Source organism: Photobacterium panuliri (genome assembly GCF_059920555.1).
Genome location: NZ_CP197192.1, coordinates 1551352 through 1609022 on the forward strand (window position 1 = coordinate 1551352; position 57671 = coordinate 1609022).

The window sequence follows — 57671 nt, forward strand, 5'->3', positions numbered from 1 at the left end:
AGTTGGTCAAATATCGCAATTAGCTGCTCATCAATATGGTATACCGCATTTTTATAGCTGTTTTTCAGCAAGGTATCTGTGCTGACCCCTTGGGTTTTTGGGGAACCCAATGACGGGGTGAAGCGGGGCTTGTAGTCACCGCTTTCTTCGAAGTTTTCAACGGAAGTCAGCTCGATAAAACTGAACCAAGGTTCGTTTTGTGCGGCTTGTTCTTCCATCCATGTTGACCAGCTATCAATGATAGCGCCGTCGCCACCCTTGGTACTGATATTAAGCGGCAGGCCGGTAAACATTGCATCGGCATAGAGCGGATCTTCCGCCATACGTTCATTACCGAATAAGCCGAAATGGTAGCCGCGTTTTTCAAGCGTAGTGATCAGTAGCGGTGATGCAGCTGAAGAGCGAACACTATTGAGGTAGTTAGCCGGTAGGCCGTAGAGTAGGCCAAATACGCTATTGCTGTTGTCGTTGCTGTTGCTGTAATGGTTGCTGTAATTCAGGTTTTGAGCCGCGAAGGCATCCAGATACGGCATGTTTTCCGGGGTGATCATGTCACTGCGGAGGCCATCAATCATGATGATAAGAACATTTTGGCCGGTACCTGGGTTGCTAAAGGTGACTTTTTCCAACGGATAGCGGATTGCCTTGCTGGTCTCGACACCTTGGGCATTGAGTTTTTCTTTGTATTCCTCACGGTCAAGCAAGCCATGCTTTTCCATGAAGGTCTTCGCCGTCATCGGGTATGACAGCGGGAAATTCGAACGCTGGGCGGTGATAGGCTGATATAGCTTGGCATCGGCCCAGATGTACATCAGGTGGCTGCTAACAAAGCAGATCCCGAAGACAACCGCAATCGGCACACCTACATGTTTGCGGGTGAGCTTGCGTAATTTGCGCCACAGCCATTCTGATAGTACCAGTTGCAGCAGGAAGATAATCGGTACTGTAACAAACAGGTACTGCCACCGGGCATTGAGCTCGGTGCGTTCGCCGCTCAACAGCAGGTCAAAGACCAGCGGGCTGAGGTGGAGATCCAATGACTCGTAGGCATAGGTATCCAGCAGGAGTGCCGTGAGTCCGACGGTGCCAACCAGTACGGCAAATAGCCGCATCAGTCGTTGCGAGGGGATCAGGAAACTGGCCGGAAACAGGATCAGAATATAGAAGCCAAAGACCAGGAAACCGAAGTGACCAACCCAGCTGAAAACAAGGTAAAGTTGCCCCCACAGGGTGGTAGGCCATTCAGAATACACAATATAGCGGGTGCCAAGTAGCATGGCCGCGATAATATTGAAGAAACTGAACCAGTGCCCCCAGCTGATAAGCTGGGAGACTTTTTCTTTGTAATTGTTACTGCTGGAGACCATAGGTGTCAGTGTTTCCCAGTCTTAAACCGCTGTGGCGCTAATCAGATTAATCTTCTTTGACTGAAGATTGCAGAGCTTGTGAGAATTTTTCAGCGATTGCCTTCCTTTGCGATGCTGGAACATCGGCATTGATGATGTTGGTGGCGATATTGCCTACAATCATCAGCGCGAGTTCTGCTGAAGCATCGTGCTTCTCTAATACATCGAACATATCTTCAATGATTTGTTCAATTTTTTTATTGCTGTATTTTGAAGTAATTGGCATAGGAAGTCTTGTTTAATCTTGATTAATGTTAAAGAAAGCGACTTATAATACCCTACACTCAAGATTTACTGAAATATTTCCGTTATGAGCCTGACGCTATCGAATGTAATCCTTCACCAATTGGTGAAAAATGGTAATGATGAACTTGAGGTTCATCTTAGAAAACAAACGCTTAAAAACGATGCATCGACCGAGGAGTTGGTCGCAGAACTTCACCGAGTCTACAGCAGCAAGGGGGCCAAGGGCTTTGGTCATTTCGCTGAAGATAGCGAGTTTGGCCACTGGTTGAAACAAGCACGACGTGGGGAACTGGATTTTCTGACGTTTTCTAACCAATCTGCACAACGGCTGCAGGTTGAGTTGGCAAAATATCCATTTGCCGAAGTGGGAACGTTGGTACTGGCGGAATACCAGTCGCTGGCAACGGATTATCTGCTGATCGGCTTGTTGCCTACTTGCCACAGCATGAAGGTTACCGAGCAGCTTGATATCAGCGCAACAGATTACCTTGATGTTGCCAAAATGGATATCGTAGCCCGTATTGACCTTTCTTCATGGGAGACGGACAGCGAATCGAACCGTTATCTGACTTACATCAAAGGCCGTGTCGGACGTAAGATCGCTGATTTCTTCCTTGATTTCCTCCAAGCCGAAGTCGGTTTGGATGTGAAAGAGCAAAATCAGGTGCTGATGCAGGCTGTCGAGGACTTCTGCGCTGATTCTCGTCTTGATAAAGAAGAAAAGCAGCAATACCGCAAGCAGGTTTATGATTACTGTAATGGTCAATTACAAGCCGGTGAAGAAGTGACGGTCAAGGAGCTGGCGGCTGAACTGCCTGCGGCCGATGACGGCACAGATTTTTACCAGTTTACCTCTCAGCAAGGCTATGAATTGGAAGATAGCTTCCCGGCGGACCGTACCGCAATGCGCAAGCTAACCAAATTTGTCGGCTCTGGCGGCGGTTTGACGATTAACTTTGACAGCATGCTGCTTGGCGAGCGTATTTTTTATGATGCGGACACCGATACTCTGACTATCAAAGGGACGCCGCCAAATTTGAAAGATCAGCTACAGCGCCGCCTGAATAGCGATTCTTAATTGATACTGTTTCCATTCTACGGCTCCGCAAGGGGCCGTTTTTGTATGCGCTCTTCACCTCCGTATTTTACCCCCTTCCCCCGTAAATGCTTACTTTAGGTCGTCCTTCGGCAGTGATTCTAAAGGTCACGGGTATAAAGAGTTGTGACCCTTTTGTTCCTTGTCTAATTTTAGAGTGGCGCCAAGTATTTTAGTTGTCATTGTCTGTAGTCTAAGGCAATGCCCCTACGGTGTTGAAGGCGGCTGGTTTATAACAGGAGGAGTGGATCATGGGTGGTTCTTCGCAATTTTCTGGTCAGGACGACAAAGATCGAGCCAGTTATATTAGCCGCCGCAAAGCGGTTATAGCCCTGTGTATTGGCTGTGTCCTGTTGGTGCTGGCGGTGGTATTGCCTGTGACGCCAGGGTACGCCATTGCGGTAGTGGGGGTCATGGCATTGGTGGCTGCAATGGGATTCTATTATCAATCCCGGGATGTGGTTCAGGGTCCTGATCCGGAGATGTTATCGCGGCACGGCGAGGAGGTTGAGGTATCGGGGGGAGACGATCCGTCAGAGCAATCTGAGCAAAGTGAAGTCTGTGCATCCGTAGAGGCTAAGCCCCCTGTCTTTGCTCTCAGCCATTTGCTCGACAGTATGGATGGCGACCGCGATTCTGCTGCGATGTTGCTTGAAATCTTTCTTGACGAACACAGTGACGATGGCGAGGTGTTGCTGCGCCTTGCTGATAACGAGGAATGGTCGGGCGTGGAGAAAACCCTGCATACGCTTAAAGGCGTGGCAGGCAGTATAGGAGCCGATGCATTGCACGTTCACATTGTTGCCGTGGAAGGTGATTTGTTGAGTCATGGTCGTTTAGAACGTGAGTCATTGCTTCGGCTAAACCAAGAGATCACGGTGCTGGAGGTGGCGATTAACGAAGCTTTGGCGGGGCTTCGAGCTGTGTCGCCTGAGCTGCAGGCTACCGTAGTAAGTCAGGCTGAAACCGAAAGCGGAGAATGTGGGCAAGAAGGTGCGGGGAACTTGGCTGCTACCGCCCGCCCGGCAGAGGTGGTACATTCGCGGCCCTCAATCGATAAAGCACTGCCAATGGATGGTGTGAATACGGCGATTGATATTTCAGTGATGCTTAATGCCCTTGATGATGATACGGAAATGGTGCAAATGTTACTGGAAGTCTTCGTCGAAGAGCACCAGCATGATGGTAAGGTTTTTGTTGAAATGGTATCGAGTGGCTGTATTGATGAGCAGACACTACGCTTGGTTCATAGCCTGAAAGGGGTAGCGGCGAACTTGGGGGCAAACACATTGCAAGAGATTGCTACGGCATTGGAAATGCGATTGAAGCAGCAGCAACCCGTCCCATTGGATGATGCTCACCGTCTGGCCATTGTGCTTGAGCAAACGGTAGAATCAGCTCGGTATTACCTGCATTCATGGGGGGTCAATGCTTAATAGACCCCGGGGAATATTCAGGATGCCTTTGCAGGGGGGGATCACTTTCATACGCCAAGATTGATCAAGATCAATGGAATGCGGCGCGAGCGGTGGATAATACCGCCATTATGATCTTTCAAACCAACGATTCAGTTCGACAGCAGCGTGAACTGAATACTGCAAAAGCGATGATTCGCCTTTACTGTAAAACGCTGCACCGTGGTGCGATTGTCTGTCCTGAATGTGAAGGACTGATTCAATATATCGAAGATCGAATGTGGCAGTGCCGGATGGGAAATGAAAAACCCCATTGTCTGAGGTGCCAAAGCCCTTGTTACCAGCCAGCTAAGCGCTTGCAGTTATCGCATGTCTTGCGCTGGGCGATGCCCAAGTTTGCTTGGCGAAATCCATTGCAGGCTATCAAATTTAAGTTTGACCTGTTTCGTAGCCATGATGGCGAAAACAATTCGACATCCACTACCCAGTAATTCCCGCTCTGCCAAAAGTACCCCCCGAGATATCAAATCTGGCGAGGTACTTTTGTGGGCTGGGCCTTCTGTTTATTCCTTTCTTATGCGCCAAGGCCAAGTGTGCCAAGCCAAGCCGTGATACGTTCATCGGTCAGTTCTGGCTGACGATCCTCGTCCAGAGCCAAGCCGACAAACTGGCCATCGACGACGGCACGCGAGTGGTTGAAGGTATAGCTCTCGGTAGACCAAGCGCCAATCAGTTCGCCGCCAGCGGCCTGCACAAGCTCGGCGAGATCCCCCATTGCATCAAGGTAGCTGTCTGGGTAGTCGACTTGATCGCCAAGGCCAAACAACGCCACTTTCTTGCCATTGAGGTCGGCGTCTTCCAGCTCAGGAACGAAGTAGTCCCAGTCCGGCTGCATTTCACCGTAGTTCGCCGTCGGCGTACCGAGGATCAAAATCTCGTAGTCATCAAATACGCTGTTGTCGTTGCCAGCAATATCCTGCGCTTCAAGGCCTAGTTGTTCTGCTATTTTATTGGCAACATTTTCTGTGTTGCCGGTATCGCTGCCGAAGAAAATTCCGATGTTAGCCATAGTTGTGTCCTCGTTGTTTCAGGCCCGGGGTCTGAGCCCCGGGCAAATCATTGTTAAGTCAGTGACGGGTTATGCTTGAGCGGGATCGTTGTTTGGTGCCGGTGTCCACTGGCTAAGTTGCTCAAGCAGGCGGTGTTTGTGCTGAACCTGATCGCGTAACCGCTGTATGTTGGCTTGGTAGCGAGCTGGATCTTTGCGTTGGATTTGGGTGAAGCGTCCCTCACGGCTGACCAGTTCAACGACGTCTTTGCGTGGCGTTTTTGAATCCATTTGCAAGGCGGCACGGCCTTTTTCAGTCCGGCGCGGATCAAAGCGGAACAATGGCCACAAACCGGTATCAACCAATAACTGCTGGTGTTCCACCCCTTCAGCCATGTCGAAGCCGTGAGTAATACACGGAGAGTAGGCAATCACAAGTGAAGGCCCTGGGTAGGCTTCGGCCTCCTGCAGTGCTTTGATGGCGTGGTTCATGTTGGCACCGAGGGCAATCTTGGCGACGTAGACATTGCCGTGCATCATCATATTCAGTGCGAGATCCTTGCCGTTGCTCGATTTGCCCTGAGTGGCAAATTTGGCCACTGCGCCAGTAGGGGTTGCTTTTGATTGCTGGCCACCGGTGTTGGAGTAGCCTTGGGTGTCCATCACCAGCACATTGACGTTGTCGCTACCTGCCAGAACGTGGTCCAGGCCGCCAAAGCCGATGTCATAGGCCCAGCCGTCGCCGCCGACGATCCAGTTGCTCTTGGCGACGAGATCATCTGCCTTGCTGTCCAGTTCGCGGTGCGAGTAAGGCAGCATGGCTCTCAGTTTGGCGACATTGCTGCGTTGGCGTACCACACTTTGTTCACTGCTATCGAAGGCGTCATGGTTTATTTGATCAACCAGCTCGGTCGGTACGATATCGCGGGCTTGACCCAGCAATGCCAGCGCGGTGTTTCGTTTGCTATCCAGTGCCAACCGCATACCGAGGCCAAACTCGGCATTGTCTTCGAACAGTGAGTTGGCCCATGCCGGGCCTCGGCCAAACTTATCGACGCTGTAAGGCGTGGTTGGTAGGTTGCCGCCGTAAATGGACGAGCAGCCAGTGGCATTGGCAATGAGCAGGCGGTCGCCAAACAGCTGGGTAAGGAGTTTGACGTAAGATGTTTCACCGCATCCTGAGCAAGCACCTGAATATTCGAATAACGGCTGTAGCAATTGGCTTGTGCGTGCATCAATACGTTTGATATCAATGCGCTCAAGTTCGGGTAGCGACAGGAAGTAATCGTAGTTTTCCTGTTGTACTGCCAATTGCGGCTGCTTGGGTGCCATATTGATCGCTTTGCGTGCCGGGTTGTTCTTGTCGCTGGCAGGACATGCGGTGGTGCACAGGTTGCACCCGGTGCAGTCCATCGGTGACACCTGCAAGGTATAGGCTTGCCCCTTGAAGTCCCGCTGCTTGTAGTCCGTATGCTTGAAGCTATCCGGTGCCTCAGCAAGATCACCCGGTGCAACGGCTTTGGCACGGATTGCGGCGTGTGGGCACACTAAGGTGCAGATATTGCATTGGGTACAGAGATCCTCTTCCCATACCGGAATTTCTTGGGCAATGTTGCGTTTTTCCCACTGGCTGGTGGCTGTTGGCCAAGTGCCATCAACGGGGAAAGCACTTACTGGCAGCTGATCACCCTTGTCGGCCATCATCATCGCGCTGACGTATTTGACCAAATCAGGCGCTTTGTCACTGACAATTGGCGGTCGGCGGAGCAGGCTGGTGGCCTGTGCAGGGACGGCAACCTTGGCTAGTTTTGCAACCGTGGCATCAACGGCTGCATGGTTGGCAGCCACTATGGCCGGGCCACGCTTGCCATAGCTTTTTTCTATCGCCTGCTTGAGTTGGTCGATGGCCTGTTCGAGCGGCATTAGGTTAGACAGGGCAAAGAAGCCGGTTTGCATAATGGTGTTGATTCGGTTTTTCAACCCCAGTTCACGGGCAAGCTCGACGGCATTGATGATATGAAGTTGAAGCTCTCGGTCGATAATAACCTGTTGAACTTCCAGCGGTAAGTATTGCCAGATTTCATTTGCGCTATAAGGGCTGTTGAGCAGCACCGTCGCCCCGTGAGCGGCTTTCTCGAACATTTCCAACCGGTCAATGAACTGATATTGGTGGCAGGCAATGAAATTTGCCCTCTCAATCAGGTATGGCGCTTCAATAGGATCGCTGCCGATTCGAAGGTGCGAGGTTGTGATTCCGCCTGATTTTTTCGAGTCGTAGACAAAGTAGCCTTGAGTATGCAGTGCGGTATTCTCGCCGAGGATCTTGATCGTATTTTTGTTGGCGCTGACCGTACCGTCGGCACCAAGGCCATAGAATAGGGCTTTGAGTCGATTGTCCGGCTCTGTGTTGAGGTGGGCGGGGGTAGGCAGTGATAATCCGCTTATGTCATCGGTGATCCCGACGGTGAAGCCGTGTGAAAGCCGCTGCTCTGCCATTGCCTCGAAGATACTGTTGGCATGGCTTGGGGTAAATTCTTTTGATGATAGCCCATAACGGCCGCCGACAATGGCGGGTAGTTGCGGGTAGCGCTCAAGGCTGACAGCCTGTTGCAAGGCCGCGGCGATATCAAGATACAGCGGTTCGCCCGGCGCGCCCGGCTCTTTGGTTCGGTCCAGTACCGCGATGCGTTCGAGTGTTGTTGGCAGGATGTCGATCAGATGCGTCAGTGAGAACGGGCGGTACAGGTTCACACTGACCATGCCGACCTGCTTGCCGAGTGACAACTGGTGGTCAACCGCCTGCTGGACGGTGGATGCTGCCGATCCCATCACGACAGTGATATCGCGTGCTTCTGGGTGGCCGTAGTAGTCGAATGGCTGGTAATGGCGGCCGGTCAGCTGAGCAAACTTGGCCATTTGGTCGGCAACAATACCTGGGCAGGCTTGGTAGAAGCCATTGGCGGCTTCGCGTGCCTGGAAGAAGGTATCAGGGTTTTGTGCTGTGCCGCGAATACTTGGGGCATCCGGTGTCAGGCCGCGTTGGTGGAAGGCATCGACCTGTTGCTGATTGATCATAGCACGGAGGGTATTGTCATCGATCAGGCTGATTTTGTTGATTTCATGCGAGGTGCGAAAACCGTCGAAGAAGTGGACAAAGGGAATACGGCTCTCAAGCGTTGCCGCTTGGCTGATCAGGGCAAAATCATGTGCCTGCTGGACACTGCTAGCAGCAAGCATGGCAAAACCGGTTTGGCGAACGGCCATGACATCGGAGTGATCGCCGAAAATAGAGAGGGCATGGGTGGCCAGCGTTCGAGCGGCGACGTGCATGACAAACGGCGTGAGTTCACCGGCAATTTTGTACATGTTGGGGATCTTGAGCAGAAGCCCCTGCGATGAGGTGAAGGTTGTTGCCAGGGCTCCTGCCATAAGGGCGCCGTGAACAGCGCCCGCTGCTCCGCCTTCTGATTGCATTTCGATAACCCGTGGAACCTGGCCCCATAGGTTGGTTTTGTTTTGCGATTCCCAGACTTCGCAGGCTTCCGACATCGGTGATGACGGGGTAATTGGGTAGATACCAATCACTTCATTGCAGCGGTAGGCGATCGAGGCGGCGGCATCGTTGCCGTCCATTGTGGCAATTACCGGTACGGTAGCAATGGATATTGCGGGATCGGCAGGGGAGGCCAAAGCGGCATTTTGCTGTTCAATAGGCATGACTTACTCCAGCGAACGGGCACTGTAGGTTTGTTGAATATGGGGTGGAACGGCGGTGTACGGTTTTCGGCCAGCCGACTGGATGCAGAGGGCTGGCCGAGGGAGGTGTTATACCTCTACCACGTTAAGCTGTGGTTGCGGGTTTAGCATTTTAGCCAGATCGTCTGCGGCATTACCGGTCAGGTGCAGGTTGAATTGCTGCTGAAGGAAGCCGAAAATCGCCTCGTTGACAAACTCCGGTGGGTTTGGACCAAGGTAAATGTTCTGGATACCAAGGTTGAACAGGGCAAGCAGGATCAAGACTGCTTTTTGTTCCATCCAAGACAGTACAATATTGACCGGTAGCTCGTTGACCGGCACGCCCATTGCGTCGCTCAGAGCAAGGGCGATCATGACTGCGCCATAGCTGTCGTTGCACTGGCCCAGATCGAGGTAGCGTGGGATCTCTGTGCCCGGAACCGTACCGAAATCGTGGTCGTTGAAGCGGAACTTACCACATGACGAAGTCAGGATAATGCAGTCATCAGGGATCGACAGCGCAAGCTCGCGGAAGTAGTCATTGGCCTTGCCTGGTTTGTCACAGCCCGCTACCACGAAGAACTGCTTGATTTTGCCTGCGTTAACCGCGTCGAGGATCTGTGGCGCCAAGCCAAGAATGGTTTTGTAGTTGTGGCCGGTAGGTAGGGTTTCATCGCTGTCAAAACCTTCGATATCCGGCAGGCTCAAGGTCTGTTCGATGAGCGGTGCGAAATCATCACCAAGCTGGCGGCAGTTGTCGATACCGACGATACCGTAGCTGTAGAGGCGATCGGCATAATCAGCACGCCCCGTTGGCGGCACGATGCAGTTGGTGGTCACGATAATGGTGCCGTTCCATTTCTGGAATAGCTGCTTTTGGTCGAACCATGCTTTGCCGATGTTGCCTTTCAGGTGGCTGAACTTGCGTAGCTCCGGATAGCCGTGTGCAGGCAGCATTTCTGAGTGGGTGTAGACATTGATACCGGTTCCTTCGGTGGCAATAAGCAGGCGTTCTAGCAGATCGAGATCATGGCCTGTTACCAGAATACCTTTGCCTTCCGCTTTGTTCTGAGGAACGCAAACCGGTGTCGGTACGCCAAGGCGGCTATGATGGGCTTCGCCAAGACGGGACATCATTTCGCTACCCGCGCCGCCGATTTTCATCAGCTGGGCAATATGCTGATCAAAGCTGAAGTTAACATTGGTCAGGGTGAAGTAAAGGGTCTCGGCAATGACGTCATCCACAGATTTCGTGTCGGCACCCAAGTCGTTGGCGTGTGTTCGGTAGGCAGACAGGCCCTTCAGGCCAAAAATCATGATGTCTTGCAGGCGTGACAAGGTGTCGTCTTTGCCGCAGGTGCCTTGGGTTTTACCAGTGCTGCCGCAGCCCCCGGATTGTGCCATAGAGCACTGGTGGCAGAACATTGCTAGGTTCGACATGATTGCTTCCTTAAAGATGTATTTATAGTGCAACTTATAAGGGAGGAGGATAGTCCCCCTATTTCATCTCGTCATTGATCAGGATCATGTGTTTTAAATATAAACATGCATTTCAAATGCAGTATATGGTATTGAGGAGGAGTACAGATAATGGCAGGTATAAAAAAAGGGTACCGATAGGCACCCTTTATGTCTGAACACTGAATAGGCTGGGGGATTAGCCTGCCAGTTTGCCAAGTACTTTTTTCAATAGCTCGATACGCGGAGCGATAGAAGCAAGATCCAAGTATTCGTCTGCGCTGTGGAAACCGGCGCCGATAGGGCCTAGGCCGTCTAGCGTAGGGATACCAAGCACTGCTGTTAGGTTGGCATCAGAGCCGCCGCCTACAGATTGCCATGTGATATCAATACCGAGTTCTTTACCGGACTCTTCAACCAGCGCCATCAGGGCATCCGTTTTCTCTGAAGGGACCATCGAAGGTTTGTGTGCTTCGCGATCGACTGTGATAGAGACGCCATCAACGAATGGGGTTTCTGTCATCGCGCGGATTTTAGCATCGGCTTCCGCGTATTCGTCGTTGTCCCAGAAACGTACATCAACAATGGCTTCGGCATGGTCAGGTACGATATTGGCACCCGCACCGCCTTTGACGATACCTACGTTCAGGGTTGTACCCGTTTCAAAGTTGGTCAGGTTGTTGATGGCCAGAATCCAGTTAGCCATCTCGGTGATAGCACTGCGGCCGTTTTGCGGCTCGTTGCCAGCGTGAGCTGCTTTACCTGCGAAAGTCAGGCGGTAGCGTGCCATGCCTTTACGGGCTTTCACCAGTGAGCCATCGGCACGGGCCGCTTCGGCAACTAGTACGTTCTTGGCATTAACGGCAACGCTCTTCAGCCATGCTTCTGAATGCAGAGAGCCGATTTCTTCGTCTGGGTTCATGCAAACACAGATAGACAGTTTGTCCAGTGTTTCCTGATCCATGCTACGCAGAGCGTAAACAATATTCAGCAGGCCAGATTTCATATCAGAAACGCCAGGGCCGTATGCGCGCTCGTTGTCGACAGTCATCGGGCGAGCTGCCGCCGTACCGACAGGGAATACGGTATCCATGTGGCCGATCAGCATCACATCGATCTCTTCCGCTTCTGGTTTGTTGCGAACTTCAAGGCCGGTTCCGGCAATTCCGCAATCAACGCGTTTTACGTTCCAGCCCAGATCGGTGTATTTCTCAGCCATCTGGTTGGCAATGACTTCGATACCTTCTTTGGTCAGCGTACCGCAGTCAACGTTGATAAGAGGACGTAGCTCGTCTAGGTATTGTTCTAGTGAAAAACTCATAGTAGCTCCTGGTGCCCCGAAATATGGGGTGAATAGCGACAGGAAAAAGGAGGCACTGGGCCTCCTTTACTTGAAATTATACAAACAGGTTCATGACCAGCATTGCACCAAAGGCGTTAAGCACAGAGATGGCAATCATAATTGGGATGTAACGGCCTTCAGTACCGATTGGGCCAAGGATACGGCCAAGGTACTGAACCTGAGAGCCCATCAGGTAGATAGCTGGTGCCAAAATTGCAATGTGTGCACCGTTTAGAATGCCCGCATCGAATAGGGAGATAACTACGCCAACAGCACCGCCCATCGACATCCACGCACCAATAAGTACCGCAGCGGCTTCGCCTGGTAGGCCGAATAGGGCCATGATTGGGGAGAATACCTGGCCCATTAGGTCAAGGGCACCGGTGATTTGCAGGGCTTTGATAATAACGAAAGCCATAAGAACGTTAGGAACGGTCGAGGTGGTTGCGATAACCCAGCCCTTCTTGGCACCTTCAACGAAAATATCGGTAACCATTGGTTTCTTGGCAGTGCTCATTATGCTGTCTCCTTCTGTAGTTCTTTGTTGTCGTCTTGGCCTTCTTTACCTTCTGTAATGTTCAGGTAAACGCGGAACAAGTTGGCACCGACGAACTTAAAGGCAAACATAACAATAACAGCCAGACCGATAGACGAGGTTACCGCTGGGGTACCGTCACTGTTAGACAGGGTGAAAAGAACTGCGCCGGAAGAGAAGAAGTTAACAATGGTGGCACCGGCTGAGAACTGGAACATAGTGAAGACATCAGTTTCCCGTTTGTTGAGGTGGCCTTCGTCTTTAAGCTGACGAGTCATTGCCGAACCCGCATCAGTACTTTGCAGCGAGGCAATCAGGGCCAGACCAGTACTACCAGGAATACCCATCAGAGGACGTAGCAGAGGAGTCAGCAGCTTGCGTGCCGCATCAAGTGCGCCGTAATGCTCGAGTACATTGATCATACCCAATGCGAACATAACGGTAGGGATCAGGGTCAGGGCGAACATAAAACCGTCGCGCGCACCGCTACCGCCTTTACCGCGCATGCTGGTGCTAGCTGTCTGAACGCCATCGGCTGTTTCATTAACCGAATGGACTAGGCTACCGAACGAACCGTTTAGGGTGGTGAAGTCAAAAACACCGTACCACTGGTTGGACTGTAGAAGACCTGAGAAAAAAACGACTGCAAAGGCGAGGGCAATATAGCTGCCTACTGTCACCTTGCGGCCCTGCTCCGCTGGATTGCTCATGTATAACCTCTTTGGAATCAAAAGGCCAAGTGGCCAAGTGGCTTTGTTAACATTTATTCACAAATAAAAAGTGGTTAACGCAGCTGAAAAATAGAAATCAACGTCATTGTCGCTATTTATCCCACTAAATAATTGACTGGGGTCAATATGTGCTACTGAAATCTAACCCATAAGGATAATAAGTGAATATTTGTGATCTGGATCTGCATTAATATCTTATTCACAATGATTAATAATCATGATGTTTGTTTTTCACAATAAAAATTATTTTTTATAGTTAAATTAATAGGTTCTGAGCTAAGCCTATCCTGTTTAAAAAATACTCAATATTCATTGGGTGGTACATTTAAATTGGTTTTTCTGCAGTTGGTATTGGATTTCAGTTATTAATGTTTTTTTATGAACTTATGGGGGAAAAGTAATTTCCCGAAAAACAAAGCGTGAATTGGAACGGTGGCAGATTGGAGGGGGGAGCTGGATGGATGCTGATCTACGATGTCGTTCGTATGGAATACTGACGGGAGGCTAAGACTCTTGCTGCAATAAGAATTCTGCTATCTCTAAAACAAAAAGAGCACCCTAAGGTGCTCTTTTGTATGGTGTTAGAAACGGTTGATTAGGCGGTTTGCTGCTGTGTAACAGCTGTCGCTTCGTCGGTTTCTTCTTCGCTAATAGCCTGTGGTGGGCAACGGTCGACAAACCAGCCCATATAGGAGGTCACGATGGTGACCAAGATACAAACAAAGCTGAGCCACATGAACGGTGCGTACGAGAAGGTAGCAACACCTAGGATACTTGCCATGTAGATACCGTTGTCACTCCAAGGCACCATACCGGATGTCAGTGTGCCACCGAACTCGGCGTTACGTGACAGGTTCTTGCGCTGGAAGCCCAGACGGTCGTAGTTCTTCGCACAGATTTTTGGCGTCAGGATCAGCGACACGTACATGGCAGAGCCGAATACGTTACCGAGGAATGCTGTCGCAATAGTCGATACAGATAGGCTGCCTGCAGAGTTAACGCGTTTTTCGAACAGCTTGGCGATAGTTTGCAGTACACCTACTTTATCAAGCAGGCCACCAAAGCCCAGACCGAAGACGATAACAGCCACAGAGCCCAGCATTGAAGACATACCGCCACGGTTTAGGATCGCGTCGATGAAGTCCACACCCGAGCTGATAGAGAACGGTGCCCAAGCAGTGTTGAATGCCGCTAGCGGATCCATATCCTGAACCAGCACTGCCCAGATAATACCCAGCAGCGAACCGAATGAGATCACAGGGAATGATGGCATGCGCATTGCCAGCAGGGCAAGGACGACGATGACTGGAACAAAGGAGAATGGAGAGATAACAAACTGTTGATCCATCGCAGCGATAACGCTTTCTACCTGAGACATATCGACGTTGCCAGCATAGTGGAAGCCAACAGCGGTAAATAGAATACCGGTGATCACGTAGCTGATCAGGGCAATCGGTAGCATGCCTTTGATATGCTCAACAATTTCAACGTTAGACATTGAAGAGGCGAGGATAACTGAGTCAGACAGCGGAGACATTTTGTCACCGAAGTAACAGCCAGACAGAACGGCACCTGCCGTCATTGGTGCTGGAATACCCAGACCTTGGCCGATCCCCATCATTGCGATACCCGCAGTACCAGCCGCACCCCAAGATGTGCCGGTAGCCAGTGCTGTCATGGAACAGATCAGCATGGTTGCCAGTAAGAAGATGGATGGGTGGATGGCTTTTAGGCCATAGTAAATGATGGTTGGAACGATACCGCCGGCGATCCATGTACCGACTAGTGCGCCAACGGCAAGCAGGATAAGCACGGCACCCAGACCATTGGCGATGCCCTTGGTGGCTGCTTTTTCTAGTGACTTGTAATCGTGGCCGAGTTTAACACCCAGTACCATGATGACAAACCAACCGATGTATAGTGCAAGCTGGATCGGAAGATTTAGCTGGGCAGTGAATGAAAATGCCATCGCTAGAAATATACCAAGTGCCACAGTAACTTGTGTCAGTGATGGTAGCTTTACAGTCTGTTTATTCATACTTCTAACCTTGTAAGTTCGAGCCTGTAAATATCAAAGCCCCTTTAAGCCATTCTTGGCAGAGGCGTATTCTAATAATTGTCTTAACCACAGGGGTCTGAATAGGGTACGAATCTAGTTTGCCTGCACACATTGGTATGTGGCACGTGGCAAAGCACCGAATCGCGGCTACTGTATAAGATCGGAAACTAGCCTGCGATAGATAATGTCCCTTTCTGTGACCGCTGCCATTTAGAACAGCCAAACGCTTAAAAAAACATATTAACTATTTAAAATGATGTTAATTTTTGGTGTTGATGTTGTGTTTTGGGTGTTTTCTGTCTGTTTTGTAAATATGTTACCTTTCGTAAATGTATCCAGTTTTGTGGATGATTTGTCATGTGTGATTGCATTTGAGTAGTTATTTATGCCGCATTAAGCGGACGGCATAGGCTATCAATTTGTGATGAAATGATCAAAATTAGTGACAGTAGAAAATTACTGCGGGTTGGGTGGAAACTTTAAATTACGGTTGATTTTTGGTTGTTTTGCATAGGTTTAGAGGCTAAAACGAGAACTTTTACTTTTGTTCTAGCCCGAAAATTAACCGATTTTATCCTGAGAAAGGATTTGATGTAGAGGACGAAAAGGCAGAGAGGCCGGCTTACATTCAATAGCTAACGTGATTTTTTTGACGATTTTTTGCTATTAAAGACTTGTTTTTATGCGCTGAAATTACTATAGATGGGGGTCGGTTATTGCTATATACCCAAGCTACCTTTTGAGAGGCACAGTGACAGGGCTTCCGGAGGTGATTTGGGTATATTTATATCATGCAAAGATGTTGTGCCATTTGGGGTGGCCCTTTGCTGTAATTATAGCGATAGACAATGACGCAGGGAGAGTTGTGAACATGATGACAGTTGGTTTAGTTGGGTGGCGTGGCATGGTGGGTTCAGTCCTGATGCAGCGCATGGTGGAAGAAGGCGATTTCAATGTTATTGAGCCGGTCTTTTTCTCGACGTCTCAGGTTGGTATTCCAGCACCTAACTTCGGTAAGGATGCCGGTATGCTTCAGGATGCTTTCGATTTGGAAGCATTGAAGAAACTGGATGCAATTATTACCTGTCAGGGCGGCAGTTACACCGAGAAGGTGTATCCGGCGCTTCGCCAAGCAGGTTGGAAAGGGTATTGGATTGATGCCGCTTCTACGCTGCGCATGGCCGATGACACGATTATCGCGTTGGATCCTGTGAACTACGATCAAATGGTTCAGGGCTTGCACAATGGTACTCGTACGTTTGCTGGGGGTAACTGTACCGTTAGTTTGATGCTAATGGCTGTGGGTGGCTTGTATAAAGCGGGTCTGGTTGAGTGGATGACCTCTCAAACGTATCAGGCGGCTTCGGGTGCGGGTGCTAAGAATATGCGTGAGCTAATCAGCCAGATGGGGGTGATTAACGATGCGGTATCGAGCGAGCTAGCCAACCCGGCAACATCAATTTTGGATATTGACCGTAAAGTGGCTGAGGCTATGCGCTCTGCTGACTTCCCATCACAGGAATTCGGTGCGCCGCTGGCGGGCTCTCTGATCCCGTGGATCGACGTGAAGCGTGATAACGGCCAGAGCAAGGAAGAGTGGAAAGGCTCCGTTGAAACCAACAAGATTTTGGGGCTTGATAACCAGCCAATTCCAATTGATGGTACCTGTGTCCGTATTGGTGCGATGCGCTGCCACAGCCAAGCGTTGACCTTGAAGCTGAAAAAAGCGGTACCGATGGATGAAATCGAAGAAATGATTGCTTCTCACAACGACTGGGTCAAAGTGATCCCGAACGATCGTGATACGACAGTACAAGAACTGAGCCCGACAAAAGTAACGGGTACGCTATCTGTGCCGGTTGGTCGTCTGCGTAAGTTGGCGATGGGTGATGATTTCCTCAATGCGTTTACGGTAGGTGACCAGCTTCTATGGGGTGCAGCAGAGCCGTTGCGCCGTACGCTGCGCATTATTCTTGCTGAAAAACGCTAAGTAAAAGCAGGTTAATATCCGATCAAAACACCGGTACATGTATCGGTGTTTTTTTAAAGCTGCTATTTTTCCAATGCGACTTATGACCAATGGCAGACGGTGATTGGTATAAAAACGCCTGCAACAGCAGGCGTTTTTCTATTTTCATGACCCGTTACAAGACGGGTATCACGATTTGCTATTAGGCGGCTAGGTTCTTCGCAACGAAGTCCCAGTTTACCAGCGCCCAGAAACCGTTCATGTAGTCAGGGCGTAGGTTGCGGTAGTCGATGTAGTAAGCGTGTTCCCACAGGTCAACAGTCAGTAGCGGTGTTACGCCTTCTTCTGTTAGTGGAGTACCTGCGTTTGAGGTGTTCACGATATCTAGAGAGCCGTCAGCTTTCTTCACCAACCAAGTCCAAGAAGAACCGAAGTTGTTGATTGCTGCATCGGTGAATTTTGCTTTGAATTCTTCGAAAGAACCGAATGCCGCATTGATTGCATCTGCAACGTCACCTGTTGGCTCGCCACCAGCGTTTGGCGCTAGGCAGTGCCAGTAGAAAGTGTGGTTCCAGATTTGAGCTGCATTGTTGAAGATACCGCCAGTAGAAGTCTTGATGATTTCTTCTAGTGATTTTTCTTCCAGATCAGTACCAGCGATCAGACCGTTTAGCTTAACAACGTATGTGTTGTGGTGTTTGCCGTGGTGGTACTCAAGCGTTTCTTGAGAGATATGTGGCTCAAGTGCATTTTTTTCGTAAGGTAGAGCTGGTAGTTCGAATGCCATTGCTCGATTCTCCATATTGGTTAGGGGTAACCCCTCGACATTGCTTCCAGTTGGCTTGGGCCAACTTATTCTTTGAAACTGACTAATGTCACTTCATCTTTTATTACTGGTTAACTATAACCTGTTATTGATGAATGAATTGTGACTGTGAAACCATTTTAGCAAGTTTTTTCTTTATTAAAAGCCTTGCGTCAAAAAAAGTTGGATGAAACAATGTGTCAACATAAGGTCTGTCTTTATAGAGGCAGGCACAGTAAAATGAAAAGTATTAAAGCAACAGTCCTACGAGGAAGCTATGGAAACTATCGACAAAATCAAACAACAGATCGCTGAAAACCCAATTCTGTTGTACATGAAAGGCTCCCCAAAACTGCCAAGCTGTGGTTTTTCTTCTCAGGCGGCGCAAGCGCTGATGGCATGTGGTGAGAAATTTGCCTATGTCGATATCCTGCAGAACCAAGATATTCGTGCTGAGCTACCAGCTTACGCTCAGTGGCCGACTTTCCCTCAGCTTTGGATTGAAGGCGAGCTGATCGGTGGTTGTGACATCATTATTGAGATGTTCCAGAAAGGCGAACTACAGCCATTGGTAAAAGAAGCGGCCGAACGCCGTGATGCGGCTGCAGAGTAATTCCCTGTAAGCCTTGCTGGTTGCAAAAAGCAGCAGTAAGCCAGATGCAAATGAATGAAAAAGCCCCGGCCAATTGGCTGGGGCTTTTTTATGGTTCAGAGACGGCAGTAAGCCGTGGCCTGCCTATTACGTTATAGCACCATGGATGCTATCCAGCCGAAGGCGATCAGGGGCAGGTTGTAGTGGATAAATGTCGGTACAACTGAATCCCAGATGTGTTCGTGCTGGCCGTCTGCATTCAGGCCAGATGTTGGGCCCAAGGTTGAGTCAGACGCCGGTGAGCCTGCATCACCCAATGCTGCTGCGGTACCTACGATGGCAATCGTTGCCATTGGCGAGAAACCGAAGTTGAGGCAGAGCGGTACATAGATAGTCGCAAGGATTGGAATGGTCGAGAATGACGAGCCGATCCCCATCGTTACGAGCAGGCCAACAACTAGCATCAGCAACGCTGCCAGTGGCTTGTTATTGCCGATCATGGATTCCAATGAGTTAACCAGAGTTTCAACGCCGCCAGTGGCTTTCATTACGGCGGCAAAGCCAGCTGCCGCAATCATGATAAAACCGATCATGGCCATCATGTGGACACCCTTGGTGAAGACATCGTGGGTTTCCTTCCACTTGATGACGCCGCCGAAGGTGAACACCATAAAGCCCATCAGGCCACCCACGATCATGGAGCCACTGAAAATTTGTGCGCCGAGCGCCGCGATAATAGCCAGTATGGCAATGTAGACATGGCGCATATCGATGGTTTTACGCTCAGGCTCGGAAGCCAGGATTTTCTCCTCCGAATACTCACGCGGTTTGCGGTAGCTAAAGAAGATAGCGACGAGCAGGCCGAAGACCATGCCAAGCGCTGGCAGAAGCATTGCGTAAGGAACTTGCGAGGCGCTGACATCAAGGCCATTGTCGTGCAGGTTTTTAAGCAGGATGTTGTTCAGGAAGATCCCGCCGAAGCCAATAGGCAGTACCATATATGGGGTAACCAAGCCGAATGTCAGTACGCAGGCAATCATGCGGCGGTCAATTTTCAGCTTGGCGAAAACATGAAGTAGGGGCGGGATCACAATTGGAATAAACGCAATGTGAACTGGAATAGCATTCTGAGAAGAAATGGCTAGCAGAGCAAGAATAGTTAGAACAGAATACTTTACGCCAGTGGCTGCAGCAGCATTTTCATGGCCGCTGATACGTTTGATAACTTTTTGTGCTAGAACATCGGTGATACCAGAGCGGGAGATCGCAACCGCGAAGGTGCCCAGCATCGCATAGCTAAGTGCTGTGGTAGCACCACCACCAAGGCCGCCTTCAAAAGCAGCAATGGTTTCTGAAAGAGGCATCCCGCCAAGAAGGCCGCCAACAATGGCACTGAAGGTTAGCGCAACGACGACATTTACCCGCATCAATGCGAGCAAAAGCATAACGCAAACCGAGATTACTACAGGGTTCATAAACTAAGATCCGTCCGTTGTGTTATGTTGCAAGAAGTCACATTTACTGCTGTTTGTAAAGCGCATAAGTGTGATGTTTCTTATATATTTGAACTGTTTTGTCTAATCTCTCCAGTTTCCTTATTATTTGTCAGAAGTCGAGGAAAAATTTCATTCCGATTGGGAATTTCCATTCCCCATGTCTGCGTTTTTGCGTGCCTCGCCGCAACCTATCGCTTTTTACCATCCTAACTGTTGTTAAGTTGTACGGGCATATATTTGCTCTGGCTGGATGCGTAGTCTGTTAATAATTGGGCTTGGGCTCATAAAATGAGTGCAAACGACCGCTATATACTCAAGTTATCTCAAGATCGCATTTTCACAGTGTGCTGGCATCAGCCTTTTGAAGACACAGGGGAACGTCATTTTTATCAGGTTGGAGATAAGTCTTAGGCTGCAGGTATTGCGTGGTCGCCGCGTTTACGGCTCTGTATAAAAGAAAGGCCAGCCTTGATCGGCTGGCCTTGTTTTCATGTGTGCCTGTTACAGGGTGGTCGTCAGAATCGAATCATTCGTCACCGTCAAGACAGTACCGTCACCGGCAAGAAGGCTGGCAGCCTGTCCCTGCATTTCGGTGGTGGCAGGCTTGCCGGTGGCACCGAATGTCTCCCGCATGAAGCTGGAATGATCGCCAACGGTAAAGAAGGCGGCAGCCTTGACCGGGCCGTTGCCTGACACCGATGCGGTGGTAGGCGTTAGAGCCAGTTGGCTATCTGATATCAGATTCAGTGTTCCGCCGAACGGTGAGTAAGGTTTACGTACCTCTGTGCCTGTGACCGTTGCGGTTGGATCGAGCGCGTTCGGAATCGTCGCGTCACCTTCGGTGAGCGATAGATAGACCGGAGTGCTGTCACTTACCAGCGGTGCGTGGTTGAGAGGGTCGATAGTATCGAGGATGGTCTGGGAAGCGAAGGCGAATTCGCTGAACAGTCCATAAATAGTCGAAAGCTGGGTGAGTGACGTCTCGTTACCGTTATCAGCCAGACTTTTCTCATACAGGCCATAGCACACCGTCATTTCAACTAGCCCTGGGTCTTTGCATACGGCGGCAAACTCTTTGCTGGTTGCAGCAAGCAGGCTGCCTTTGACGAAATTGCCGAATGATTTGGATTCCAGTAGTAGGTATGGGATCCCTGCTCCGGGGTTGGCCAAGGCAAGCTTGTTGATGTTGAACAGTACAGGATCGCTGTCAGGGTCGATGGTACGGTTGGCCACGTAGCCGAGATCGATACCCGTGATAGCACCGAGTGAGTGACCGACAAAATCCACGCCCTGTGCCGGATTCAGCCAGCCGAGGGGCCCCATTGCACCACCGTTGCCTGCCGCAATGTTAATAAACAGACGGCCGATGGCAGCGCGCAGGTTGATTTGGTCAGTAACACTCTGGCGGACGTTGTCACGAGCCACGGGGAGGTACTTCAAGTTCAGGTAGATACTTGGGTCGTCAGACGCATTGACCATACCTTGTCCCGGAATTTCGATCCCGCGCGTACCATGTAAAGGCAGATCAATCGCGAATATCGCCCGGCAGTCCGTGCCAATCAGTTCATCAGGTAATGTGCTCTCTTTGAGGGTCTCTTTGTTAGACGTAATACCATGCTGGAAAATAGTCACCGTGTTGGCCGCAACATTCTGGCAGGCCGCATTTTGCGGCAGGATCAGGGTGTATTCCACATCCTCAACTGATTTGAGCATCGGCACAGGGCTATAGCGGGTGATCAGGCGTTCTTCATCGAGCGGTTTGCCGTTGGACAGAATGATTTGCTGGCCTGTTAGCAAAGGCAGGACGCGCAGCTGGGTGGCGGGATCCGTTGCGATGTTAGCCAAATCCTCAAGGGTGATCCCTAGCTCGGTCAGTTTGGCCATGACGATGGACTTGTCGGCATCAGAGCCATTTTCCAGTACGAACGTGATAGCTGCCAAGCTCGGCATTGCACTTTGCCAAGGTGTCGAAGCAAAACTTGCCGCATCGTTTTCGAGGTAGTACGGCAGCGAGACGGTGCCGGTCATAACAAGGTTTCCGGCAGGAGTGGCGGAAGTATCCGAGTTGACGCTCATTGTAAATAGCTTGTCGAGTTCGGCTGGCTGGACATCGCTGCTAATTGCGGTGCCTTGCCATACGCTTTCTGCCCCGTTTTTCAGTGCTAGCGCCGTGGCGGCTTTGGCAGCGTACATGGCATCGCCGGCAGAAGCGGTGGTGAACCAGTTGGAGAAAATGATCTTGTCCTTGTCGACACCTATAGCGGCGAAGGTGGCTTCGCCAAGGTGCGCCAGTTGCTGGGCGGGTTCAAGGGCAGCATCAGGGGTCGGGGATGTTGACTTGAGCAGGGCATAGGTCTTGCTCATGCCCACTGGATTGCCCTTGCTATCTTTGAGATCGGAAGTCACGGCAAATTGATACTGGCTAGCCGGTTTGAGTGGCTTTAACAAGGTGACAATCAGTTTTTTGCCTGATGCCGTCACCAAAAAGTCGCCAGCGGCAGCACTTAATGGAACGGGAGGAATATTAGCGTAGTCTGATGATGTTGGATCACCGGTTTCCAGTAGGTAGAAGCCAGCTGCCGCACTGGTCGGATCCAGATCATTGCCCGTGAATTCAATGATGATTGGCTGGTTGGTACTCCAGCCATCCGTCTTGCCCAGAGCGATTGACGGATCGGCGATATCGGTTGAGTAACCCGGCATGCCGACATCTCCATCTGTCTTGATAGTGCCGTCGGCAGAGTCCATGGCCAAGTAAGTTGGGGTTACGATGATTGGGTTGCTTGGGTCGCTGACCAAATCGAAATTGATTTTGGTTTCGGCTTTTAGGCTCTCACCAATGGAAGGATCCAGCGTAGGCTCCCCGCCCATATTGGTATCGTCACCACACCCGGCAAGGGTCAGTGAGGCGCCGATTAGGATAGCTAGTAATGTCTTGTTCATATTGATGTCCTTATTCCTATTCAGCTCAAATGGTTAGAAGCGGTAGTTGAGCTGGGCGGCGCCGAGCCAAGCGAAGTTTTTGGCGTAGAAGTCATATTCACGCATGTCTACGTATTCTTCTTTGAAGTGGCTGCTCTTGCCGTATAGGTAGGTGATGCCGACATCAACGGTGAGATCAGGGCTATAGGTGTAAGTGAAGCCTGCTGAGTACCAGTAGCGATCCGTATCAGGGATGCTGAGGGTTGCCTTGCCAGCTTGTTCATCAAAGGCAAAACCGGCCCGCAATTCCCACTCTTGGGAAAGGGTATAGGTGGCACCGATAGAGTATCGGTAGTTGTCATCGAACTCTTCTTCTTTTAGCAGGCAGGTATTGTTAATACAGTCCTCACTGGTGGCTTTGAGCTCGGTAAAGTCGCTCCACTGGGTCCACTGGACACCGTAATGGATAGCCCATTGGTTGTTGAGCTGGTGAAAGCCGCCAAATTCTGCAATCGCAGGCAGAGGTACGGAGAGTTTCCCGTCAACGGTTTTTGGTGCCATCGGGTTTGAGCCGCTTACGCCGGTGCCTGAATAGTCGGTAAATTTGCCATCGAAGTCGAGGTCGACTTTTGCCCGGTAGCTAAGGCCGAAGCGGTTATTTTCGTTAAGCTCCCACAAGGCACCGATATTCCAGCCAAATTCCCATGTGTCACCTTGTAGGTTGAGCAGTGTTTTATCCGGTGTTGTGCCATACAGTGGAGCTAGGCTACCAAAGTGGCGGTTGAGCTCTGCATCGGCATAGACGAGAGAAACACCGGCACCCACGCTAAATTGGTCGTTGATCTGCCATGCGATACTTGGATTGACATTGAGAGTCAGCAGATCTGTCATGCCGGCTAATGCGCCAAAGTTTGCATTGGTCGGGTAGTCGGTGGCAAAGCCGTAATTGGAGAACATGCCAACACCCCAGGCTAACTGGTCATTGATTGGCATGACAAAGTAACCGGCGGGTACGAAGGCGATTGGCGCAACATCATTGTATTGCTGTGCCGGGGAGGAGCCGACGGTTTCAATATCGACGGATGGTTCGATAAAAGAGAGGCTGCCTGAAATTTCGATTCGGTCGAAACGGGTCATGGCGGCCGGGTTACGGGCAATAACCGATGCGTTGTCTGCAATCGCAGCCTCGCCAGCAAATGCGCGCCCTAGGCCTGAGGCAGAGTGCTCGTTGACCTGAAAGCCAGCCGCCTGAGTTTGTAGGCTAAGAAGGGCAGCTGAGACGGCGAGGGCAGTGTAGGTGATTTTTTTGGACATTATTATGGTACCTCTTAGGTTGATTTGCTTCTCGTTCTTCAATCCATGGAGAAAAACAAATGAAACCTGCTTCACCGGTGCGCCTTGGTGCCGTTATCTCGATATGTTTCGGACAAAATAGGTAACGGCGGCAGAATAGCCAGCTCACGATGTTAAAACTGCGTTGCCAAGACGTTGTATGAAACAGATGGAAGCAGTATATGGCGAGGATTTAGAAATGTTAACCTAGTGTAACATGTTGTTTTATAAGAAATAGAGTTATTGTTCGCCGTTCAATTAAGGAATGTTTTAATTAAACGTTTAAATCGGCTGGCATGTTTGTTTCAAAGTGTGACCAAGCCCGTTTTATCTAGGCTTGGTCAGAGGTCTGATGAGTTGTTCTTTGTTTGAATTAAACGCTGCCGTCAGTGTCTTCTGTTTGATTATCAATAAGTGGCCAGCCACCTAATGTTTTCCATTTGTTAACAATCTCACAAAAAAGCTCTGCTGTCCGCTCGGTATCATAAAGTGCAGAGTGAGCTTCTCTATTGTCGAACGGGATCCCTGCGGTCGTGCAGGCTTTGGCCAGAACAGTCTGGCCGAAGGCCAAGCCGCTCAGTGCTGCGGTGTCAAAGGTGGCAAATGGGTGGAAAGGGTTGCGCTTGAGCTTGGCTCGGGTTGAGGCTTCCATCACGAAGCTGTGATCGAAGTTAGCATTGTGGGCAACCATGATTGCGCGAGAGCAACCCGTGTCTTTCTGCTCTTTGCGGATCTGCTTATAGATCGCTTTTAATGCGGCTTCTTCTGACACCGCACCGCGTAGCGGACTAAATGGGTCACGGATACCGTTAAATTCCAATGCTTCTTTGTGGATCACCGCCCCCTCAAACGGGGTGATGTGAAAATGCATGGTTGTCGCGGGTTTGATCCAGCCTTCCTCGTCCATCTGGAGCGTGACGGCACAGATCTCTAGCAGTGCATCGGTTTTTGCGTTAAAGCCTGCGGTCTCGACGTCAATGACGACGGGGAAGTAGCCGCGAAAGCGACGTTTTAGAGTATTGAGTTCGTTATCTTGGCTCATAAGACTGTGCTGAAAAAAAGACAATTGGCTATTATCGCAGATTCGCCCCCTCACCTAAACCTCTGGGAAGAAATGTCTTCATAAACTAAAGTTTTTTCCGCTTTTTACGATACAATAGCCAAGCGTTAGCCCGTTGATCACCGAGATAGAGAGGTTAATCCGGCACGCAGATGATTGATTTAGGCATACAGTGAGTGTTTTATGGCCCTTAACCCTTTTTTTCGTTCCACGATGGCTGTGTTATTCCTAGCGGCAGCGGGATCGGTGTATGCCTCGCAAGTGAATTATGTAGCGCAACCTGAACTTTCACAGTGGAAGGTTGCAGTCGATACGCCACTTGAATGCCGTATGCTTCATACCATCCCCAATTTTGGAGAGGCTCAGTTTACATCTCGTGCCAGTAAGAAAATCAATCTGGATTTTGAGCTGAAGATGAAACGGCCTATGGGTCAGACCCGCAACGTGAGCTTGGTTTCCATGCCGCCGCGTTGGATGCCCGGTGAAGCCGCGGAGCCGATTACCCAGCTGAAATTTTTTAAGCAGTTCAATGGCTACGTAGGTGGACAAACCTCATGGTCAATGCTTTCGGAGCTAGAGGTCGGCCGTTATCCGACGTTTAGCTATCAGGATTGGCAGCATCGTGATAAGCGGATTGATGTCGCGCTGTCTGCGGTGGCTTTCCAGTCCGCTTATAACCAATTTAGTACCTGTATTAATAACCTGTTGCCTTACAGCTTTGATGATATCGCCTTTACCGTTTTGCATTATGACATTAACAGTGAAGAGCTAAATAAATCTTCGCAGAAGAGATTGGCACAGATTGCGGACTTCGTACGTTATAGCGATGATGTCGATTTGGTGCTGGTGGCTACATTCACCGATTCGTCGGGGAGCAAGAATGTCAATCAGGCGCTTTCCGATAAGCGGGCCAAAAAGCTTGAAGAGTACTTCATGGCAATGGGCCTGCCGAAAAACCGAATTCAGGTGCATGCCTTCGGTAAACGTCGCCCGATTGCTGATAACTCAACGCCGATTGGTAAGAACCGCAACCGTCGTGTTGTGATCTCATTGGGGCGTATGGTTCTGTAGTTTACCGTAAACAGTTTTATTTGCCGCTTTGTTGCTACTAGTTTGATTTTTATGCAGTCTAATTTTTGAACCTTGCCACCGCCATAAACTGGCTAGAGTTAGAAGGGAAGAAATAGACATAGCAACGAAATAAAAAGAAGGGTAGTGGCAATGAAAAAAAGAGTATGGATGACACTGTTGGCTACAGGGTCATTACTGGTGGCAGGTAGTGTAGCTGCAGGTAATGACGTTGTTGTTGACAGTGATGTAACCAAAGTGACTCAGGCGTTGGCTGCTGAGGTAAAAGCTGAGCGGATCACGGTGGAGCAGGCCAAAGAGATGGAGCTTAATCGAGCCGAGACATATGAGGTGACCAGTACGGTGAGCGTTGATAATCTTGAGATGCAAATTTCCGAGAAACTCAAAGACAGCATCATGCCGTATTATTCCATTGAGTTTAATGATCCTACCAGTGACGATGAGAGCTATAAGGCCGTTGTGACCGAATATTTTGGCAAGGTCGAATAGCGTATTGTTGTGCATTACGGTGAAAATCAAACAGGCTACTGAAAAGTAGCCTGTTTTGTTTTATTCGTCGGGGTAGATTTTGTCTTTGTACTCGCACAGATCTTCAATCACACAGCTGCCGCAGCGGGGTTTTCGTGCGATGCAGGTATAGCGGCCGTGCAAGATCAACCAGTGGTGAACATCGACTTTGAATTCTTTTGGCACTACTTTCAGTAGTTTTTGTTCCACTTGGTCGACGTTTTTTCCCACCGCGAATTTGGTACGGTTGGAGACGCGGAAAATATGGGTATCCACGGCGATTGTCGGCCAGCCAAAGGCTGTATTGAGTACCACGTTGGCGGTCTTTCTGCCTACTCCCGGCAAGGCTTCTAGAGCCTCTCTGCTTTCCGGCACTTCGCCGCCATGCTGTTCGACAAGGATTCTGCAGGTTTTGATGACATTCTCGGCCTTGGAATTGAACAGGCCAATTGTCTTGATATATTCCTTCACCCCGTCGACGCCGAGATCAAGCAAAGCTTGTGGGGTATTGGCTACGGGGTAGAGCTTGTCGGTGGCCTTGTTGACGCTGACATCCGTCGCCTGTGCCGATAGCAGTACGGCGATCAGCAATTCAAACGGGGTACTCCAGTTGAGCTCTGTTTCAGGGTGGGGATTTTGTGCTCGTAAACGTTCCAGGATCTGGACGCGTTTTTCATTATTCATATATGACTTCCAGTATGGCTAATATTGTTATTGTGTACCCTAGCGACTCGCTCTGTGGTGCCAGTCGCTAGGGTAATAAGTATCTACAGGCCATCCTTGACCGTGTGTCGTACTTAGTTTGTTGTCGTGACTCGGGCGCGCTCGATAACAGGTTTATCATCTGGCTTCGTCGCTTTACGTTCCCGGTTCTTATCAATAACATTTTTCAGCGCAATCATGAAGCCAACACCGATAAAAGCACCCGGTGGCAAAATTGCAAGCAGGAAGCTGCTGTCGAAGTGGAAGACCTCAATTCGCAGTACCGAGGCCCAATCGCCCAGCAGGCGATCTGCACCATCGAATAACGTACCGTTTCCGAGTAATTCACGCATCGCGCCGAGCACAACCAGTGCAGCGGTCATGCCGAGTCCCATCCACAAGCCATCTAGCAGAGCGGGTACAGGATCATTTTTCGAGGCAAAAGCTTCTGCCCGGCCGATGATGATGCAGTTGGTTACAATCAACGGGATGAAAATACCCAATGACTGGTACAGGCCAAACGTGTAGGCATTCATGAGCAATTGTACGCAGGTCACCAGCGCCGCGATGATCATCACGAAAACCGGGATTCGGACCTCAGAAGGGACCCATTGACGTACCAGAGAGACTGTTAGGTTTGAGCCTACCAACACGGCTGTGGTGGCCAGACCGAGACCAAGGGCGTTGGTTACGGTCGAAGAGACGGCCAGCAGCGGGCAGAGCCCGAGAAGCTGGACTATCGCTGGGTTATTGACCCACAGGCCATTTTTCATCAATTCTTTATTCATGATTACTCTCCCTCACAGTTCAGCGGCTGGCTGTAGAGCTGGGCTTGCTGCTGTTGGTAAAGCAGGGCGACTTTTTTGACTGCCCCGACAACTGCGCGTGGTGTAATGGTCGCACCGGTGAATTGGTCAAACTCGCCGCCGTCTTTGCGAACGGCCCAGCGGGGATCCTTGTCGCCATTAATACGCTTGCCGGTGAAGCTGTAGATCCAGTCGCTGACGCGTGTTTCGATTTTATCGCCCAGTCCAGGCGTTTCGTTGTGGCTTAGGATTCGTACACCGCTAACAACGCCGGCTTTATCAAGCCCCACGATCAGTTTGATTGCACCGCTGTAACCGTCTGGTGCGATAGCTTCTATGGCGATACCTGTGTCTTGCCCGTCTTTTTTGGCAATGTAGGCAGGCATCGGGTTGCTGGTGCCAAGATATTGCTCGTTCTGCACTAAAGTACAGCTTTTGAATAGTACATTGTCGTGGCTATCTGCCGGAATGACTTGGTTGAGTACCTTGAGCAGTTCTTTTTGTTGTTGCTCTTGAATTCTGTCGGCCGTCATTACATGGGTAAGGGCAACCAGCAAGGTCGACATCAAGGCAAAGATTGCCAAAATGCCGCCGTTTTTTTTCATTGCATTGATCATGGTTGTTCCTTAGTGGCCAAACGTACGTGGACGAGTGTAGTAATCGATTAGCGGCACGCACATATTGGCAATGAGCACGCTAAAAGCGACACCGTCAGGGAACCCGCCGAAGGTTCGGATTAGGTATACGAGTGCCCCGATCATTGCGCCAAACACCAAGCGGCCTTTTACCGTGGTTGAGGCCGAAACCGGGTCAGTGGCAATAAAGAACGCCCCCAGCATAGTGGCACCCGAGAATAGGTGGAACAACGGAGAGCCTGTACTGTCTGGGCTGATCAAAAAGCCAATGGAGCTGAAGGCGAACAGTGCCGCAAGCATGGCAACCGGAATGTGCCATTGGATAACACGCTGCTTCAGAAGAATAAGGCCACCGATCAAGAAACCGAGATTCACCCATTCCCAACCGATCCCCCCGACGATACCAAATACTGGACCAGACAGGATTTCAGTTGCGGTGTGACCCGTTGTCAGCGATGTCTTGAGCGTATCTAGCGGTGTTGCCATTGTGACGCCATCGACAGACAGGCGTAGTTGATGGACACTGAAGCCATCAGTGGTGAAGCCGGTAAAGATAGCCGATAGGGCATCTGCGATACTCAGTGGCTCAGCAGAAAGTGACGAAGGCGGCAGCCAGGTCGTCATTTGCAGAGGGAATGAGATCAGCAGCACCACATAGGCGATCATTGCTGGGTTGAACAGGTTCTGACCTAGTCCACCGTACAGATGTTTGGCAATGATAATGGCAAAAAGACAGCCGATAACTGTGATCCACCACGGTGCCAGAGGTGGGATTGAAAGTCCGATAAGGACACCGGTTAGCAAGGCACTGTTGTCGCGAATATAAGGGACAACAGGACGGTGGCGTAGTTTTAGCACTAGCGCTTCTGCCATGACCGACACAATACCTGCCAATGCTATCTGGATTAGCACGCCCCAGCCAAAGAAGTACCACTGGGCGGCAACGCCCAGTGAGCAACATAGAATCACAGTACGCATCAGGCTGCTTGTACTGCGGCGACTGTGGGCATGGGGAGAGCTTGCGATGTTAAAAGCCACAGTTAATTTTCCTCATTTTTTTCTTGTTTTTGCTGCGCCGCCTTGCGGGCCTTGGCACGGGCAACCGCAGCAGCGACGGCTGCTTTTTTCGGGTCAACCGGTTCGTCGGCACTGACGGTGTCGGTAGGCTGTGCCACCGATTCAGCATTCTGTGCTTGCTGCTCCGCCTTGCGGGCCTTGGCACGGGCAACCGCAGCAGCGACGGCCGCTTTTTTCGGGTCAACCGGTTCGTCGGCGCTTGCCGTGTCGGTAGGCTGTGCCACCGATTCGGCATTCTGTGCTTGCTGCTCCGCCTTGCGAGCCTTGGCACGGGCAACCGCAGCAGCGACGGCCGCTTTTTTCGGATCAACCGGTTCGTCGGCACTTACCGTGTCGGTAGACTGTGCCACCGATTCAGCATTCTGTGCTTGCTGCTCTGCCTTGCGTGCCTTGGCACGGGCAATCGCAGCGGCGACGGCCGCTTTTTTCGGGTCAATTGGTTCGTCGGCACTTGCCGTGTCGGTAGGCTGTGCCACCGATTCAGCATTCTGTGCTTGCTGCTCCGCCTTGCGAGCCTTGGCACGGGCAACAGCAGCGGCGACAGCGGCTTTCTTCGGATCGCTTTCAGATTCCGTCGCTGGCGACTCGGTTTGTTGCTCCGCCTTGCGAGCCTTGGCTCGGGCAACAGCAGCGGCGACAGCGGCTTTCTTCGGATCGCTTTCAGATTCCGTTGCTGGCGACTCGGCTTGTTGCTCTGCCTTGCGTGCCTTGGCTCGGGCAACCGCAGCGGCGACAGCATCTTTCTTCGGATCGCTTTCAGATTCCGTCGCAGGCGACTCGGCTTGCTGCTCTGCCTTGCGAGCCTTGGCACGGGCAATCGCAGCGGCGACAGCATCTTTTTTCGCATCTGTTGCGGCGTCTGATGTCGAACTCACCTCATCGGTAGATTTTGCGGCCTTGCGTTCACGGGCCAAGCGCTTGCGCTCTTCGCGCAACTTCGCCATTTCGCTGTTGTCCGGCGTCGCGCTGTCTAGTGAGCCTGCTTTTGCAGCCTCTGCCTGTTTGGCCTTGACTCTGGCAATGGCTGCAGCAACGGCTGGCTTTTGGGCCGGTGTCTCATTGGCCGCTGCGGCTTGTTTGGCTTTTACTCGGGCGATGGCGGCGGCTACTGCATCATCACCGCCTGTTGCGGCCATTTCCTGACGGCGATCTTCCGCGGCTTTCTTGAAGCGGTTTTCACGAGCGGCCTTGTCCCGTTCGAAGCGGGCTTGTTTAGCTTCGAAGCGCTGCTTGGCGCGGTCGGCATTGGCTGCATCTTGGCGGCGTGAATAGATCTCGGCTTTGGCTTGGCGGTAATAGTTGACCAGTGGAATTTCGCTTGGGCAAACATAGGCACAGGCACCACATTCGATACAATCGAACAGGTTGTACTCTTCGCACTTATCGTAGTCCTGATCTTTGGCATACCATTGCAGTTGCTGGGGCAAAAGTGATGATGGGCAAGCATCGGCACAGGCGCTACAGCGAATACAGGCCATTTCGTGAGTATGTACTGGCAACTCTCGGCGTTTGGGGGCCAAGATACAGTTGGTCATCTTGGTGATAGGCACATTGGCATGGGGCAGGGTGAAGCCCATCAAGGAGCCGCCAACGATAACTCTTGGGTATTTTTTATCGGGGCAATAGCCGAACTTATCCAGCAGATAGGATATCGGAGTACCAAGCAGGGTAAATAGGTTACCGCGCTGCTTGAACGCCTCGCCGGTAAGAGTGACGACACGTTCGATCAATGGCTCGCCATCGATAATCGCACGCTTGATGGCATAGGCGGTACCCACGTTTTGAACAACAACACCAACGGCAGATGAGCGTGCTTGGCTCGGCACTTCGCGCCCGGTTAGGATTTTAACCAATTGCTTGGAGCTGCCCGATGGGTATTTGGTCGGGATCACGCGGATAATGATGTTGTCTTCAGGGGTGACACATTGCTCAAGGGCCCGTGCCGCTTCTGGTTTGTTATCCTCGATACCAATGATTGTTAGTTTTGGGCTGACAATATGGCGCAGGATCCGCGTGCCTTCGATAACTTCGGCCGCATAGTCTTGCATCAGGCGATCATCGGCGGTGATGTAAGGTTCACACTCGGCAGCGTTGATGATCAGAATATCGGTCAGACCTAGGCTACCTTGGAGCTTACGACCGGTAGGGAAACCCGCGCCACCCAGACCGGCAATACCGTTTAGACGAATAGTATTGATCAGCTCGGCGGGTTCGATGTCGGTATAGTTCGGTATCTTATGCTGTGAGCCCCACGTCTCTTTGCCATCAGGTTTTATCACTATGCAGAGATCGCTCAAGCCTGACGGATGGGCGGTAGTACGCTGCTCGATAGCAGAGACTGTACCTGATGTTGGCGCATGGATCGGTAGGCACATGCTCATGTCGCTGTGGGTCAGAGGCTGACCTTTCAGGACGTGGTCGCCTACGCTCACCAATATTTCACCTTTGGTACCAATATGCTGCTTGAGCGGCAGAACCAATTCATCTGGAATACCGGCCAGACGGATAGGTTCTTGGTTGGATATGTGCTTATTTTCAGGCGGGTGAACCCCACCGTGGAAGTCCCAAAGCTGACCTTGTTTAATTTGTTCGATAATTGACAGCATGTTACTTCACCGCAGTTTGGTTATTGTCAGCAGGAATATTCACAACAGGAATTTGGTTAAGATCCCATTTCCAATTCTCCGGAGAGGTTTCTACCGGGATCATCTCGATACAGTCAGTTGGGCAAGGGGCAACGCAGAGGTCACAACCGGTACACTCATCTTTGATGACTGTGTGAAGGGCTTTGGTACCACCGACAATGGCATCGACAGGACAGGCCTGAATACACTTAGTACAACCAATGCACATATCTTCGTGGATGAAAGCGACTTTCTTAATGCTTTTATCTGCGTCATGGGCCGAGTCTTCGGCATCCACACCCATCAGGTCGGCGAGCTTTTCAATAGTCTGCTGACCACCTGGTGGACATTTGTTGATTTTATCACCATTGGCAATGGCTTCGGCATACGGACGGCAGCCCGGGTAGCCACATTGGCCACATTGTGTTTGCGGCAAGATGGCGTCAATTTGATCGACGATAGGATCCGCTTCGACCTTGAAACGAATGGATGCAAAGCCAAGGATGAGCCCGAAGACTGCCGCGAGGGCTGCGATTGCTATTACAGCTATTAGTATTGCGCTCATATTACAGTTTCACCAAGCCAGTGAAGCCCATAAATGCCAGTGACATTAGGCCTGCTGTTATCATGGCGATTGAAGCCCCCTTAAATGGTGCAGGTACATCGGCAGCTGCGATTCGTTCGCGCATCGATGCAAATAAGATTAGGACAAGAGAGAATCCCGCCGCTGCTCCGAAACCATAGATGACAGATTCAATGAAATTATGGTGTTCATTAACATTAAGTAGCGCAACCCCGAGAACGGCACAGTTTGTGGTGATCAGGGGTAAGAAGATCCCCAGTAGCCGGTATAGGGTAGGGCTGGTTTTGTGCACGACCATTTCGGTGAACTGTACGACGACAGCGATTACGAGGATGAAACTCATGGTTCGCAGGTATTGGATATCCAGTGGAAGCAGGATGTAGGTTTCCACCATATAAGAACATACCGACGCGAGAGTCAGGACGAAGGTTGTCGCTAGGCCCATGCCGATCGCGGTTTCCAATTTTTTGGAAACACCCATGAATGGACATAAACCTAGGAATTTTACCAGTACAAAGTTGTTTACCAACACTGTACCGACGAGAAGGAGTAGGTACTCTGTCATACCGCTGATTACTAATTGCTAAAGATCTTTATATTATCTTCCTTTGTCAGATCTATAACAACACCCATTGAGCAGGGTTTTTAGCTGTTGCTGGCCTTTTGGTCTCCTAGCTAATTGATTTGTATTCGATCTTTATGGCTTGTTTGCTAGCTGGGCGAGAGAATTAGGTTAAGTAATAAGCCCGTATTTGCACTTCAATGTGTGGCATTTCGAGAACAAATGTTTTTAGACTGCCATTATGGGCGAAAAACACTCACTTGTGGCGTTTGAGTTCAAATGATAAGCAAGTGGTCATGGGGAAGCGAATAAGTAGGAAAATATCGCTTGATTTTTTTGAGGCCAAAGAAGACAAGGCTTTAGACGAGTTATCCACGAAAACTGTGGATAACTATGTTGATGGCTATATGGAAAAGATCGAACACGTTTGAGAAATTATCGCTTTGGGTGATTTTTGGTCGATGCGGTGGTTTTGATAAACCTTTGTTGTTGTTACCATCAAAGAAATTGTTTCGTCGAGGGAGAGGACAGCGCTTGGCGACGAATAGTGACAAATTCTAGCACATTATTCTGTGAGTTGATTTAAATCAAAACTTGAATAACTTGTGGGCAAAATATGGACGTATATGGCTGTGGGGGATGTTTTTTCAACAAATGCTACGAGGAAGATGGCGTCGATGGGAAGTGCTGTGGGCGCAGATGATACGCTTAGTTTAAAATGTGGTCAACTGATGACGCATGATTACTTTGTCGAGTGAATAGTTGACATCGCGCGACGGCACTGCAAAATGTAGACAACCCTGATCATAAATCCAGTACGGTATCAGCATGGATATTGTCAATATCAAACCCTTTAAACTTGCGTCTCGGTATTCTCCCTCAGGCGACCAGCCGACAGCCATTGCTCAGTTGCTTGATGGGCTGGATTCGGGTTTGGCCCATCAGACTTTACTTGGTGCAACGGGGACCGGTAAGACCTTTACGGTGGCCAATGTGATAGCCGAGGCGGGACGTCCGACTTTGATCTTAGCGCCGAACAAGACATTGGCGGCTCAGTTATATGGTGAAATGAAGGAATTCTTTCCGGAGAATGCCGTAGAGTATTTTGTTTCTTATTATGACTACTATCAGCCGGAAGCCTATGTGCCAACGACAGATACCTTTATTGAAAAGGACTCTTCGGTCAATGCCCATATTGAGCAGATGCGTTTATCGGCAACCAAAGCGCTGCTAGAACGGCGTGATGTCGTTATTGTGGCATCTGTTTCTGCTATTTATGGTTTGGGTGACCCTGATTCCTACCTCAAAATGATGCTCCATGTACGTCGCGGCGATATGCTGGATCAGCGGGATATCCTACGGCGCTTGGCGGAGTTGCAATACACCCGCAATGATATTGCTTTTGAGCGTGGTACGTTCCGGGTTCGGGGAGAGGTGATTGATATTTTCCCGGCGGAATCAGAAAAAGATGCTATCCGTATTGAGCTGTTTGATGATGAAGTGGACTGTATCAGCAGCTTTGACCCGCTGACCGGTGCGGTGATAAAGCGGGATTTGCCCCGCTGTACCATTTATCCGAAGACCCATTATGTGACACCTCGTGAACGCGTCCTTGAGGCTATTGAGGGCATAAAAGAGGAACTGGTCGATCGCAAGCAGCAGTTTCTTGATAATAATAAGTTGGTTGAGGAGCAACGGATCAGCCAGCGGACTCAGTACGATATCGAAATGATGAACGAGCTTGGCTTTTGCTCGGGGATCGAAAACTACTCACGTTACCTCAGTGGGCGTGCGGAGGGTGAGCCGCCACCGACCCTGTTTGATTACTTGCCAGCCGATGGCTTGTTATTGATTGACGAGTCACATGTCACCGTTTCTCAAATTGGCGCTATGTATCGCGGCGACCGTTCCCGTAAGGAAAACTTGGTCGAGTATGGCTTCCGCTTGCCGTCGGCATTGGATAACCGACCGTTGAAATTTGAGGAATTCGAGGCACTGGCTCCCCAGACTATTTATATTTCGGCGACGCCGGGTAGTTACGAGATAGAAAAGTCCGGCGGTGATATTGCTGAGCAGGTGGTTCGCCCGACCGGCTTGCTGGATCCGCAGATTGAAGTGCGCCCAGTGGCGACACAGGTCGATGATCTGCTCTCTGAAATTCGGATTCGCGAAGCCAAAAACGAGCGGGTGCTGGTTACTACGCTGACTAAGCGGATGGCCGAAGATCTGACTGAGTATCTGTCTGAGCACGGGGTAAAAGTTCGCTACTTGCACTCTGATGTTGATACGGTTGAACGGGTCGAAATTATTCGAGATTTACGATTGGGCGAGTTCGATGTCTTGGTTGGGATCAACTTGCTGCGTGAGGGCTTGGATATGCCAGAAGTGTCGCTGGTTGCGATTCTTGATGCTGACAAGGAGGGCTTTTTACGTTCCGAGCGTTCACTGATCCAGACAATTGGTCGTGCTGCGAGGCATTTGTCAGGTAAGGCGATTTTGTATGGTGACAGAATAACGGGTTCGATGGAGAGGGCGATTAATGAAACGAATCGTCGTCGCGATAAGCAAATTGCCCACAATGAAAAAAATGGGATCGTTCCTAAAGCACTAGAGACCAAGATCGCCGATATCATGGAGCTTGGGGCCCCAGGCAAGACCAACCGGGCTGCTAAGTTGCATAAAGTCGCAGAGCAAAAAGCTAGCTACACCGTAATGACACCGCAACAGTTGGAAAATGAGATCCAGCGGTTGGAGAAAGAAATGTATGACGCGGCTCAGAACTTAGAGTTTGAGCAGGCCGCCGAACTGCGAGACAAAATTCTTTCTCTTAGAGAGCAATTTATTGCCAATAGCTAGTTAAAAAAAAGCCAACCGAGAAAGTCATTCGGTTGGCTTCATTGTTTTAGTGAAAAAAATCCACAAACAACGTCAGTTGGCTAGGTTGACTCTAAGGAAGAGTCACTTTAATTAAAGCAGGTAGTGTGCCAACTTTGTTTGAAATCTTTAATTGTACTTTTTTAGCGGGTTTATCCCGCTTTTTTTGTGCAGGCCAGCAAATCAATAACTACATATTTGCATTTTGCGAATCATTATGCGATTCATATTGGAAAGCAAAGAGCACTAAAGTTGCAAATTAGTAAAACCAGCGAATTTCTTTAGATTACAATTACTATATTCAAGCTGCTTCATTTTGAATTCAATGTGTTTAGGTTGTTTGGGTATACAAGGTATCCAGATTGGGAGGGGCAATGGAACGCACTGCTAAACAGCGTCAGGTGTTGATGGTAGAAGACACTGCATCAGTCGCGGCCTTATATAAATCATATCTGAATCCATTGGGTGTTACGGTTACTATTGTCGGGACCGGTGCAGAAGCGTTGGCATTTGTCGAGCAAACGTTGCCGGATCTGATTTTGCTGGATCTCAGGTTACCCGATATGACGGGTATGGAAGTACTGGAATCTGTTAAACGTGATTATGGCGATGTCCCCGTAGTCATTATGACCGCGCATGGTTCGATAGACGTTGCCGTTGAAGCGATGCGTTATGGCGCGCAGGATTTTTTGATCAAGCCCTGTGAGGCTGATCGACTGAGGGTGACGGTTAACAAAGCACTCAAGCAAGAGAAGCTTCTGCAAGATGGTGAATCATCGTCGAAACAAGCCGGGGCACAATATCAGGGCTTCATCGGCAATAGCCTACCAATGCAGGCCGTGTATCGAGTCATCGAATCTGCCGCTACGAGTAAGGCAACGGTGTTTATAACCGGAGAGAGCGGTACCGGTAAAGAGGTGTGTGCCGAAGCCGTTCACGCTGCCAGTCCGCGAAATGACAAGCCATTTGTCGCATTGAATTGTGCTGCTATCCCCAAAGAATTAATCGAAAGTGAATTGTTCGGCCATATGAAAGGGGCCTTTACCGGCGCATCGACAGAGCGACAGGGGGCTGTTGAACTCGCGCATAACGGCACTCTGTTTTTGGATGAATTGTGTGAAATGGATTTGGATTTGCAAAGCAAATTGCTACGTTTCATCCAAACAGGAACCTATCAGAAAGTTGGTTCATCGAAGACGAATACTGTTGATGTGCGTTTTGTCTGTGCGACCAACCGTAATCCGTGGCAGGAAGTCCAGGAGGGGCGCTTTCGTGAGGACCTGTATTATCGGTTGCATGTGATTCCTATCAATTTACCACCACTGCGAGAGCGTGGTGATGATGTTATTGAGATTGCTCATGCCTTACTTGCCTTGATGTCATTGGAAGAAGGTAAGAATTTTAGCCGCTTTTCCCCTGAGGTCATCCAGTTGTTCAAGCATTACCATTGGCAGGGTAATGTGCGGGAGCTGCAAAATGTTATTCGTAATATCGTCGTGTTGAATGACGGTGAAGAAGTGACCCTGTCTATGGTTCCTCCGCCAATTAATAATGATGGCGTTAAATTTGCATCCTACTCATCAAATCCTGCGGCGCAGGTGACTTCTATTCCCACAGATATAGGGCAAGAAACGACGGCGGCGTTCGACAAGTCTCAAGTGGAGCCTCTATGGCTGGTTGAGAAGCGAACGATCCAAGCCGCGATAGATGCCTGTGATGGTAATATTCCTCGCGCTGCTGGACTTTTAGAAGTCAGCCCTTCGACGATATACAGAAAATTACAAATTTGGCAGGATACGCAAGGCTAGAGGTAGGAGAAACTGCATGGCGACGACAATTAATGCACAAACAATTCAGCGCATGGCTGAAGAAGTTGGTGAAGATACATTACAGCTACTGCTTACGGTCTTCAGCGATGAACTTGAGCAGTATTTCAGTAAATTATCAGACGATCCTACTCTGCTGGATGTAAGAGAGATCAGCCATGCGATAAAAAGTAGTGCTGCCAGTTTTGGGGCTGATGAACTGGCCCGTATGGCCCAAGAATGCGAATCTCGTGTTAAGCAGGGGCAGGATACTTGGATGGCAGACCATCTGCCGGAGTTCAGACAGATGGTCGAAGGAATGGCAATTGAATATCGTCGGTTAGCCAGTCATGATAATCCGCTCAACTGCTTGCTTTAATTTGTTCCGGTCGTGCCGCCATTGATGGTGGCTTGATGCGAGTTCAGCAACATGAATGTTGTAATTTGTCTCAAGCTCCGTCAGTGGTTTGTCCGCGAGTACCCAGTCGATTTTTCTTCCTTCCATTGAACGCTCACACCAATTGAGCATGTCAGTTAGGCTCATCATTCCAGCGGGTCCCGGTTCTTTATCCAAATTTGTGATAAAGACAATTTTTGCGCGGGTGATATTTAGCGCATGAGCAATATCTTTGAGCAGCAGGGGTGGCATGACACTGGTAAGGAAACTGCCAGGGCCAAGCAGGATGATATCGGCTAGCTTGATAGCAGAAATTGCCTCTTCAGTGGCGGGCACGGTGGGCTCTACCAGTAAGCGACGTGGGATACTATCCAGTTCATCAACACTGGTTTCGCCGTTGATGATTTCGCCCTGTTGCGTTTCGGCGGCCAGATCGGCCGGATGTTCAGACATTGGTACAATATGTGTTTTGACCTTGAGCATGTCACGGATCATGTGAATCGCATCAAGCGGGCGAATGGATAGATTGTCCAACGCCTTGAGCATTAGGTTGCCCAAGTTGTGGCCCGACAGTTCACCTGTCCCTTCAAAGCGGTATTCGAAGATCATCGAGCCCACAGAGGGTTCGGTGACCAGCTGATTGATGCAGTTGCGAGTGTCACCCCAAGCAATACCGCCTTGGCAGGCACGAATACGTCCTGTAGAGCCGCCGTTGTCGGTTGTCGTTACTATGCCGGTGACATTTTCGCCATAGTCAGACAATGCAGAGAGGATTCGGCCGAGGCCATGTCCTCCGCCTATGGCGACAATTTTTGTCTCCGATGACAAATTTTCTGTAAATGTAGGCATAGCAGAAGTAAACAATATTATTAGAAATTAGTGGCAGTTTACCTGCTTGTGGGTGTGGAATACAGTGCGCAATAAGGCAAAGCGTTGTATTAGGGGATGCGGGGTTGTCTTTGTGCGAGAGCCTTCACTTGATAAACCGCCGCAAGCATCAATTGTGACGTCGCTTGCGGCAATGGGGTCAATGGGGCTTGTGCATAATACTCATGAGGTAGTCGTAGGTATCCATGCAGTTGGGCGCACTGAGTAGAAGTTGTTTTTCGCTGGCCGGAAGAGGGAGCAGCTCGAGCCAGCGTTGACATAACCAGCTTAAGTTGTCGAATTGTTTATGGTGGTGCATGCCGTTAAGCTCGGGATGCTTTTTGAACATCAATTTGAGTTTTTCAGCTAAAATCTGTTGGTCACAATTTACTTTAGTTTCAGGCCAAGGCTGAATGGCTTCATATTCTGCCGTGAGCAAACCATTCTCGTCTTCGTTGAGGTTATCGATGCGGAATGATTCATGTCCTGCGACAGTAACAATCAAGCTGCCGTCAGTGGGGGAGGCGTCAAAATCTTCGACGGTTACCCGGGTGCCTATCTGGTAAAAATGGTTTCCATGATCATCATTGTCAAACATGCACACGCCAAAAGTACCGCCGTTGCGAATAGCGGTTTTGAAAGCATGCATTTGCGGGCCATGCGCGATACGAAGAGGTATCCGGCCACCGGGTAGAATATGACGCTTTTGGAATAGTAGCGGTATGCACTGTTTCATGGCCAGCTCCGGTTATTGTTAGTATGGTATACCAGACACTGCAAATGTGATGCCTATTTGTCATACCGCTTATTGGGCGATGTTACCCCTAGTGTTTTTGTTATTTGCAAAATCCTCCGCAACTGCCGATGCAATTTGCGAATCATTTTTGGTTGGCAATAATTTTCAGAGCCGTATCACTGGGAAGCAGCTCAAGGTGGCTTTGCTCATCGAAGTACCACCCCTTGATTAGCCCTTTTTCCTGCATGTCGATGAAACCGTTAATGACAGTTTTTGCCTGCTCTTGTGCTTGCCGGGCATCAAGCCCTTCTTCCCGCTGAAGATAGAGCGCAACATCTTCAACAGTGGCTGATTCGATAATATTGGACATAATATCCTCACTTTTAGTAAGAAAAATTCCCCGTATCCTCCTTAGTAGTATTGTCGTTAAATACCCTGAAAGGTAGAATGCAGCACGAAAAAATATTCCATGAAGATATGAGCGGCTGAGGGGCTGCTGCTGTCCTCGGCAAGAGGGAAATAAACAGGCCGACGGCACGATCTTCTGATACTTTTATAATGATTACGCTATTGTGCAGATTTTGGTTTATTCCTGCCTGCGCAATTGCCATAACTCCGAGCTTGGCGCACTAAGTGCTTGACGGAGGCTCTCAAGGAGGGACCTCTACGTTGGGGATACGTGAGCCTGGCCAGTGACAGATGTCACCAGGGTCGGTAAAGAAATGCATCGGCCTCCCGTACTTGGAAAGGTGTTCCGTGGCGAAACAATTTGAAGATAATTTTCATCGTAAGTTCTATTACTTGCGTTTGTCAGTAACTGACGTTTGTAATTTTAAATGCACATATTGCCTACCTAACGGCTACCATCCGGAAGAGAAAAAGCGCCCTGCTTTTATGTCTCTGGATGAGATCCACCGCGTTACAGCGGCCTTTGCAGAGTGTGGTACCAGCAAGGTACGCATTACCGGCGGCGAGCCGACTCTTCGTCGCGACTTCACCGATATTGTCCGAACTGTGGCCGAGCAGCCGGGCATCAGCAAGGTGGCGATGACCACCAATGGCTACCGTATGGCCAAGCAGGTTGCGGGCTGGCGTGAGGCGGGTCTGACCCACATCAATGTCAGTGTCGACAGTCTGGATCCTCGCCTGTTTCATCAGATCACGGGTGAGAATATGTTTGGTCAGGTGATGGCCGGGATTGATGCCGCATTTGAGGCTGGCTATGAGCAGGTCAAGGTCAATACCGTTCTGCTCAAAGATCTTAATTCCCAGCAACTTCCTCAGTTCCTTGAGTGGATCAAACATCGTCCGATCCAGCTCCGTTTTATCGAATTGATGCAAACGGGGGAGATGGACAGCTTGTTCGCCAACCACCATGTGTCAGGCGTAAGCATCCGCAATCACTTGATTGCCAATGGCTGGGTATTGAAAATCAAGGCCAACAATGATGGTCCTGCGCAAGTTTTCTGCCACCCAGATTACCAGGGTGAAATTGGCCTGATCATGCCATACGAGAAAGACTTCTGTAAAAGTTGTAACCGCTTGCGTGTTTCAGCCATGGGCAAGTTGCACTTGTGCCTGTTTGGTGACCATGGTGTCGATCTTCGTGACTTGCTACAGCAGGATGAGCAGCGAGAAGACTTGATTGCCCGCATACAGGGTGGCCTGCAGGAAAAAGCCGTGAGCCATTTCCTTGAGCAGGGCAATACAGGTATGACGCCGCATCTGGCATCAATTGGCGGCTGATCCATTCCCACCTGCCGGACACACATATTTTCTATTTACCTTCTTGGAAGAGACGGATGAATCAATTTACGCATATCAATGCTTCTGGCGAAGCAAACATGGTTGACGTGTCTGCGAAAGTAGAGACTGTTCGTGAAGCTCGTGCTGAGGCTTATGTCAGTATGGCTCCTGAAACATTGGCGTTGATCCTATCGGGTCAACATCACAAGGGCGATGTATTTGCCACTGCCCGTATTGCCGGTATTCAAGCTGCAAAGAAAACGTGGGATCTGATCCCGCTTTGTCACCCATTGCTGTTGTCGAAAGTCGAAGTGCAGCTTGAAGCTATCGAGGCAGAAAACAAAGTACGTATCGAATCTTGCTGTAAGCTGGCAGGGAAAACAGGCGTAGAAATGGAAGCGCTCACAGCTGCTTCCGTTGCTGCACTGACCATCTACGATATGTGTAAGGCCGTTCAGAAAGACATGGTGATCGAGCAAGTTCGCTTGCTTGAGAAAACGGGTGGTAAATCAGGTCATTTTAAGGTGGAAGCATGATTAACGTACTTTTCTTTGCCCAGGTAAAAGAGCTGGTGGGCGTTGACCGCATCGAGATCGACGCTGAGTTTGCGACCGCCGAGGCCCTACGTGCCCATTTGGCTGAAAAGGGTGACAAGTGGCAGTTGGCTCTTGAATCAGGCAAATTGCTTGTTGCTGTAAACCAGACAATTTGTTCATTGGAAAGCCCACTGACAGACGGTGATGAAGTTGCCTTTTTCCCGCCAGTAACAGGGGGGTAATCATGATTTCTGTACAGTTTGACGATTTTTCGGTTGCGGATGAATACGCACGCTTGGCCGAAGGTGCCGATGCCGGTGCGGTAGTGACCTTCATTGGTAAGGTACGCGATTTTAATCAGGGCGACAGTGTAACCGGGCTTTCGCTTGAGCATTATCCTGGTATGACCGAAAAGTCTTTGGCTGAGATCGTCGAGCAGGCTCGTGAACGTTGGCCGTTGCTCAAAGTCCGAGTAATTCACCGGGTCGGTGATCTTGGATTGGGCGATCAAATCGTTTTTGTTGGTGTTACCAGTGCCCACCGTGGCGCGGCTTTTCAAGCCTGCGAGTTCATCATGGACTACCTCAAGACTCGCGCACCATTTTGGAAGAAAGAGCAAACACCAGAAGCGTCACGCTGGGTTGATGCTCGCGAGACAGATACATCTGCAGCAGACCGCTGGAACAAACAGTAATTTCTCCTCCTTTCGGATACCGGCCAAATCGCAATTTGGCCGGTATCTGTTTGTAAAAAATCATCCTCTCTCCCCATGCCTGAATAATCTTTCTTGAATATTCAGGTATTTTTTCCTTTTCCTCTGTGTTAGGTTGAAAAGTGTAAGGATAAATAACCGTTATTAGTGAATGGTTATATAGTTTTGTCATTAAGCTCTCGTGCTGATGGGAGAGCAGTACAGAATAATTTTTTGGTTGTCGCGTGCAGAGAAGGAGTATGACTATGATCAGAAGCGATCGACTACTCTATGAACTAGAGCCCGAAGGATTCGGTGGGCGTCACTGTGAGTCATGGGACCAGTGGCGACAAAAGGCAAATGTAGCATTGCCTAATTTTCCAGATGATGTCCTAGAGCAATGGGTGTACCGGCACTGGAAAGGGGTACTGTGCAATTGGGGGTGGCTGGATTTTCAGTCAATGCGATTCGAGCTGGAGCAGTGGGAGACTGAGAAAATTCAGTCACTGATCAAGACGCCACATCAGGAGGTCGTCGACAAGCTTTCTTCGCGTATGAGTAATGCGTTGTTCCAGCGGAGTTGGCTGGTGCAGGATATGCAGAAGCATGGCACATGGCCGGTAGCGCCAATCGTGTTGCACTACGAGCGTGATATTGATGTGATGCAGGGGAAGGTGATGAAGGCACCTTATAACTTGCTAGAGGGGCATCATCGCTTAGCTTACTTGTTGCGTTTGGCTGAGCAGGATGCTGATTTGGCATCGACCCATTCTGTTTGGATTGCGAGAATCCCACTTCATTGAGTTCGCCCTTTTATACACAAAACCAACCGGTTGGCATTGTAAGCCAGCCGGTTTTTTTATTGTATAGCCTTAGGTTGCTTGTTCGGTTTCAGTTTGTTGCTGGAGCTGCTTAATACAGCGCCGCTCTGCTGCATTGAGTTCCATCATTAGTATATTGATATCTGCTTGTTGCTGTTGAAGTTTTACTTGACGGTTGTGAATGGTATTTAGCATTGCTTGTAGGTTCTGCACTGAGTTGTGCCTTGTGTCATAGAGAGTAAAAAGTTCGTTGATATCAGTAAGGCTAAATCCAAGCCGCTTTCCCCTGAGGATGAGCTTCAGCCTCGCCCTATCTTGGCGCGAGAATATGCGTTGTGTTCCTCGCCGTTGGGGGGTGAGCAGCCCTTGGTTTTCATAAAAACGGATGCTGCGAAGTGTGATTGCAAACTCGGTGGCTAATTCTGAAATGGTATAGATGTCATCAGCAGAAGTCGTTGGCATGGCGGTATTCTCATTCCGTTGTGGTGTTGCCCGATGAGGGGGATCTGTTCATTCCGTGAACCGGAAAATCATTTCATAATCACCGATAAATAACAACGTATTAACGGAATATCGGCCATAAAATAGCCCCTCCTGAGAGGGGCTAGGTATTAAGCACAAGGCTTATTTGTGTCCGTCTTTAGTTTTGTGCGGCGCTGCCGGAACATAGCTAGGACGGTGACGAGAAGGACTGGGGCGAGAAATACAACCTGCTGGTCTCATGGATTACTCTCAAACAATAACGGAACGGAATGCCGGCACAATTATCATCATTTAATAATTGCGCCAGTAAGGTGATGTTAGCGTTGTTGTCTTGTTATGGATACGTATCAACCTAGCAAAAAAAGTCATGTAATAACTTAATCTATTGGGCTGGTTTTATATGCCTCTGAGTTATTAAAGCTCGGGCCTATAGGGAGCTCGACTGCGCATAACCCGGTAACTTGTGCCATGCTTATTGGGTGCTCTGGCACAGGTTGTTCAAAAACAGATTGTTAAAAAACGTTACGCTAACGGGTTAACAGTGGAGGGTTACATGAAGCACAAACGCATGTCTAATCGTCGTATTAAACAGATGCTTGAAGATATTAACCATGATGGTCTGTTTGATGATGCGCTGACAAATAATGACAGTTTGGTCGATAAAAAGGATCAGGGTACACATGAAGTACCGCCGAATATTAATTTAGATAGTGAAGATAAGTAATTATTTCAGATTGAGCATTTTCCGAGAAAGCGCCGAAAGGCGCTTTTTTTATGCTCAAAGCGTCTGTTGTTTGTTTTTTGTTATCGCTAGGGGTGTTTGATGTTATTTGCTCAAGCGTCTTGTGCTGAATATTTAACCATTTTTATGATTTCTACACACTAAATTATGCACATATAGCTTTTATGGCGGATTTTTCTCTTAATGTTGGGTTTTGTGATAGATCGGACTGCAACGAAAAAAGCATTCAGTGTATTGCACTATATTGCTTGCTGGTATTGAGGATATTATGTGTTTTTGTAATCAAAATGTGGCAAATTGCTTTGATGCCTGATAATGTTTTGTTCAAATCTTCGGTTTGATTTGTGATGTGATGGATATTCAGCACAAATATTTTGCCTCTGTGTGCCAGCCGAAGTTCGCAAGGATGTAATCTCAATGTATCGGAGTTTATGCATGAATAAGAATAAAATTACCCAGTCGCTGCTCTTAGGCGCTGGTATGGTTGTGGCTGCTACCTCTCTTCCCGCCTTTGCCGCAAATGTACCCGACGATATCAAACTGGCCGCGAAGCAAGAGCTAGTCCGTGGTAATGGTACCGAAGTCGAATCTCTCGATCCGCAGAAAGTTTCCGGTGTCCCAGAATCTAACGTTATCCGTGATTTGCTTGAAGGCCTAGTTAACCAAGATGGTGAGGGTAATCTGGTTGGTGGCGTCGCTAAGTCATGGGAAACCAAAGACAATAAAACCTGGATCTTCCACCTTCGTGAAGATGCCAAGTGGTCGAATGGCGAATCTGTTCTCGCTAGCGACTTTGTTTACACTTGGCAGCGTCTGGCTGATCCCAAGACCGGTTCACCATACGCTTCCTACCTAGACATGACGACCATGCTTAATGCCGGCGATATTATTAATGGCAAGAAGTCCCCTGAGACGTTAGGTGCCGAGGCGATTGATGCCCATACCCTGAAAGTAACGCTGGAAAAACCGGTACCGTATTTCGTGGCGATGACGGTACATACATCAATGAAACCCGTTAACCAGAAGGCGGTGGAGAAATTTGGCGACAAGTGGACCAGCCCTGAAAACTATGTCGGCAACGGTGCCTTCCAGCTAGACAACTGGGTGGTTAACGAGCGTATTGTTCTAAAGCCAAATAAATATTACTGGGACAACGGCAACACTGTTCTTACGAAGGTGACCTATCTGCCGATTGAAAATCAGGTTGCTGAGATGAACCGCTTCTTGGCTGGCGAAGTGGACGTGACCTACGAAATGCCGAACGAGCATTTCAAGCGACTGGTCAAGCAGAACCCGGATGATGTCAAAGTAACGCCTTACCTGTGTTCTTACTACTATGAGTTCAATACGGCCAAGGCGCCGTTCAATGATGAGAAAGTGCGCAAGGCGCTGTCTTATGCCATCGACCGTGATGTAATTGCCAAATTTATTGTTGGTAAGGGCGAGACGCCTGCCTACAACTTTACCCCGTTGGCAACCAATGGGTTGGATGTTGATATGCCGGATTACTCGACGCTTTCCCAGAAAGAGCGTGTTGCCAAGGCGCAGGCTCTGCTTGAGGAGGCCGGCTATGGCAAGAGTAACCCACTAGAGTTTAACCTGCTTTATAACACCAGTGAGAACCACAAGAAGATCGCCGTCGCGATTGCGTCGATGTGGAAGAAGTCATTGGGTGTGACCGCCGTTCTGGAAAACCAGGAGTGGAAGAGCTACCTAGATAGTAAGCGTCAGGGTAACTTTGACGTGTCGCGAGCAGGCTGGTGTGGTGACTACAACGAAGCGTCAACCTTCTTGGCTATTATGCGTGATGGCCACTCCCAGAACTATCCGAAGTATGCCAGCAAGTCTTATGATGGCCTGTTAGATCAAGCCCTGACGGCGGCATCGGATGCCGATCGCGCCAATGCATATAAGAAGTCCGAGGCACTGCTGGCGAAAGACATGCCAATTATGCCGATTTATCATTATGTCAACGCGCGTCTGGTGAACCCAAAGCTGGGCGGTTACCCGGAACATAACCCTGAAGATAATATCTTCAGCAAAGATCTTTATATTATTGCTGACTAATGTTCGCTAAGTAATAAATACCATAATAAGCGCTGCCCTCAGGAAGGGGGCAGTGCCATTTCTGGCTTCCAAAGCAGAGTTGATTTTTTCTGTCACAGACTAAAAGTACGGTGGAGTTTATGTTTAAATTCATCGCAAAACGGATTTTTGAAGCGATCCCTACCTTATTGGTGTTGATCACCATTTCGTTTTTCCTCATGCGTTTTGCTCCGGGTAACCCATTTTCAAGTGAACGGCCGCTTCCTCCAGAAGTGATGGCCAATATCGAAGCCAAATATGGTCTTGATAAGCCGGTGTTAGAGCAATACACCACCTATCTGGGCAACATTGTCCAGGGGGACTTTGGCCCATCATTCAAGTACAAGGATTTTACGGTTAATGAGCTGGTGTCTAAGGCTCTGCCTGTCTCGGCCCAAATCGGCTTTTTTGCTTTTATCTTTGCTCTCGTCATGGGGGTGACGGTCGGTACGATTGCTGCCTTGAAGCAAAATAGCTGGATAGACTACTGCATCATGTCGACCGCCATGGCTGGGGTCGTGATGCCCTCGTTTATATTGGCCCCCGTTCTTATCTATATCTTTTCGATTAATTTGGGTTGGTTGCCTGCAGGCGGCTGGAATGACGGCTCCGTGAAGTACATGATGCTGCCGATGATCGGGATGTCGCTGCTGTATGTGGCTACCTTTGCCCGTATTACCCGCGGTAGCATGATCGAAACCCTCAACAGTAACTTTATCCGCACGGCTCGCGCCAAGGGATTGAGCTATCCGCGCATCATCATCAAGCATGCCCTCAAGCCGGCCATGCTGCCAGTCGTATCCTACATGGGGCCTGCATTTGTCGGCATCATTACCGGTTCGGTTGTGATCGAAACGATTTTCGGCCTGCCGGGGATTGGAAAGCTGTTCGTCAACGCCGCCTTTAACCGAGATTACTCGCTGGTATTGGGTATCACGATATTGATTGGCTCGCTGACCATTATCTTCAACGCCATTGTCGATATCGTATTGGCCTACATTGATCCAAAGATCCGTTACTGAGGGACTGACTGATGATGCTAACAAAGAAAGAAAACGTCGAAGCCATTAGCAAGTTCTCGGATCAGCTTGAGATTGAGGGACGTAGCTTGTGGCAAGATGCCCGGATCCGCTTTATGCGCAACCGAGCCGCGATGGTGAGCTTAACCATCCTGTTTCTGATCACGCTGGCGGTGATCTTCGGCCCGATGTTCAGCAGCTACGCATTTGACGACACCGACTGGTATGCGCTTCATGCAGCACCGAGCCTAGGAGCCGATGGCCATTTCTTCGGGACTGATAGCTTGGGGCGTGACCTGTATACCCGGACCTTGGTGGGGGGCCGAATCTCCCTAATGGTGGGGATCCTCGGGGCGTTGGTTGCAGTGGTCATTGGTACTTTGTACGGCGCGGCTTCAGGGTTTATTGGCGGGCGCACGGACCGGATCATGATGCGCCTGCTCGAAATCCTTTACTCGATTCCGTTTATGTTTTTCGTGATTGTGCTGGTGACCTTTTTTGGCCGTAATATCATGCTGATCTTCGTGGCCATCGGGGCGATTTCCTGGCTCGATATGGCGCGTATCGTCCGTGGGCAGACCTTGTCCCTGCGCAGCAAGGAGTTCATCGAGGCGGCCCATGTTTCTGGTGTGAGCCAGTGGCGGATCATTACTCGCCATATTGTGCCGAACGTATTGGGTATTGTGGCGGTGTACTCAACCCTGTTGGTACCGTCGATGATTTTGACCGAATCTTTCCTCAGCTTCCTTGGCTTGGGGGTTCAGGAACCAATGACCAGCTGGGGTGCGCTGCTGCAAGAGGGCTCCCAGACAATGGAAGTTGCGATATGGCAGCTGTTGTTCCCGGCCGCTTTCATGGTGGTCACCCTGTTCTGTTTTAACTACGTGGGTGACGGTCTGCGTGACGCACTGGATCCGAAAGACAGGTAACCAAGGACTCGCCGCCGGCCAGCGTCAAGTTGGCAGGCCGAAGGTGGAAAAAGAATAAGGAAGTAGTATGAGCCTATTAGATGTCAAAGATCTGCGTGTTGAGTTCAAAACTCAGGATGGCATTGTCACCGCAGTTAATGACCTGAATTTCGCCCTAGATAGGGGTGAGACACTGGGTATTGTTGGGGAGTCCGGTTCGGGAAAAAGCCAGACGGTATTTGCCATTATGGGCCTGCTGGCCAAGAACGGCATGATTGGCGGTAGCGCTAAGTTCGAAGGGCGTGAAATCCTCAATTTGCCAGAGAAAGAGCTGAACAAGATCCGCGCAGAGCAGATCGCGATGATTTTCCAAGACCCGATGACATCCCTTAATCCCTATATGAAAGTCAGCGATCAGCTGATGGAGGTGCTGATGCTGCACAAGGGGATGGGCAAGGACGAAGCTTTCGAGGAAAGCGTGCGGATGCTAGAAGCGGTGAAAATTCCCGAGGCCCGCAAGCGGATCAATATGTACCCCCATGAGTTTTCGGGCGGGATGCGTCAGCGGGTAATGATCGCCATGGCGTTGTTATGCCGTCCTAAGTTGCTTATTGCCGATGAGCCGACAACGGCTTTGGATGTGACAGTTCAGGCCCAGATCATGGAGTTGCTCAATGAGCTTAAGAGTGATTTCAATACTGCCATTATTATGATCACCCATGATCTCGGGGTGGTCGCCGGAAGCTGTGACAAGGTGCTGGTGATGTATGCCGGGCGCACCATGGAGTACGGCAAAATCAATGAGATTTTCTACCAGCCATCACACCCGTATACCGAAGGGCTGCTCAAGGCGATCCCGCGGTTGGATACTGAAGGGGAGGAGTTGCCGACGATTCCGGGCAACCCGCCCAATTTACTGCGTCTGCCAGTAGGCTGTCCTTATCAGGAGCGATGCCACCGCGTCGGAAGCCGCTGCCAGCAGGAAGCACCGGAGCTGAAGGCGTTTGCCGAAGGGCGATTGCGCGCATGTTTTTCTGATGTGGGGACGTGGTAATGGAAATGCAGAAAAAGCTATTGTTGGATATTAAAGATCTCAAAGTTCATTTCAATATTGCCCAGAAGTCGGCATGGCCGTGGACCAAACCATTGACGCTAAAGGCGGTGGATGGGGTCGATATTCGCCTGTTCGAGGGCGAGACCTTGGGCGTGGTAGGCGAGTCAGGTTGCGGTAAGTCCACCTTTGCTCGGGCCATTATAGGCTTAGTTGAGGCCACGGCGGGTAATGTGGTTTGGCTGGGCAGCGATCTGACGACGTTGGATCATAAGGCGATGCGTGAAACTCGCAAGGATATCCAGATGATATTCCAAGATCCGCTGGCGTCTTTGAATCCGCGGATGACGGTCGGGGAGATTATTGCCGAGCCGCTGAAAGCCTACTTCCCGACTATGCCCGCCGATGATGTGAAGGCACTGGTACGTGAAATGATGACCAAGGTTGGCTTACTGCCTAACGTGATCAACCGTTACCCGCATGAGTTCTCAGGGGGGCAGTGCCAACGTATCGGGATCGCGCGGGCGCTGATTCTGAAGCCTAAGCTGATTATCTGTGACGAGCCGGTATCGGCGCTGGATGTATCGATTCAGGCGCAGGTGGTGAATTTGCTTAAGTCATTGCAAAAGGAGATGGGGCTGAGCTTGATCTTTATTGCCCACGACTTGTCGGTGGTGAAGCATATTTCTGATCGGGTGTTGGTGATGTATCTGGGCAATGCCGTCGAGATGGGTGAGGCATCGGCACTGTTTAGCGATCCGAAGCACCCGTACACCAAGGCCTTGATGTCTGCGGTGCCAATTCCGGATCCAGATTTGGAGCGCAATAAGCATATCGAGTTGCTGGAAGGGGAGCTGCCATCGCCGATGAACCCGCCATCGGGCTGTGTGTTTCGAACTCGTTGTCCGGTCGCCTCGGCTGAATGTGCGCAGCAAAAGCCGCAATTGAGCGGGGGGGATATCCATTCGGTTTCGTGCCTGAATGTTCATTGATTAAAGCCTGTGACAGGCTTAAGCGCGGCTGTAGTAGCCGCGCTTTTTTTATCGTGTTACCGCGCGGAAGGTTAGTCTTCGTTCGGGTACCAGTAGCCTTGGTTGACCAACTGGGTCAGCAGGGCAATGAAGGCGGGGTTGTCGATAAGCTTGCCGAGCTGGCTACGCGTGATTGCTTCTTCGTCACATAGGTAGCTGGCCGCAATGGCACACTCTTCTGGCAGTTCGTAGCTTTCCCCGTTGATGAATAGAACATTGGCCTGCTCTGGGTAGTAGAAAGCCCGCAGCCCACCGAGACGCTTGATGGCTTCGCCACTGTCGAGCAACTGGTAGATTTCAGCTGCCTGCCAAGGCGGCTCTGCGGCGACGATGTCAAGATCGTGGCGGCTGTTGCTGAGGTGCTCGCCAAGCCACTGTTTCATCATCTCTGGATGGTCGAGCAGGCTGCGCATCATGGTTTCCATTGCGTTGAACTCGTCGGCCATGATGGCACCGCACGCTTTGCGCGCTGGCAGATCCGGATTGTGGTAGTGAACATCGCCGATATCGTTGGCAATAACAAAATCGGCAAAGCTGCTCAGCAATTCCTGTTTCTTCGGCGAACGGAAGCCAACCGAGAAGCTCATCGATGTTTCGATGGCATAGCCGTCGTGCGGGAAGCCCGGTGGGATATAAAGGATGTCACCAGGCATCAGGATATCATCGATGATTGGGTCAAAGCCTTTGATTTGGCGCAGCGCCGGATGGCCGAATTCTTCTTCGTAGTCATCTTTTTTCGGGCCGACTCGCCAGTGGCGCTTGCCGGAACCTTGAATGATGAATACATCATATTGGTCAATGTGCGGGCCAACGCCGCCGCCCGGTGTGGAGTAGCTGATCATCAGATCATCGAGTAGCCAATTTGGCAGCTGGCGGAAAGGCGTGACTAGCTGTGCTGCGCCTTCATGCCAGTGGTTGACGGCTTGGACAATGAATGACCAGTTGTCTTCCGGTACGTTGTCAAAGCTGAGCGGGCCGTGCTTTACGTCCCATTCCTTGCCGTGTTTGGCGATATAGCGAGAATCGATTTCTTCTTCCATCGCCAGACCGGCGAGTTCGTCTGGACTGATAGGGTCGATGAAATCTTTGAACCCACCTTTGATAATGGTCGGTTTTTTCTGCCAGTATTCGGCAAGAAATTCGTCAAACGAGAAGGTGACTTGATACATAGGAGCTTCTTTATTATTGCTATAAGGATAAGTATACCCGAGCCGTGCGACGGTGAAGGCCAAAGTACATTTGTGTACGCAGGCTTGGGCTGGCAGGAATATCGGCAAGTATTAAATGCCAAAAAAAAGGCCAGCGCAAGGCTGGCCTTAGAGGTATTCTGATTTCAGATAGCTTTACAGCTTGTCAGTCAGCTTGATGGCATCACCAATGTAGTTGGCAGGTGTCATCTCTTTCAGGCGTACTTTTTCGTGTTCTGGCAGCTCAAGGCCATCGATGAAGGCACGCATGCCTTCGCCGTCAACACGCTTGCCGCGAGTTAGCTCTTTCAGCTTCTCGTATGGCTTCTCGATGCCGTAACGACGCATAACTGTCTGAACTGGCTCTGCCAGTACTTCCCAGTTCTTGTCTAGTTCCGCTTCTAGTGCCGCCTGGTTAACTTCTAGCTTGCTGATGCCTTTTAGCGTTGAGGTGTAGGCGATGATTGCATAGCCACAGCCAACACCCAGGTTACGCAGAACGGTTGAGTCAGTCAGGTCACGTTGCCAGCGTGAAACAGGCAGTTTCTGTGCCAGGTGGCCGAAGATCGCGTTGGCTAGACCAAGGTTGCCTTCTGAGTTTTCAAAGTCAATTGGGTTAACTTTGTGCGGCATGGTTGATGAACCGATCTCGCCGGCAATAGTCTTCTGCTTGAAGTGACCCAGAGCAATGTAGCCCCAAACGTCGCGGTCGAAATCAAGCAGGATAGTGTTGAAGCGCGCAATGGCATCAAACAGCTCTGCGATATAATCGTGCGGCTCGATTTGGGTTGTGTATGGGTTCCAAGTAACGCCTAGTGACTCGGTGATGAACTCTTCGCTGAACTGGTGCCAGTCAACGTCAGGGTAAGCAGACAGGTGGGCGTTGTAGTTACCCACGGCACCATTGATTTTCGCAAGAATTTCAACGTTGGCAATTTGCTTGTACTGACGTTCCATTCGGTACGCAACGTTCGCCATTTCTTTACCCATGGTTGATGGGGATGCTGGCTGACCGTGGGTACGGGACAGAAGAGGAATATCGCGGTATTCGTTAGCAAGGCCCTTGATAGCATCGATAACGTTGCGGATTTCCGGAAGGATCACCGTTTCACGCGCTTCGTTAAGCATCAATGCGTGAGAGGTGTTGTTGATGTCTTCAGAGGTACAGGCAAAGTGGATGAACTCGTTTACCGCATGTAGCTCAGGCACTTCCGCCACTTTTTCTTTCAGGAAGTATTCAACCGCTTTTACATCGTGGTTAGTCGTGCGCTCAATTTCTTTGATACGCAGGGCATCTTGTTCGCTGAATTCAGCAGCAATGCGGCCTAGGAAGGCATTGGCTTCGTCGCTGAATGCAGGGACTTCCGCGATAGCATCAGTAGCGGCCAGTTTCTGTAGCCAGCGGATTTCAACGATTGTACGGTATTTTAGCAGACCAAATTCGCTGAAGATGCTGCGCAGTGCAATCGTTTTACTTCCGTAGCGGCCATCTACTGGGGAAACAGCAGTCAATGCTGACAGTTCCATGTTGCTCTCTCCTGATTAATTTTGTTAATACAAGGTGTCAATTTGCTCCCTTGCGAAAACAGTGCAAGGGAAAGAAAAAAGGTGCCGGTCTAGCCGGCACAATATAATAGCTAAAGCAACCGTGGCTTAGTTGCGGGCCAGCAGGATTTTCGCCTGCTGAACCATCTGTTTGCGACCAAAGAGGATATGACGGCGTTTACCGCCAACCTGACGCCACAACACTGCCGAGCGAATGGCGGCCAGTAGCAGGGCGCGCACTTTGTGCTGGACGCTCTGCTGCTGAAGTTGTGCCGGTGTGCCGGTAACTTGGATCCGAGGGCCTAGCGGGCTGATGATATCGAGATAGATGCTGGCAAGATTGCTGATCATCTGATCTTCCATCAGATCGAAGTGAACGACTTGGCGTTTGGCGGTATCAATGCGATCACCGAGTTGGGCCATGGAGTCACGACGCGAGGCAAGTTTTCGCTCCAGTGCCATGACACTGATTAGGTAGCGAGTCAGTTCATTGCCTGATGGCGAGTTGTCAATTTCGGCAGCCAAAGTTTCCAATCCGATACGCAAGTTTGCTTCGCTGCCGAAAATGTCAATGGTATTGGCCGGGTTGGTCGCCATGATGCTTTTCAGGCAAGCTTCCAGCGCGTCATCATCACAGTGGCCATCGCGGGCTACTTTTTGGACGAGCTTGGCAGCCTGGCAAATGCCGGCAAATGCAATAGTACGGTCATAAACAGTGTATGCCACGTGCGTCAACTCCCTTAGATACGCTTTTCGATAATGCCGCCGCCCAAGCACACTTCGTCTTTGTAGAAGACGGCTGACTGGCCAGGGGTAACAGCAATTTGCGGCTCGTCAAAGATCACCTTGATGGTTTCGTCATCCACAGGGATGACGGTACAAGGGATATCCTGCTGGCGGTAACGGGTTTTCACCGTGCACTGGAACGGTTCGCGTACCGGCAGGCGGTCAACCCAGTGTAGCTGGGCTGCAATCAAGCCGTCAGACTTCAGGCGAGGGTGATCTTTACCCTGGCCGACAATCAGCACGTTGCGTTCAACGTCTTTGTCTACCACATACCACGGATCTTCATGTCCGTTGCCGCCTTTCTGGCCACCAATCAGCAGACCTTTGCGCTGACCGAGTGTGTGGTACATCAGGCCTTGGTGCTCGCCAATCACTTTGCCATCGTCAGCCGTTTCAATGTTGCCTGGCTGAGCTGGCAGGTATTTACTTAGGAATTCTGTGAACTTACGCTCGCCGATAAAGCAGATACCGGTTGAATCTTTTTTCTTGGCGGTGATCAAGCCTTGTTCTTCGGCAATGCGTCGCACTTCTGGTTTCTCTAGTTCGCCGACAGGGAACAGGCTACGGCTGATTTGCTCATGGCTCAGCGTATAGAGGAAGTAACTCTGATCTTTGTTGTTGTCGACGCCGCGTAGCATTTGTGGTTTTTCACCTTCCGCGGTTGGGAAGCTACGGCGGGTGTAGTGACCCATCGCGATATAGTCGGCTTCTAGCACTTCATCGGCAAATTCGAGGAAGGCTTTGAATTTGATTTCTTTGTTGCAAAGAATATCTGGGTTAGGTGTACGGCCTGCCTTGTATTCTGACAGGAAGTATTCGAAAACATTGTCCCAGTATTCAGCCGCGAAGTTAATGGTATGCAGCGGGATACCCAGTTTGTCACATACAGCTTGCGCGTCAGCGAGATCTTCGGCTGCCGAGCAATATTCATCGTTGTCGTCTTCTTCCCAGTTCTTCATGAACAGGCCTTCAACTTGATAGCCCTGTTGAAGAAGCAGGTACGCGGAAACCGAGGAATCTACACCGCCGGACATGCCGACAATGACTTTTTTCTGGCTGTTATCTGACATATTTATCTTCAGTCGTTAATAGAGTTAAGAGCGTAATTCTAACAGAAAGCTTTTTGCTGAAACAGAGCGAGAGCCTAATCACACTTTATAAATTTAACTGACTTGGAAAAAACATTTTAGACAGGGAGTTTTCGCCCTGACGCAAACGTTTGCTTTCGGGCGGCAATGATAGTGTAGCTATGACCAAAAGTGTAGTATTTTCCATTCGAATATAGAAAAAATTACAATTTTTCTTGGCATTCCAGCTCATGTTGAGCTGGGATCGTGGCCGATCCCAGTGGGAGGGCTAGGCTTGCCCTAGGGTTACTTCGCGCCATTCACCAGGGGCAAGATCATCGACTGTCCAGTCGGCCATTTGGTAGCGGATCAGACGCAAGGTCGGGTGGCCGATATGGGCTGTCATCCTACGAACTTGGCGGTTACGTCCTTCTTGGAGAGTAATGGCGAGCCAGGTTGTTGGAATATTCTTGCGTTCGCGAATAGGAGGTACACGCTCCCAGACTTGTGGGTCATCGATGACGACGACGCCCGCAGGCAGGGTCGGCCCGTCCTTGAGGGTAACCCCGTTGCGTAAGGCATTAAGACTTTCGTCGCTCGGGCAGCCCTCGACCTGAACCCAGTAGGTTTTTGGCTGCTTGGACTTAGGTTGGGTTAGGCGTGCCTGCAAGATCCCGTCGTTGGTCAAAACCAGCAGTCCTTCGCTGTCCTTGTCCAAACGACCGGCCGGATAAACGTCTTTTACCGGGATGAAATCCGACAATGTCTGATCGCCCGGTTCGCCGGTGAACTGGGTCAAAACGTTAAATGGTTTGTTAAATAAAATGATTTTTTGTGGCCCGCGAGGTCGGCGCGGCTGATTGGGCTTTCTTGATGCTCGGCGCGCATTATTAGAACGTTTGGGTTGACGCGTAGCGGTGTTTCGATTCATAAATAGCGTGTTATATAGGGATGTTAAGGTGATTAGACAGGCATATTATACGCGAAAAACACCTTGTGTGGCGCTTCGATAAAATTTCAAGTATTATTTGCGCGCATCTTACAAAAAGATAACAAATGGACGCTAGGAGATTTAAATGGATAGTAAAGTAGTTGTACCAGCTGAAGGTCAGAAAATCGCATTGGATTCTGAAGGTAAACTGGTCGTTCCTAATAACCCGATCATTCCCTACATTGAAGGTGATGGTATCGGCATAGATGTAAGCCCTGTAATGATCAAAGTTGTCGATGCGGCCGTGAACAAAGCCTACGCTGGCGATCGTAAGATTGCTTGGATGGAAATCTATACCGGTGAAAAATCTACTCAGGTTTACGGCGAAGACGCCTGGCTTCCGCAAGAAACGCTTGATTTTATTCGTGAATATAAAGTCGCGATCAAAGGTCCGCTGACTACGCCTGTTGGTGGCGGTATTCGTTCGCTAAATGTCGCCTTGCGCCAAGAGCTTGACCTGTATATTTGTGC

51 protein-coding genes, 1 pseudogene and 1 riboswitch (2 of these 53 only partly in view) are annotated in these 57671 nt (G+C 50.0%); of the genes and pseudogenes, 22 read left to right on the plus strand and 30 right to left on the minus strand.

Translation table 11 applies throughout. The features are described from left to right. Both ACSF8X_RS07335 and ACSF8X_RS07340 read right to left on the minus strand, forming a co-directional pair. Positions 1-1367 carry the 5' portion of a DUF3413 domain-containing protein gene (locus ACSF8X_RS07335; RefSeq protein ID WP_047880057.1) on the minus strand. 478 nt of this gene lie to the left of the window's left edge, so the window shows 1367 of its 1845 coding nt (coding positions 1-1367); the start codon lies at positions 1365-1367; the stop codon falls past the left edge of the window. Between the two features lie 46 nt (positions 1368-1413). Then, the gene (locus tag ACSF8X_RS07340; RefSeq protein WP_047880056.1) at positions 1414-1632 is read right to left on the minus strand and encodes a YejL family protein; all 219 of its coding nucleotides are present in this window, start codon (positions 1630-1632) and stop codon (positions 1414-1416) included. A gap of 84 nt (positions 1633-1716) precedes the next feature. On the opposite strand from ACSF8X_RS07340, the gene yejK reads away from it, so the two are divergent. The 3 genes from yejK (at position 1717) to ACSF8X_RS07355 (ending at position 4654) form a co-directional block, all read left to right on the plus strand. Continuing rightward, positions 1717-2730: a nucleoid-associated protein YejK gene (yejK, locus tag ACSF8X_RS07345; RefSeq protein ID WP_500851044.1), complete on the plus strand. Its 1014-nt coding sequence runs from the start codon at positions 1717-1719 to the stop codon at positions 2728-2730. Positions 2731-2999: 269 nt separating this feature from the next. Next, positions 3000-4184, plus strand: coding sequence for an Hpt domain-containing protein (locus tag ACSF8X_RS07350; protein ID WP_500851045.1), 1185 nt, complete (start codon positions 3000-3002; stop codon positions 4182-4184). 110 nt (positions 4185-4294) lie between these two features. Next, on the plus strand, positions 4295-4654 hold the full coding sequence (locus ACSF8X_RS07355; RefSeq protein ID WP_047880150.1) for a nitrous oxide-stimulated promoter family protein: 360 nt from the start codon (positions 4295-4297) through the stop codon (positions 4652-4654). A gap of 83 nt (positions 4655-4737) precedes the next feature. On the opposite strand, the gene fldA is transcribed toward ACSF8X_RS07355, so the two are convergent. From fldA to nhaC, 7 genes are all read right to left on the minus strand, one after another. After that, positions 4738-5232: a flavodoxin FldA gene (fldA, locus tag ACSF8X_RS07360; RefSeq protein ID WP_047880053.1), complete on the minus strand. Its 495-nt coding sequence runs from the start codon at positions 5230-5232 to the stop codon at positions 4738-4740. 69 nt (positions 5233-5301) lie between these two features. Next, positions 5302-8928, minus strand: a complete 3627-nt coding sequence (gene nifJ, locus ACSF8X_RS07365; protein WP_500851046.1) for a pyruvate:ferredoxin (flavodoxin) oxidoreductase — start codon at positions 8926-8928, stop codon at positions 5302-5304. 108 nt (positions 8929-9036) lie between these two features. Beyond that, positions 9037-10386, minus strand: coding sequence for a hydroxylamine reductase (gene hcp / locus ACSF8X_RS07370; protein WP_047880052.1), 1350 nt, complete (start codon positions 10384-10386; stop codon positions 9037-9039). 217 nt (positions 10387-10603) lie between these two features. After that, positions 10604-11725: a M20 family metallopeptidase gene (locus ACSF8X_RS07375; RefSeq protein ID WP_500851047.1), complete on the minus strand. Its 1122-nt coding sequence runs from the start codon at positions 11723-11725 to the stop codon at positions 10604-10606. A 76-nt stretch (positions 11726-11801) separates the two neighbouring features. Beyond that, positions 11802-12263, minus strand: a complete 462-nt coding sequence (locus tag ACSF8X_RS07380) for a YjiG family protein (RefSeq protein ID WP_047880050.1) — start codon at positions 12261-12263, stop codon at positions 11802-11804. Next, positions 12263-12991, minus strand: a complete 729-nt coding sequence (locus ACSF8X_RS07385) for a nucleoside recognition domain-containing protein (protein WP_047880049.1) — start codon at positions 12989-12991, stop codon at positions 12263-12265. Before ACSF8X_RS07385 ends, ACSF8X_RS07380 begins: the two co-directional genes overlap by 1 nt. Before the next feature lie 616 nt (positions 12992-13607). Beyond that, complete coding sequence (nhaC, locus tag ACSF8X_RS07390) at positions 13608-15050, minus strand: Na+/H+ antiporter NhaC (RefSeq protein WP_047880048.1); 1443 nt, start codon at positions 15048-15050, stop codon at positions 13608-13610. An 895-nt stretch (positions 15051-15945) separates the two neighbouring features. Between nhaC and asd the strand changes: the two genes are divergently transcribed. Continuing rightward, positions 15946-17061: an aspartate-semialdehyde dehydrogenase gene (gene asd, locus ACSF8X_RS07395; protein WP_157037888.1), complete on the plus strand. Its 1116-nt coding sequence runs from the start codon at positions 15946-15948 to the stop codon at positions 17059-17061. Between the two features lie 181 nt (positions 17062-17242). On the opposite strand, the gene sodB is transcribed toward asd, so the two are convergent. After that, positions 17243-17827 (minus strand): superoxide dismutase [Fe], encoded by a 585-nt coding sequence (gene sodB, locus ACSF8X_RS07400; protein ID WP_047880046.1) that lies wholly within the window; start codon positions 17825-17827, stop codon positions 17243-17245. Between the two features lie 295 nt (positions 17828-18122). On the opposite strand from sodB, the gene ACSF8X_RS07405 reads away from it, so the two are divergent. Then, positions 18123-18458 (plus strand): Grx4 family monothiol glutaredoxin, encoded by a 336-nt coding sequence (locus ACSF8X_RS07405; protein WP_047880045.1) that lies wholly within the window; start codon positions 18123-18125, stop codon positions 18456-18458. A gap of 131 nt (positions 18459-18589) precedes the next feature. Here ACSF8X_RS07405 and ACSF8X_RS07410 read toward each other — a convergent pair whose 3' ends face one another. The 4 genes from ACSF8X_RS07410 to rnt all read right to left on the minus strand — a co-directional run bounded on the left by ACSF8X_RS07410 (position 18590) and on the right by rnt (position 25229). Beyond that, the gene (locus ACSF8X_RS07410; protein WP_500851048.1) at positions 18590-19912 is read right to left on the minus strand and encodes a Na+/H+ antiporter family protein; all 1323 of its coding nucleotides are present in this window, start codon (positions 19910-19912) and stop codon (positions 18590-18592) included. Between the two features lie 522 nt (positions 19913-20434). Beyond that, the gene (locus ACSF8X_RS07415) at positions 20435-22876 is read right to left on the minus strand and encodes a VolA/Pla-1 family phospholipase (protein WP_500851049.1); all 2442 of its coding nucleotides are present in this window, start codon (positions 22874-22876) and stop codon (positions 20435-20437) included. 33 nt (positions 22877-22909) lie between these two features. Then, the gene (locus ACSF8X_RS07420; RefSeq protein ID WP_047880042.1) at positions 22910-24169 is read right to left on the minus strand and encodes an outer membrane protein transport protein; all 1260 of its coding nucleotides are present in this window, start codon (positions 24167-24169) and stop codon (positions 22910-22912) included. Between the two features lie 391 nt (positions 24170-24560). After that, positions 24561-25229, minus strand: a complete 669-nt coding sequence (rnt, locus tag ACSF8X_RS07425; RefSeq protein ID WP_047880041.1) for a ribonuclease T — start codon at positions 25227-25229, stop codon at positions 24561-24563. A gap of 276 nt (positions 25230-25505) precedes the next feature. Here rnt and motY point away from each other — a divergent pair. Together motY and ACSF8X_RS07435 are read left to right on the plus strand one after the other, a co-directional pair. Next, a pseudogene (gene motY, locus ACSF8X_RS07430) lies at positions 25506-26318 on the plus strand (flagellar protein MotY); the annotation flags it as partial. 150 nt (positions 26319-26468) lie between these two features. Next, positions 26469-26825 carry a hypothetical protein gene (locus ACSF8X_RS07435; RefSeq protein WP_500851050.1) on the plus strand — a complete coding sequence of 119 codons (357 nt, stop codon included), beginning with the start codon at positions 26469-26471 and terminating at the stop codon, positions 26823-26825. Between the two features lie 60 nt (positions 26826-26885). On the opposite strand, the gene nth is transcribed toward ACSF8X_RS07435, so the two are convergent. The 7 genes from nth to rsxA all read right to left on the minus strand — a co-directional run bounded on the left by nth (position 26886) and on the right by rsxA (position 33835). Further along, the gene (nth, locus tag ACSF8X_RS07440) at positions 26886-27527 is read right to left on the minus strand and encodes an endonuclease III (RefSeq protein WP_047880039.1); all 642 of its coding nucleotides are present in this window, start codon (positions 27525-27527) and stop codon (positions 26886-26888) included. A 113-nt stretch (positions 27528-27640) separates the two neighbouring features. Continuing rightward, a complete protein-coding gene (locus tag ACSF8X_RS07445) occupies positions 27641-28333 on the minus strand; it encodes an electron transport complex subunit E (protein ID WP_047880038.1) in 693 nt (230 codons plus the stop codon). Positions 28334-28335: 2 nt separating this feature from the next. Next, complete coding sequence (gene rsxG / locus ACSF8X_RS07450) at positions 28336-28968, minus strand: electron transport complex subunit RsxG (RefSeq protein WP_047880037.1); 633 nt, start codon at positions 28966-28968, stop codon at positions 28336-28338. A 9-nt stretch (positions 28969-28977) separates the two neighbouring features. Next, the gene (gene rsxD / locus ACSF8X_RS07455) at positions 28978-30024 is read right to left on the minus strand and encodes an electron transport complex subunit RsxD (protein ID WP_500851051.1); all 1047 of its coding nucleotides are present in this window, start codon (positions 30022-30024) and stop codon (positions 28978-28980) included. 2 nt (positions 30025-30026) lie between these two features. Then, a complete protein-coding gene (gene rsxC / locus ACSF8X_RS07460) occupies positions 30027-32669 on the minus strand; it encodes an electron transport complex subunit RsxC (protein WP_500851052.1) in 2643 nt (880 codons plus the stop codon). A gap of 1 nt (position 32670) precedes the next feature. Beyond that, on the minus strand, positions 32671-33252 hold the full coding sequence (gene rsxB, locus ACSF8X_RS07465) for an electron transport complex subunit RsxB (RefSeq protein ID WP_047879381.1): 582 nt from the start codon (positions 33250-33252) through the stop codon (positions 32671-32673). 1 nt (position 33253) lies between these two features. After that, positions 33254-33835 carry an electron transport complex subunit RsxA gene (gene rsxA / locus ACSF8X_RS07470; protein ID WP_047879382.1) on the minus strand — a complete coding sequence of 194 codons (582 nt, stop codon included), beginning with the start codon at positions 33833-33835 and terminating at the stop codon, positions 33254-33256. A gap of 825 nt (positions 33836-34660) precedes the next feature. Here rsxA and uvrB point away from each other — a divergent pair. The 3 genes from uvrB (at position 34661) to ACSF8X_RS07485 (ending at position 38890) form a co-directional block, all read left to right on the plus strand. Then, positions 34661-36688, plus strand: coding sequence for an excinuclease ABC subunit UvrB (gene uvrB / locus ACSF8X_RS07475; RefSeq protein ID WP_047879383.1), 2028 nt, complete (start codon positions 34661-34663; stop codon positions 36686-36688). Between the two features lie 392 nt (positions 36689-37080). Beyond that, a complete protein-coding gene (luxO, locus tag ACSF8X_RS07480; RefSeq protein WP_500851053.1) occupies positions 37081-38514 on the plus strand; it encodes a quorum-sensing sigma-54 dependent transcriptional regulator LuxO in 1434 nt (477 codons plus the stop codon). Between the two features lie 16 nt (positions 38515-38530). Further along, a complete protein-coding gene (locus ACSF8X_RS07485; RefSeq protein WP_047879385.1) occupies positions 38531-38890 on the plus strand; it encodes an Hpt domain-containing protein in 360 nt (119 codons plus the stop codon). On the opposite strand, the gene yvcK is transcribed toward ACSF8X_RS07485, so the two are convergent. The 3 genes from yvcK to ACSF8X_RS07500 form a co-directional block, all read right to left on the minus strand. Continuing rightward, entirely contained in the window at positions 38852-39757 is a 906-nt protein-coding gene (gene yvcK, locus ACSF8X_RS07490) for a uridine diphosphate-N-acetylglucosamine-binding protein YvcK (protein WP_500851054.1), read from the minus strand. The two genes, ACSF8X_RS07485 and yvcK, sit on opposite strands and share 39 nt — an antisense overlap. A 178-nt stretch (positions 39758-39935) precedes the next feature. Beyond that, positions 39936-40511: an LON peptidase substrate-binding domain-containing protein gene (locus ACSF8X_RS07495; RefSeq protein WP_047879387.1), complete on the minus strand. Its 576-nt coding sequence runs from the start codon at positions 40509-40511 to the stop codon at positions 39936-39938. Between the two features lie 142 nt (positions 40512-40653). Further along, the gene (locus ACSF8X_RS07500) at positions 40654-40881 is read right to left on the minus strand and encodes a hypothetical protein (RefSeq protein ID WP_047879388.1); all 228 of its coding nucleotides are present in this window, start codon (positions 40879-40881) and stop codon (positions 40654-40656) included. Between the two features lie 231 nt (positions 40882-41112). Then, positions 41113-41279, plus strand: a riboswitch (molybdenum cofactor riboswitch). On the opposite strand from ACSF8X_RS07500, the gene moaA reads away from it, so the two are divergent. The 5 genes from moaA (at position 41268) to ACSF8X_RS07525 (ending at position 44287) form a co-directional block, all read left to right on the plus strand. After that, complete coding sequence (moaA, locus tag ACSF8X_RS07505; protein WP_047879389.1) at positions 41268-42257, plus strand: GTP 3',8-cyclase MoaA; 990 nt, start codon at positions 41268-41270, stop codon at positions 42255-42257. (Overlaps the previous riboswitch by 12 nt.) Positions 42258-42313: 56 nt before the next feature. After that, positions 42314-42793, plus strand: a complete 480-nt coding sequence (gene moaC, locus ACSF8X_RS07510) for a cyclic pyranopterin monophosphate synthase MoaC (RefSeq protein ID WP_047879390.1) — start codon at positions 42314-42316, stop codon at positions 42791-42793. Next, positions 42790-43035 (plus strand): molybdopterin synthase sulfur carrier subunit, encoded by a 246-nt coding sequence (gene moaD / locus ACSF8X_RS07515; protein WP_047879391.1) that lies wholly within the window; start codon positions 42790-42792, stop codon positions 43033-43035. Before moaC ends, moaD begins: the two co-directional genes overlap by 4 nt. A 2-nt stretch (positions 43036-43037) precedes the next feature. Further along, on the plus strand, positions 43038-43487 hold the full coding sequence (moaE, locus tag ACSF8X_RS07520; protein WP_047879392.1) for a molybdopterin synthase catalytic subunit MoaE: 450 nt from the start codon (positions 43038-43040) through the stop codon (positions 43485-43487). 263 nt (positions 43488-43750) lie between these two features. Further along, positions 43751-44287 (plus strand): hypothetical protein, encoded by a 537-nt coding sequence (locus tag ACSF8X_RS07525; protein ID WP_053062490.1) that lies wholly within the window; start codon positions 43751-43753, stop codon positions 44285-44287. Positions 44288-44356: 69 nt separating this feature from the next. On the opposite strand, the gene ACSF8X_RS07530 is transcribed toward ACSF8X_RS07525, so the two are convergent. Beyond that, on the minus strand, positions 44357-44767 hold the full coding sequence (locus ACSF8X_RS07530; RefSeq protein ID WP_500851055.1) for a MerR family transcriptional regulator: 411 nt from the start codon (positions 44765-44767) through the stop codon (positions 44357-44359). Between the two features lie 574 nt (positions 44768-45341). Between ACSF8X_RS07530 and ACSF8X_RS07535 the strand changes: the two genes are divergently transcribed. The 6 genes from ACSF8X_RS07535 to oppF all read left to right on the plus strand — a co-directional run bounded on the left by ACSF8X_RS07535 (position 45342) and on the right by oppF (position 51585). Further along, entirely contained in the window at positions 45342-45512 is a 171-nt protein-coding gene (locus ACSF8X_RS07535) for a hypothetical protein (RefSeq protein WP_157037853.1), read from the plus strand. Between the two features lie 453 nt (positions 45513-45965). Further along, entirely contained in the window at positions 45966-47597 is a 1632-nt protein-coding gene (locus ACSF8X_RS07540) for an ABC transporter substrate-binding protein (protein ID WP_047879394.1), read from the plus strand. 119 nt (positions 47598-47716) lie between these two features. Continuing rightward, a complete protein-coding gene (oppB, locus tag ACSF8X_RS07545) occupies positions 47717-48637 on the plus strand; it encodes an oligopeptide ABC transporter permease OppB (RefSeq protein ID WP_047879395.1) in 921 nt (306 codons plus the stop codon). Between the two features lie 14 nt (positions 48638-48651). Continuing rightward, a complete protein-coding gene (oppC, locus tag ACSF8X_RS07550; RefSeq protein ID WP_047879519.1) occupies positions 48652-49563 on the plus strand; it encodes an oligopeptide ABC transporter permease OppC in 912 nt (303 codons plus the stop codon). A gap of 67 nt (positions 49564-49630) precedes the next feature. Further along, on the plus strand, positions 49631-50596 hold the full coding sequence (locus ACSF8X_RS07555; protein ID WP_047879396.1) for an ABC transporter ATP-binding protein: 966 nt from the start codon (positions 49631-49633) through the stop codon (positions 50594-50596). Continuing rightward, positions 50596-51585, plus strand: a complete 990-nt coding sequence (gene oppF, locus ACSF8X_RS07560; protein ID WP_500851056.1) for a murein tripeptide/oligopeptide ABC transporter ATP binding protein OppF — start codon at positions 50596-50598, stop codon at positions 51583-51585. Before ACSF8X_RS07555 ends, oppF begins: the two co-directional genes overlap by 1 nt. Positions 51586-51656: 71 nt before the next feature. Here the strand turns inward: oppF and ACSF8X_RS07565 are convergent, their stop codons facing one another. From ACSF8X_RS07565 to rluE, 5 genes are all read right to left on the minus strand, one after another. After that, positions 51657-52793 carry a ribosomal protein uL16 3-hydroxylase gene (locus ACSF8X_RS07565; RefSeq protein WP_047879398.1) on the minus strand — a complete coding sequence of 379 codons (1137 nt, stop codon included), beginning with the start codon at positions 52791-52793 and terminating at the stop codon, positions 51657-51659. A 174-nt stretch (positions 52794-52967) separates the two neighbouring features. Next, positions 52968-54338, minus strand: a complete 1371-nt coding sequence (gene purB / locus ACSF8X_RS07570) for an adenylosuccinate lyase (protein WP_500851057.1) — start codon at positions 54336-54338, stop codon at positions 52968-52970. 126 nt (positions 54339-54464) lie between these two features. After that, positions 54465-55082 (minus strand): high frequency lysogenization protein HflD, encoded by a 618-nt coding sequence (gene hflD, locus ACSF8X_RS07575; protein WP_500851058.1) that lies wholly within the window; start codon positions 55080-55082, stop codon positions 54465-54467. A 14-nt stretch (positions 55083-55096) separates the two neighbouring features. Then, on the minus strand, positions 55097-56212 hold the full coding sequence (gene mnmA / locus ACSF8X_RS07580; RefSeq protein WP_047879401.1) for a tRNA 2-thiouridine(34) synthase MnmA: 1116 nt from the start codon (positions 56210-56212) through the stop codon (positions 55097-55099). 286 nt (positions 56213-56498) lie between these two features. After that, a complete protein-coding gene (gene rluE / locus ACSF8X_RS07585; protein ID WP_500851059.1) occupies positions 56499-57140 on the minus strand; it encodes a 23S rRNA pseudouridine(2457) synthase RluE in 642 nt (213 codons plus the stop codon). Between the two features lie 145 nt (positions 57141-57285). On the opposite strand from rluE, the gene icd reads away from it, so the two are divergent. Beyond that, positions 57286-57671 carry the 5' end (the start) of an NADP-dependent isocitrate dehydrogenase gene (gene icd / locus ACSF8X_RS07590; RefSeq protein WP_500851060.1) on the plus strand. 868 nt of this gene lie beyond the right edge of the window, so 386 of the gene's 1254 nt are visible here — the first part of the coding sequence; the start codon lies at positions 57286-57288; its stop codon lies off the right edge, out of view.

Excerpts from the sequence above, each read along its gene's own strand:
- ACSF8X_RS07340 (WP_047880056.1), bottom strand. The coding sequence starts at position 1,632 with ATGCCAATTACTTCAAAATACAGCAATAAAAAAATTGAACAAATCATT.
- yejK (WP_500851044.1), top strand. The coding sequence starts at position 1,717 with ATGAGCCTGACGCTATCGAATGTAATCCTTCACCAATTGGTGAAAAAT.
- ACSF8X_RS07350 (WP_500851045.1), top strand. The coding sequence starts at position 3,000 with ATGGGTGGTTCTTCGCAATTTTCTGGTCAGGACGACAAAGATCGAGCC.
- ACSF8X_RS07355 (WP_047880150.1), top strand. The coding sequence starts at position 4,295 with ATGATCTTTCAAACCAACGATTCAGTTCGACAGCAGCGTGAACTGAAT.
- fldA (WP_047880053.1), bottom strand. The coding sequence starts at position 5,232 with ATGGCTAACATCGGAATTTTCTTCGGCAGCGATACCGGCAACACAGAA.
- nifJ (WP_500851046.1), bottom strand. The coding sequence starts at position 8,928 with ATGCCTATTGAACAGCAAAATGCCGCTTTGGCCTCCCCTGCCGATCCC.
- hcp (WP_047880052.1), bottom strand. The coding sequence starts at position 10,386 with ATGTCGAACCTAGCAATGTTCTGCCACCAGTGCTCTATGGCACAATCC.
- ACSF8X_RS07375 (WP_500851047.1), bottom strand. The coding sequence starts at position 11,725 with ATGAGTTTTTCACTAGAACAATACCTAGACGAGCTACGTCCTCTTATC.
- ACSF8X_RS07380 (WP_047880050.1), bottom strand. The coding sequence starts at position 12,263 with ATGAGCACTGCCAAGAAACCAATGGTTACCGATATTTTCGTTGAAGGT.
- ACSF8X_RS07385 (WP_047880049.1), bottom strand. The coding sequence starts at position 12,991 with ATGAGCAATCCAGCGGAGCAGGGCCGCAAGGTGACAGTAGGCAGCTAT.
- nhaC (WP_047880048.1), bottom strand. The coding sequence starts at position 15,050 with ATGAATAAACAGACTGTAAAGCTACCATCACTGACACAAGTTACTGTG.
- asd (WP_157037888.1), top strand. The coding sequence starts at position 15,946 with ATGACAGTTGGTTTAGTTGGGTGGCGTGGCATGGTGGGTTCAGTCCTG.
- sodB (WP_047880046.1), bottom strand. The coding sequence starts at position 17,827 with ATGGCATTCGAACTACCAGCTCTACCTTACGAAAAAAATGCACTTGAG.
- ACSF8X_RS07405 (WP_047880045.1), top strand. The coding sequence starts at position 18,123 with ATGGAAACTATCGACAAAATCAAACAACAGATCGCTGAAAACCCAATT.
- ACSF8X_RS07410 (WP_500851048.1), bottom strand. The coding sequence starts at position 19,912 with ATGAACCCTGTAGTAATCTCGGTTTGCGTTATGCTTTTGCTCGCATTG.
- ACSF8X_RS07415 (WP_500851049.1), bottom strand. The coding sequence starts at position 22,876 with ATGAACAAGACATTACTAGCTATCCTAATCGGCGCCTCACTGACCCTT.
- ACSF8X_RS07420 (WP_047880042.1), bottom strand. The coding sequence starts at position 24,169 with ATGTCCAAAAAAATCACCTACACTGCCCTCGCCGTCTCAGCTGCCCTT.
- rnt (WP_047880041.1), bottom strand. The coding sequence starts at position 25,229 with ATGAGCCAAGATAACGAACTCAATACTCTAAAACGTCGCTTTCGCGGC.
- ACSF8X_RS07435 (WP_500851050.1), top strand. The coding sequence starts at position 26,469 with ATGAAAAAAAGAGTATGGATGACACTGTTGGCTACAGGGTCATTACTG.
- nth (WP_047880039.1), bottom strand. The coding sequence starts at position 27,527 with ATGAATAATGAAAAACGCGTCCAGATCCTGGAACGTTTACGAGCACAA.
- ACSF8X_RS07445 (WP_047880038.1), bottom strand. The coding sequence starts at position 28,333 with ATGAATAAAGAATTGATGAAAAATGGCCTGTGGGTCAATAACCCAGCG.
- rsxG (WP_047880037.1), bottom strand. The coding sequence starts at position 28,968 with ATGATCAATGCAATGAAAAAAAACGGCGGCATTTTGGCAATCTTTGCC.
- rsxC (WP_500851052.1), bottom strand. The coding sequence starts at position 32,669 with ATGCTGTCAATTATCGAACAAATTAAACAAGGTCAGCTTTGGGACTTC.
- rsxB (WP_047879381.1), bottom strand. The coding sequence starts at position 33,252 with ATGAGCGCAATACTAATAGCTGTAATAGCAATCGCAGCCCTCGCGGCA.
- rsxA (WP_047879382.1), bottom strand. The coding sequence starts at position 33,835 with ATGACAGAGTACCTACTCCTTCTCGTCGGTACAGTGTTGGTAAACAAC.
- uvrB (WP_047879383.1), top strand. The coding sequence starts at position 34,661 with ATGGATATTGTCAATATCAAACCCTTTAAACTTGCGTCTCGGTATTCT.
- luxO (WP_500851053.1), top strand. The coding sequence starts at position 37,081 with ATGGAACGCACTGCTAAACAGCGTCAGGTGTTGATGGTAGAAGACACT.
- ACSF8X_RS07485 (WP_047879385.1), top strand. The coding sequence starts at position 38,531 with ATGGCGACGACAATTAATGCACAAACAATTCAGCGCATGGCTGAAGAA.
- yvcK (WP_500851054.1), bottom strand. The coding sequence starts at position 39,757 with ATGCCTACATTTACAGAAAATTTGTCATCGGAGACAAAAATTGTCGCC.
- ACSF8X_RS07495 (WP_047879387.1), bottom strand. The coding sequence starts at position 40,511 with ATGAAACAGTGCATACCGCTACTATTCCAAAAGCGTCATATTCTACCC.
- ACSF8X_RS07500 (WP_047879388.1), bottom strand. The coding sequence starts at position 40,881 with ATGTCCAATATTATCGAATCAGCCACTGTTGAAGATGTTGCGCTCTAT.
- moaC (WP_047879390.1), top strand. The coding sequence starts at position 42,314 with ATGAATCAATTTACGCATATCAATGCTTCTGGCGAAGCAAACATGGTT.
- moaD (WP_047879391.1), top strand. The coding sequence starts at position 42,790 with ATGATTAACGTACTTTTCTTTGCCCAGGTAAAAGAGCTGGTGGGCGTT.
- moaE (WP_047879392.1), top strand. The coding sequence starts at position 43,038 with ATGATTTCTGTACAGTTTGACGATTTTTCGGTTGCGGATGAATACGCA.
- ACSF8X_RS07525 (WP_053062490.1), top strand. The coding sequence starts at position 43,751 with ATGATCAGAAGCGATCGACTACTCTATGAACTAGAGCCCGAAGGATTC.
- ACSF8X_RS07530 (WP_500851055.1), bottom strand. The coding sequence starts at position 44,767 with ATGCCAACGACTTCTGCTGATGACATCTATACCATTTCAGAATTAGCC.
- ACSF8X_RS07535 (WP_157037853.1), top strand. The coding sequence starts at position 45,342 with ATGAAGCACAAACGCATGTCTAATCGTCGTATTAAACAGATGCTTGAA.
- ACSF8X_RS07540 (WP_047879394.1), top strand. The coding sequence starts at position 45,966 with ATGAATAAGAATAAAATTACCCAGTCGCTGCTCTTAGGCGCTGGTATG.
- oppB (WP_047879395.1), top strand. The coding sequence starts at position 47,717 with ATGTTTAAATTCATCGCAAAACGGATTTTTGAAGCGATCCCTACCTTA.
- oppC (WP_047879519.1), top strand. The coding sequence starts at position 48,652 with ATGCTAACAAAGAAAGAAAACGTCGAAGCCATTAGCAAGTTCTCGGAT.
- ACSF8X_RS07555 (WP_047879396.1), top strand. The coding sequence starts at position 49,631 with ATGAGCCTATTAGATGTCAAAGATCTGCGTGTTGAGTTCAAAACTCAG.
- oppF (WP_500851056.1), top strand. The coding sequence starts at position 50,596 with ATGGAAATGCAGAAAAAGCTATTGTTGGATATTAAAGATCTCAAAGTT.
- ACSF8X_RS07565 (WP_047879398.1), bottom strand. The coding sequence starts at position 52,793 with ATGTATCAAGTCACCTTCTCGTTTGACGAATTTCTTGCCGAATACTGG.
- purB (WP_500851057.1), bottom strand. The coding sequence starts at position 54,338 with ATGGAACTGTCAGCATTGACTGCTGTTTCCCCAGTAGATGGCCGCTAC.
- mnmA (WP_047879401.1), bottom strand. The coding sequence starts at position 56,212 with ATGTCAGATAACAGCCAGAAAAAAGTCATTGTCGGCATGTCCGGCGGT.
- rluE (WP_500851059.1), bottom strand. The coding sequence starts at position 57,140 with ATGAATCGAAACACCGCTACGCGTCAACCCAAACGTTCTAATAATGCG.